The sequence below is a fragment of the Amycolatopsis sp. MEPSY49 genome, assembly GCF_051337345.1.
Classification (GTDB): domain Bacteria; phylum Actinomycetota; class Actinomycetes; order Mycobacteriales; family Pseudonocardiaceae; genus Amycolatopsis.
In genome coordinates, this window is record NZ_JBDLYJ010000007.1 from 55,215 (window position 1) to 111,705 (window position 56,491).

General features: G+C 72.5%; 52 protein-coding genes (2 of these 52 only partly in view). 28 read left to right on the forward strand and 24 right to left on the reverse strand.

Features of this window, described 5'->3' with window-relative positions; genetic code table 11:
* The 3 genes from ABFJ78_RS29015 to ABFJ78_RS29025 all read left to right on the forward strand — a co-directional run.
* On the forward strand, positions 1-1,632 hold the 3' portion of the coding sequence (locus tag ABFJ78_RS29015; RefSeq protein ID WP_436389752.1) for an FAD-dependent oxidoreductase. 78 nt of this gene lie to the left of the window's left edge; 1,632 of the gene's 1,710 nt are visible here — the last part of the coding sequence; its start codon lies beyond the left edge, outside the window; its stop codon occupies positions 1,630-1,632.
* A 10-nt stretch (positions 1,633-1,642) separates the two neighbouring features.
* Entirely contained in the window at positions 1,643-2,356 is a 714-nt protein-coding gene (locus tag ABFJ78_RS29020; protein ID WP_436389753.1) for a maleylpyruvate isomerase N-terminal domain-containing protein, read from the forward strand.
* Between the two features lie 192 nt (positions 2,357-2,548).
* Entirely contained in the window at positions 2,549-4,030 is a 1,482-nt protein-coding gene (locus tag ABFJ78_RS29025) for an FAD-binding oxidoreductase (RefSeq protein WP_436389754.1), read from the forward strand.
* On the opposite strand, the gene ABFJ78_RS29030 is transcribed toward ABFJ78_RS29025, so the two are convergent.
* Positions 4,027-5,472: an aldehyde dehydrogenase family protein gene (locus ABFJ78_RS29030; RefSeq protein WP_436389755.1), complete on the reverse strand. Its 1,446-nt coding sequence runs from the start codon at positions 5,470-5,472 to the stop codon at positions 4,027-4,029. The genes ABFJ78_RS29025 and ABFJ78_RS29030 overlap by 4 nt on opposite strands.
* Before the next feature lie 56 nt (positions 5,473-5,528).
* Positions 5,529-6,563, reverse strand: a complete 1,035-nt coding sequence (locus ABFJ78_RS29035; protein ID WP_436389756.1) for a zinc-dependent alcohol dehydrogenase family protein — start codon at positions 6,561-6,563, stop codon at positions 5,529-5,531.
* 75 nt (positions 6,564-6,638) lie between these two features.
* On the opposite strand from ABFJ78_RS29035, the gene ABFJ78_RS29040 reads away from it, so the two are divergent.
* Positions 6,639-7,238, forward strand: a complete 600-nt coding sequence (locus ABFJ78_RS29040) for a rhomboid family intramembrane serine protease (protein WP_436389757.1) — start codon at positions 6,639-6,641, stop codon at positions 7,236-7,238.
* On the opposite strand, the gene ABFJ78_RS29045 is transcribed toward ABFJ78_RS29040, so the two are convergent.
* The gene (locus ABFJ78_RS29045) at positions 7,226-7,642 is read right to left on the reverse strand and encodes a hypothetical protein (protein ID WP_436389758.1); all 417 of its coding nucleotides are present in this window, start codon (positions 7,640-7,642) and stop codon (positions 7,226-7,228) included. The two genes, ABFJ78_RS29040 and ABFJ78_RS29045, sit on opposite strands and share 13 nt — an antisense overlap.
* 69 nt (positions 7,643-7,711) lie before the next feature.
* Positions 7,712-8,257: a DinB family protein gene (locus ABFJ78_RS29050; protein ID WP_436389759.1), complete on the reverse strand. Its 546-nt coding sequence runs from the start codon at positions 8,255-8,257 to the stop codon at positions 7,712-7,714.
* 109 nt (positions 8,258-8,366) lie between these two features.
* Between ABFJ78_RS29050 and guaA the strand changes: the two genes are divergently transcribed.
* Positions 8,367-9,923 (forward strand): glutamine-hydrolyzing GMP synthase, encoded by a 1,557-nt coding sequence (guaA, locus tag ABFJ78_RS29055; protein ID WP_436389760.1) that lies wholly within the window; start codon positions 8,367-8,369, stop codon positions 9,921-9,923.
* Positions 9,924-9,986: 63 nt separating this feature from the next.
* Here the strand turns inward: guaA and ABFJ78_RS29060 are convergent, their stop codons facing one another.
* Positions 9,987-10,229, reverse strand: a complete 243-nt coding sequence (locus ABFJ78_RS29060) for a hypothetical protein (RefSeq protein ID WP_436389761.1) — start codon at positions 10,227-10,229, stop codon at positions 9,987-9,989.
* Complete coding sequence (locus ABFJ78_RS29065) at positions 10,222-11,511, reverse strand: PspC domain-containing protein (RefSeq protein ID WP_436389762.1); 1,290 nt, start codon at positions 11,509-11,511, stop codon at positions 10,222-10,224. Before ABFJ78_RS29065 ends, ABFJ78_RS29060 begins: the two co-directional genes overlap by 8 nt.
* Before the next feature lie 125 nt (positions 11,512-11,636).
* On the opposite strand from ABFJ78_RS29065, the gene ABFJ78_RS29070 reads away from it, so the two are divergent.
* Complete coding sequence (locus ABFJ78_RS29070; RefSeq protein ID WP_436389763.1) at positions 11,637-12,932, forward strand: ATP-binding protein; 1,296 nt, start codon at positions 11,637-11,639, stop codon at positions 12,930-12,932.
* Positions 12,933-12,939: 7 nt separating this feature from the next.
* Positions 12,940-13,620 carry a response regulator gene (locus ABFJ78_RS29075; RefSeq protein ID WP_372672358.1) on the forward strand — a complete coding sequence of 227 codons (681 nt, stop codon included), beginning with the start codon at positions 12,940-12,942 and terminating at the stop codon, positions 13,618-13,620.
* Here ABFJ78_RS29075 and ABFJ78_RS29080 read toward each other — a convergent pair.
* A complete protein-coding gene (locus tag ABFJ78_RS29080) occupies positions 13,617-14,585 on the reverse strand; it encodes a DMT family transporter (RefSeq protein ID WP_436389764.1) in 969 nt (322 codons plus the stop codon). The genes ABFJ78_RS29075 and ABFJ78_RS29080 overlap by 4 nt on opposite strands.
* A 105-nt stretch (positions 14,586-14,690) precedes the next feature.
* Here ABFJ78_RS29080 and ABFJ78_RS29085 point away from each other — a divergent pair, with 105 nt between their 5' ends.
* Positions 14,691-15,593 (forward strand): LysR family transcriptional regulator, encoded by a 903-nt coding sequence (locus ABFJ78_RS29085; protein WP_372672360.1) that lies wholly within the window; start codon positions 14,691-14,693, stop codon positions 15,591-15,593.
* Here the strand turns inward: ABFJ78_RS29085 and ABFJ78_RS29090 are convergent.
* The 7 genes from ABFJ78_RS29090 to ABFJ78_RS29120 all read right to left on the reverse strand — a co-directional run bounded on the left by ABFJ78_RS29090 (position 15,590) and on the right by ABFJ78_RS29120 (position 22,681).
* On the reverse strand, positions 15,590-16,684 hold the full coding sequence (locus tag ABFJ78_RS29090; protein ID WP_436389765.1) for a serine/threonine-protein kinase: 1,095 nt from the start codon (positions 16,682-16,684) through the stop codon (positions 15,590-15,592). The two genes, ABFJ78_RS29085 and ABFJ78_RS29090, sit on opposite strands and share 4 nt — an antisense overlap.
* 13 nt (positions 16,685-16,697) lie before the next feature.
* Positions 16,698-18,320, reverse strand: coding sequence for a serine/threonine-protein kinase (locus tag ABFJ78_RS29095; RefSeq protein WP_436389766.1), 1,623 nt, complete (start codon positions 18,318-18,320; stop codon positions 16,698-16,700).
* Between the two features lie 215 nt (positions 18,321-18,535).
* Positions 18,536-19,396 carry a hypothetical protein gene (locus tag ABFJ78_RS29100; protein WP_436389767.1) on the reverse strand — a complete coding sequence of 287 codons (861 nt, stop codon included), beginning with the start codon at positions 19,394-19,396 and terminating at the stop codon, positions 18,536-18,538.
* A 260-nt stretch (positions 19,397-19,656) separates the two neighbouring features.
* On the reverse strand, positions 19,657-21,093 hold the full coding sequence (locus ABFJ78_RS29105) for a hypothetical protein (RefSeq protein ID WP_436389768.1): 1,437 nt from the start codon (positions 21,091-21,093) through the stop codon (positions 19,657-19,659).
* 334 nt (positions 21,094-21,427) lie between these two features.
* Complete coding sequence (locus ABFJ78_RS29110) at positions 21,428-21,742, reverse strand: hypothetical protein (protein WP_364462394.1); 315 nt, start codon at positions 21,740-21,742, stop codon at positions 21,428-21,430.
* Between the two features lie 64 nt (positions 21,743-21,806).
* On the reverse strand, positions 21,807-22,103 hold the full coding sequence (locus ABFJ78_RS29115; protein ID WP_372672366.1) for a chorismate mutase: 297 nt from the start codon (positions 22,101-22,103) through the stop codon (positions 21,807-21,809).
* A 161-nt stretch (positions 22,104-22,264) separates the two neighbouring features.
* Complete coding sequence (locus tag ABFJ78_RS29120; protein ID WP_372672367.1) at positions 22,265-22,681, reverse strand: DUF1707 SHOCT-like domain-containing protein; 417 nt, start codon at positions 22,679-22,681, stop codon at positions 22,265-22,267.
* Positions 22,682-22,920: 239 nt separating this feature from the next.
* On the opposite strand from ABFJ78_RS29120, the gene pcrA reads away from it, so the two are divergent.
* Entirely contained in the window at positions 22,921-25,341 is a 2,421-nt protein-coding gene (gene pcrA, locus ABFJ78_RS29125) for a DNA helicase PcrA (protein WP_436389769.1), read from the forward strand.
* A gap of 822 nt (positions 25,342-26,163) precedes the next feature.
* On the opposite strand, the gene ABFJ78_RS29130 is transcribed toward pcrA, so the two are convergent.
* Positions 26,164-26,844 carry a M23 family metallopeptidase gene (locus ABFJ78_RS29130; protein WP_372672369.1) on the reverse strand — a complete coding sequence of 227 codons (681 nt, stop codon included), beginning with the start codon at positions 26,842-26,844 and terminating at the stop codon, positions 26,164-26,166.
* A gap of 986 nt (positions 26,845-27,830) precedes the next feature.
* Between ABFJ78_RS29130 and ABFJ78_RS29135 the strand changes: the two genes are divergently transcribed.
* The 9 genes from ABFJ78_RS29135 (at position 27,831) to ABFJ78_RS29175 (ending at position 38,118) form a co-directional block, all read left to right on the forward strand.
* Positions 27,831-29,999: a hypothetical protein gene (locus tag ABFJ78_RS29135; RefSeq protein ID WP_436389770.1), complete on the forward strand. Its 2,169-nt coding sequence runs from the start codon at positions 27,831-27,833 to the stop codon at positions 29,997-29,999.
* Entirely contained in the window at positions 29,992-30,321 is a 330-nt protein-coding gene (locus ABFJ78_RS29140; protein ID WP_436389771.1) for a hypothetical protein, read from the forward strand. The genes ABFJ78_RS29135 and ABFJ78_RS29140 overlap by 8 nt, the downstream gene beginning before the upstream one ends.
* 117 nt (positions 30,322-30,438) lie before the next feature.
* Positions 30,439-31,608, forward strand: coding sequence for an ADP-forming succinate--CoA ligase subunit beta (gene sucC / locus ABFJ78_RS29145; protein ID WP_436389772.1), 1,170 nt, complete (start codon positions 30,439-30,441; stop codon positions 31,606-31,608).
* Between the two features lies 1 nt (position 31,609).
* Positions 31,610-32,500 carry a succinate--CoA ligase subunit alpha gene (sucD, locus tag ABFJ78_RS29150; protein ID WP_436389773.1) on the forward strand — a complete coding sequence of 297 codons (891 nt, stop codon included), beginning with the start codon at positions 31,610-31,612 and terminating at the stop codon, positions 32,498-32,500.
* A gap of 207 nt (positions 32,501-32,707) precedes the next feature.
* Positions 32,708-33,490, forward strand: a complete 783-nt coding sequence (locus ABFJ78_RS29155) for a DUF5336 domain-containing protein (protein WP_436389774.1) — start codon at positions 32,708-32,710, stop codon at positions 33,488-33,490.
* Positions 33,491-33,634: 144 nt separating this feature from the next.
* Entirely contained in the window at positions 33,635-35,086 is a 1,452-nt protein-coding gene (locus ABFJ78_RS29160; protein ID WP_436389775.1) for a cell division protein PerM, read from the forward strand.
* Positions 35,087-35,164: 78 nt separating this feature from the next.
* A complete protein-coding gene (gene purN, locus ABFJ78_RS29165; RefSeq protein ID WP_086682300.1) occupies positions 35,165-35,782 on the forward strand; it encodes a phosphoribosylglycinamide formyltransferase in 618 nt (205 codons plus the stop codon).
* Entirely contained in the window at positions 35,772-37,334 is a 1,563-nt protein-coding gene (gene purH / locus ABFJ78_RS29170; protein ID WP_436389776.1) for a bifunctional phosphoribosylaminoimidazolecarboxamide formyltransferase/IMP cyclohydrolase, read from the forward strand. Before purN ends, purH begins: the two co-directional genes overlap by 11 nt.
* A 28-nt stretch (positions 37,335-37,362) precedes the next feature.
* A complete protein-coding gene (locus ABFJ78_RS29175; RefSeq protein WP_436389777.1) occupies positions 37,363-38,118 on the forward strand; it encodes a hypothetical protein in 756 nt (251 codons plus the stop codon).
* Here the strand turns inward: ABFJ78_RS29175 and ABFJ78_RS29180 are convergent.
* The 3 genes from ABFJ78_RS29180 to ABFJ78_RS29190 form a co-directional block, all read right to left on the reverse strand.
* Entirely contained in the window at positions 38,115-38,621 is a 507-nt protein-coding gene (locus ABFJ78_RS29180) for a GNAT family N-acetyltransferase (RefSeq protein ID WP_436389778.1), read from the reverse strand. The genes ABFJ78_RS29175 and ABFJ78_RS29180 overlap by 4 nt on opposite strands.
* Positions 38,618-39,367 carry a hypothetical protein gene (locus tag ABFJ78_RS29185; RefSeq protein WP_436389779.1) on the reverse strand — a complete coding sequence of 250 codons (750 nt, stop codon included), beginning with the start codon at positions 39,365-39,367 and terminating at the stop codon, positions 38,618-38,620. Before ABFJ78_RS29185 ends, ABFJ78_RS29180 begins: the two co-directional genes overlap by 4 nt.
* 68 nt (positions 39,368-39,435) lie before the next feature.
* Complete coding sequence (locus tag ABFJ78_RS29190) at positions 39,436-39,903, reverse strand: GNAT family N-acetyltransferase (protein ID WP_436389780.1); 468 nt, start codon at positions 39,901-39,903, stop codon at positions 39,436-39,438.
* A gap of 54 nt (positions 39,904-39,957) precedes the next feature.
* Here ABFJ78_RS29190 and ABFJ78_RS29195 point away from each other — a divergent pair, with 54 nt between their 5' ends.
* From ABFJ78_RS29195 to ABFJ78_RS29215, 5 genes are all read left to right on the forward strand, one after another.
* Positions 39,958-40,518, forward strand: coding sequence for an HD domain-containing protein (locus ABFJ78_RS29195; protein WP_436389781.1), 561 nt, complete (start codon positions 39,958-39,960; stop codon positions 40,516-40,518).
* 154 nt (positions 40,519-40,672) lie between these two features.
* The gene (locus tag ABFJ78_RS29200; RefSeq protein ID WP_436389782.1) at positions 40,673-41,377 is read left to right on the forward strand and encodes a hypothetical protein; all 705 of its coding nucleotides are present in this window, start codon (positions 40,673-40,675) and stop codon (positions 41,375-41,377) included.
* Positions 41,378-41,504: 127 nt separating this feature from the next.
* Positions 41,505-43,067: a DNA polymerase Y family protein gene (locus ABFJ78_RS29205; RefSeq protein ID WP_436390152.1), complete on the forward strand. Its 1,563-nt coding sequence runs from the start codon at positions 41,505-41,507 to the stop codon at positions 43,065-43,067.
* A 2-nt stretch (positions 43,068-43,069) separates the two neighbouring features.
* Positions 43,070-43,684, forward strand: coding sequence for a hypothetical protein (locus tag ABFJ78_RS29210; protein WP_436389783.1), 615 nt, complete (start codon positions 43,070-43,072; stop codon positions 43,682-43,684).
* Positions 43,685-46,990, forward strand: coding sequence for an error-prone DNA polymerase (locus ABFJ78_RS29215; RefSeq protein ID WP_436389784.1), 3,306 nt, complete (start codon positions 43,685-43,687; stop codon positions 46,988-46,990).
* Here ABFJ78_RS29215 and ABFJ78_RS29220 read toward each other — a convergent pair.
* The 3 genes from ABFJ78_RS29220 to ABFJ78_RS29230 are packed head-to-tail and all read right to left on the reverse strand — an operon-like array spanning position 46,983 to position 48,949.
* Positions 46,983-47,711 carry a class I SAM-dependent methyltransferase gene (locus ABFJ78_RS29220; protein ID WP_436389785.1) on the reverse strand — a complete coding sequence of 243 codons (729 nt, stop codon included), beginning with the start codon at positions 47,709-47,711 and terminating at the stop codon, positions 46,983-46,985. The two genes, ABFJ78_RS29215 and ABFJ78_RS29220, sit on opposite strands and share 8 nt — an antisense overlap.
* 31 nt (positions 47,712-47,742) lie before the next feature.
* Positions 47,743-48,171 carry an acyl-CoA thioesterase gene (locus ABFJ78_RS29225; RefSeq protein WP_436389786.1) on the reverse strand — a complete coding sequence of 143 codons (429 nt, stop codon included), beginning with the start codon at positions 48,169-48,171 and terminating at the stop codon, positions 47,743-47,745.
* Positions 48,140-48,949: a helix-turn-helix domain-containing protein gene (locus ABFJ78_RS29230; protein ID WP_436389787.1), complete on the reverse strand. Its 810-nt coding sequence runs from the start codon at positions 48,947-48,949 to the stop codon at positions 48,140-48,142. Before ABFJ78_RS29230 ends, ABFJ78_RS29225 begins: the two co-directional genes overlap by 32 nt.
* Positions 48,950-49,026: 77 nt before the next feature.
* On the opposite strand from ABFJ78_RS29230, the gene ABFJ78_RS29235 reads away from it, so the two are divergent.
* Both ABFJ78_RS29235 and ABFJ78_RS29240 read left to right on the forward strand, forming a co-directional pair.
* Positions 49,027-49,485, forward strand: a complete 459-nt coding sequence (locus ABFJ78_RS29235; RefSeq protein WP_436389788.1) for a VOC family protein — start codon at positions 49,027-49,029, stop codon at positions 49,483-49,485.
* 22 nt (positions 49,486-49,507) lie between these two features.
* Positions 49,508-50,095 carry a pentapeptide repeat-containing protein gene (locus ABFJ78_RS29240; protein ID WP_436389789.1) on the forward strand — a complete coding sequence of 196 codons (588 nt, stop codon included), beginning with the start codon at positions 49,508-49,510 and terminating at the stop codon, positions 50,093-50,095.
* A 43-nt stretch (positions 50,096-50,138) separates the two neighbouring features.
* Here the strand turns inward: ABFJ78_RS29240 and ABFJ78_RS29245 are convergent, their stop codons facing one another.
* A complete protein-coding gene (locus tag ABFJ78_RS29245) occupies positions 50,139-52,916 on the reverse strand; it encodes a glycohydrolase toxin TNT-related protein (RefSeq protein ID WP_436389790.1) in 2,778 nt (925 codons plus the stop codon).
* 223 nt (positions 52,917-53,139) lie between these two features.
* Here ABFJ78_RS29245 and ABFJ78_RS29250 point away from each other — a divergent pair, with 223 nt between their 5' ends.
* Positions 53,140-54,006 (forward strand): bifunctional methylenetetrahydrofolate dehydrogenase/methenyltetrahydrofolate cyclohydrolase, encoded by an 867-nt coding sequence (locus ABFJ78_RS29250; protein ID WP_436389791.1) that lies wholly within the window; start codon positions 53,140-53,142, stop codon positions 54,004-54,006.
* Complete coding sequence (locus ABFJ78_RS29255) at positions 54,003-54,326, forward strand: DUF3017 domain-containing protein (RefSeq protein WP_436389792.1); 324 nt, start codon at positions 54,003-54,005, stop codon at positions 54,324-54,326. The genes ABFJ78_RS29250 and ABFJ78_RS29255 overlap by 4 nt, the downstream gene beginning before the upstream one ends.
* A gap of 230 nt (positions 54,327-54,556) precedes the next feature.
* Here ABFJ78_RS29255 and ABFJ78_RS29260 read toward each other — a convergent pair whose 3' ends face one another.
* Positions 54,557-55,738 (reverse strand): MFS transporter, encoded by a 1,182-nt coding sequence (locus tag ABFJ78_RS29260; RefSeq protein ID WP_436389793.1) that lies wholly within the window; start codon positions 55,736-55,738, stop codon positions 54,557-54,559.
* Positions 55,739-55,939: 201 nt separating this feature from the next.
* Entirely contained in the window at positions 55,940-56,263 is a 324-nt protein-coding gene (locus ABFJ78_RS29265) for an ArsR/SmtB family transcription factor (RefSeq protein ID WP_436389794.1), read from the reverse strand.
* Between the two features lie 109 nt (positions 56,264-56,372).
* Between ABFJ78_RS29265 and ABFJ78_RS29270 the strand changes: the two genes are divergently transcribed.
* On the forward strand, positions 56,373-56,491 hold the beginning of the coding sequence (locus tag ABFJ78_RS29270; protein ID WP_436389795.1) for an MFS transporter. 1,048 nt of this gene lie beyond the right edge of the window; the window shows 119 of its 1,167 coding nt (coding positions 1-119); its start codon is at positions 56,373-56,375; its stop codon lies beyond the right edge, outside the window.

The window sequence follows — 56,491 nt, forward strand, 5'->3', positions numbered from 1 at the left end:
AGCGTCGCGGCGCTGCGGCTCACCGAGAAGGGCTACCGGGTAGCCGTCGTCGAGGCCGGGCGCCGGTTCGCCGACGACGAGTTCGCGAAGACGTCGTGGGACCTCAAGCGCTACCTGTGGGCACCGCAGGTCGGCTGCTACGGGATCCAGCGCATCCACATGCTCAACGACGTCATGGTGCTGGCCGGGGCTGGTGTCGGCGGCGGTTCGCTCGTCTACGCGAACACGCTGTACCGGCCGCTCAAGCCGTTCTACCGCGACCGGCAGTGGTCCCACATCACCGACTGGGAAGCCGAGCTCGCGCCGCACTACGACCAGGCGAGCCGGATGCTGGGCGTCGTCACGAACCCGTCGATCACGCCGTCGGACGTCGTGATGCGCGACGTCGCCAAGGACATGGGCGTCGCCGATTCGTTCCACCCGACACCGGTCGGCGTCTACTTCGGCAAGCCGGGCGAGCGCGCGAAGGACCCGTACTTCGGCGGCGCCGGTCCCGAGCGCGTCGGCTGCACCGAGTGCGGCTCGTGCATGACCGGCTGCCGCGTCGGGGCGAAGAACACGCTGGTCAAGAACTACCTGTACCTGGCCGAGCAGGACGGCGCGAAGGTCATCCCGCTGACGACCGTGACGTCGGTGAAGCCGATCGACGGCGGCTACGAAGTCTCTCTCAAGAAGACCGGGACGACGTCGAAGCGGTTCCGGACGACGATCACGGCCGAGAAGGTCGTCTTCGCCGCGGGGACGTGGGGCACGCAGAACCTGCTGCACAAGATGAAGGACACCGGCACGCTGCCCAAGCTGTCGCGCCGGCTGGGCGAGCTGACCCGGACGAACTCCGAGGCGATCATCGGCGCGGCCCGGACCGACGTCGACGAGAGCCGCAACTTCAGCCGCGGGGTCGCGATCACGTCGTCGATCCACCCGGACGAGAACACCCACATCGAGCCGGTGCGGTACGGCAAGGGCAGCAACGCGATGAGCCTGCTGCAGACGATCGCGACCGACGGCGCTTCGCCGGTCCCGCGGTGGCGGCAGGCCGTCAGCTTCATGTTCAAGCACCCGGTCCGGACGGCGAAGCTGCTCAACGGCTACCGCTGGAGCGAGCGCACGGTGATCCTGCTGGTGATGCAGAGCCTGGACAACTCGATCACGACGTACACGCGGCCCGGGCTGTTCGGCCGCCGCAAGTACACGTCGAAGCAGGGCCACGGCGAGCCGAACCCGAGCTTCATCCCGGCGGGCCACGAGGCCAACGAGCGCACGGCCGAGCGCATCGGCGGCATCGCGGGCGGCACGTGGGGCGAGATCTTCGACATCCCGCTGACGGCCCACTTCATCGGCGGCGTCCCGATCGGCGCGTCCGCCGAGGAGGGCGTGATCGACCCGTACCACCGGGTGTTCGGCTACCCGGGCCTGTCGGTGGTCGACGGCGCGGCGATCACGGCCAACCTGGGCGTGAACCCGTCCCTGACGATCACGGCCCAGGCGGAGCGGGCGTTCTCGTTCTGGCCGAACAAGGGCGAGGCGGACCAGCGGCCGGCGCAGGACTCGCCGTACGTCCGGCTGGAGCCGGTGGCCCCGAAGAACCCGGCGGTGCCCGCGGACGCCCCGGCGGCGCTGCGGCGGTCCTAAGATCGGGGCCGTGACGACGGCATCGGAGAAGGCGCACGCGCTGCTCGGCGGGGTACGGAAGCTCGACGACGAATGGGCCAGGGTCATCGGTGGCCTCGGTGAGCCCGAACTGCGCGCCCCCAGCGCGTTGCCCGGGTGGTCGCGGGCGCACGTCCTCGCGCACCTCGCCCGCAACGCCGACGGGCTGCAGAACCTGCTGACCTGGGCGAACACCGGGGTCGAGACGCCGATGTACGCCGGCCCCGAGGCCCGCGACGCCGACATCGAAGCCGGCGCCCAGCACCCGGCCGCCGACCTGCTCGCCGACTTCGTCGCCTCCGCCGGGCGCTTCGAGCAGTATGCCACCGCCATGCCGGACGACGCCTGGGCGCGCGAGGCCCGCAACCGGCAGGGCGCCCCCGTCACCGGGGCCGTCGTCGCGCGGATGCGGCTGTCCGAGCTCACCATCCACCTCGCCGACCTCGACCGCGGCTACGACCTCGACCGCGTGCTCGGCCTGCTCGGGCCGCTCGCCGACGACGTCGTCCAGCACGCGATCACCTCCCGGGCCGCGCACCTCCCGGCGTTGCGCCTGGTTGCCGAGGGAACCGGCGAGTGGACCATGGGGGCCGCTCCCGGCGCCACGGTCCGCGGCACCAGCGGGCAGCTCCTGGCTTGGCTCAGCGGCCGCTCCGACGGCGCGGCCCTCGACGGCGACGTCCCGCCGATCCCCGCGTGGGGATGAACTGATCTTGACCGTCCTCCGTGTACCGATCAACAGCGCGAACACCCGGGTCGGCCCCACTGCGCCCCTGTTTACTGATCCGACCACAGTCACGGCCGAAGAGTTCGCAGCAACGGTTGCGTGCCGTTCGTCGGGCGGCCTACTTCCGGCCGGATCAGTAAACTGAGCGTCCCCGGCAGCGAGGAGTCCGATGTGGACAGCGTGAACCGCAGGGCGTTCCTCCGGATCACCGGTGTCTCGGCGGCCGGTGCCGTCGCCGCCGCCTGCGGGCCGGGCACGCCCTCGGCGCCGGTCGCGTCGAGCGCGCCCGCCGCCCCGACGACGTCCGGGCCGCCCGCCACGCGGCTGCCCACCGGCCCGCCGAACTGGGACGACCTGCGCGGCAAGCTGACCGGCACCCTCCTGCGCCCGGGCTCCGACGGCTACGACACCGCCAAGCGCGCCTTCAACCCGCTCTTCGACGGCAACAACCCGGTCGCCGTGGCGACGGCGGCGAACGCCAAGGACGTGCAGACCTGCGTCCAGGCCGCCGCCGGGCGCCTCACGCTCGCCGCGCGCAGCGGCGGCCACAGCTACGCCGGCTACTCCGTCCCCGAGAGCGGCCTGGTCATCGACGTCTCCGCGATGAACAAAGTGGACGTCCAGGGCACCCAGGCCGTGATCGGCGCCGGCGCGAAGCTGAAGGACGTCTACGCCGGCCTCGCGCGGGCCGGGCGCGCGCTGCCCGCCGGCTCCTGCCCGACGGTCGGGGTCGCCGGGCTGACCCTCGGCGGCGGCATCGGCGTGCTGTCCCGCAAGTACGGCCTGACCTGCGACCACCTGAGCTCCGCCCAGGTCGTCACCGCCGACGGCAAGCTGGTGACGGCGTCCGCGAGCTCCGAGCCCGACCTCTTCTGGGCGCTGCGCGGCGGGGGCGGCGGCAACTTCGGCATCGTCACCGAGTTCACCTTCGACACCGATCCCGCGCCGAACCTGACGGTGTTCTCGCTGCACTTCCCGGCCGGGTCCGCGACCGGCGTGCTCGGCGCGTGGCAGCAGTGGATCGCCGCGATGCCGCCCGAGCTGTGGGCGAACATCGTGATCTCCGGTGGCTCGCCGGTGCAGTGCCGCGTCGGCGGCTGCTACGTCGGCGCGCCCGCCGGGCTCAACACCCTGCTCAACAACCTCACCGCCAACGCCGGCGCGCGGCCGACCCAGCGCACGGTGAAGGCCCTCGACTACCTCGGCGCGATGAACTACTTCTCCGGCAGCTCGGCCCGGCAGTCGTTCGTCGCGTCGTCGCGGATCATCACCAGCCCGGTCGACCCGGCGAAGGTCGTCGCCCTCGCCGACGGCCGCGCGGGCATGGACCTGCTCATCGACGGCCTCGGCGGCAAGGTCGCCGAGCCGGCGAAGGACGCGACGGCGTTCTGGCACCGCGACGCGCTGGCGAGCGTCCAGATCTACGCGCCGGCGACGGGGAAGACCCGGGCGAAGGTGGCGGACTCGGTGGGCGACGTCGTCGCGGGCCTCGCGGCGGCCGGCGCGGGCGGCGGGTACGTCAACTACATCGACCCCGCCCTGCCCGACTGGCGAGCCGCCTACTACGGCGACAACGCCAAGCGGCTGGGAGACGTCGCGAAGAAGTACGACCCCTTCAACGTCTTCCGGTTCGGGCAGGGCGTGGTCGCCTAAAGGTCGATGCCGGTGAAGACCGTGACGCGCTCCTCGGTCAGGTCGTGCATCGCCGCGAGGACGCCTTCGCGGCCGACGCCGGAGCCCTTCACGCCGCCGTAGGGCATCTGGTCGGCGCGGTAGGACGGGACGTCGCCGATGATCACCCCGCCCACCTCCAGCTCGGCCGACGCGTGGAACGCGAGCTGGACGTCGGTGGTGAAGACGCCGGCCTGCAGGCCGTACGCGGACTCGTTGACCGACCGGAAGGCCGCGTCCACACCGTCCACAACGGACACCGCGAGCACCGGCCCGAAGATCTCCTCGGCCCACGCCTTGGTGCTTGGCGGAACGTCGGTGAGCAGGGTCGGGGCGACGGTCGCGCCGTCGCGCGTGCCGCCGGTGAGCACCTTCGCGCCCGCCGCGACGGCCTCGTCGATCCACGCGACGATCCGCTCGGCCGCGGCTTCGTCGACCACCGGGCCGACGTCGGTGTTGCGGTCGTACGGGTCGCCGGTTCGCTGTGCCTCGACGGCCTCCACCAGCGCGGGCACGAACTCGTCCGCGACGGCGGCGTCCACGATCACGCGCTGCACGGCGATGCACGACTGCCCGGCCTGGTAGTTGCCGAAGGTGGCGATGCGGTGCGCGGCGCCCTCGGGGTCGGGCCAGTCGCGCAGGACGACGGCCGCCGCGTTGCCGCCGAGCTCCAGCACGACGTGCTTGCGCGGCGCCGCGTCCTTCAGCGACCAGCCGACCGGGCCGGAGCCGGTGAACGAGACGACGGGCAGCCGCGGGTCGGCGACGAGCTTCTGCGTCTCCTCGTTTCCGAGCGGCAGCACGGAAAACGCGCCTTCCGGCAGGTCCGTCTCGGCCAGGATCTCGCCGAGGATCAGCGACGACAACGGCGTCCGCGGCGCGGGCTTGACGATGATCGGCGCGCCGATCGCCAGCGCCGGCGCGACCTTGTGCGCCACCAGGTTGAGCGGGAAGTTGAACGGCGCGATGCCGAGCACGGGCCCGCGCGGGACGCGGCGAGTGAGCGCCAGCCGCGCCTCGCCCGCCGGGTCGGTGTCGAGGCGCTGGACGTCGCCGCTGAACCGGCGGGCCTCCTCGGCGGCGATGCGGAACACCGACACCGCGCGCTTCACCTCGGCCTCGGCCCACTTGAGCGGCTTGCCGTTCTCGGCGGTGATGACCTCGGCGATCTCCTCGGCGCGGGCGGCGAGCACGCGGGACACGTGCTCGAGCGCGCCGGCGCGGACGTGCGCGGGGGTGCCGCGCAGCTCCTTCGCGACCGACACGGCGGCGGTGACCGCGCGTTCGACCTGCTCCGGCCCCGGGACGGCGACCGTGGCGACCTCGCTGCCGTCGTACGGGTGGTGCACGACGAGGGTGGTGGCGCCCGGCTCCGGGCGGCCGGCGATCCAGGCGGGGCGCGGCTCGGGGGTGATCATGTCCATGCCCACCAACGTAATCCGGGTGGAAACCCTCGAAAGAACATCCCCACCCGGACGGGTCAAGGCTTGATGAGCACCTTCAGCGCTTCGCGGTCCGCCATCGCGCGGTAGCCGTCCGGCACGCCCTCGACGTCGATCGTCCGGTCGAAGACGCGGCCCGGCTGGTACTTGCCGTCGAGGACGTCGGGCAGCAGCTCGGGGATGTAGTGCCGCGCGGGAGCGACGCCGCCGGTGATCGTGACGTTGCGGCGGAACACGCCCACGCCGGCGGGAGCGTCCTCGTACTGCGGCAGCCCGACCCGGCTGACCGCGCCGCCCGCGCGCACGGCCCCGACGCCCATCTCGAACGCGCCCAGCGTGCCGACGCACTCGAGGACGGCGTGCGTGCCGCGGCCGTTCGTCAGCTCGCGCACCTTCTCGACACCCTCTTCGCCGCGCTCGGCGACGACGTCGGTCGCGCCGAACTCGCGGCCGAGGTCGGTGCGGGCCCGGTGCCGGCCCATCAGGATGATCCGGTCGGCGCCGAGCCGCTTCGCCGCGAGGACGGCGGAGAGCCCGACAGCGCCGTCGCCGATCACGGTGACGTTCTGGCCCTCGGTGACCCGGGCCTTCACCGCCGCGTGGTGGCCGGTGGAGAAGACGTCCGAGAGCGTCAGCAGGGACGCGAGCAGGTCGTCGTCCTCGGTGGGCGGGACCTTGACCAGCGTGCCGTCGGCCTGCGGGACGCGCACGGCCTCGCCCTGGCCGCCGTCGACGCCCTTCGCGCCCCAGCCGCCGCCGTGCAGGCACGACGTCTGCAGGCCTTCCCGGCAGAACTCGCAGGTGTTGTCGGACCAGACGAAGGGGGCGATGGCGAGATCGCCCTTCTTCAGCGTGGTGACGTCGGCGCCGGTCTCCTCGACGATCCCGAGGAACTCGTGCCCGATCCGGCGCCCGTGCTCGCGCGGCGGCATGTCGGCGTACGGCCAGAGGTCGCTGCCGCAGATGCAGGACCGCACGACGCGCAGGACCACGTCGGTCGGCTCGGCCAGCTTCGGGTCCGGGACCGTCTCGACCCGGATGTCGCCGGCGCCGTAGATGACTGTCGCTCGCATGCTGGTGGCCTTCCCGTGGAGGTTCGTGACAAACGTCGGGGGTGCGACGGCGGTGGCGCGCCTAGATTTTCGGCCATGACCACGCGCACCGCATCCCGCAACCCGTTCGCGGCGCTCGCCCCGGTGAGCCGCCGCCCGTACCTGACGGCCGTGGTCTTCGCGGTGACGCTCGCGTGCGGGATCGCGCAGCTGGCGCACCCGCCGCTGTACGACGCGATGCACCGCGACGCGGCCCGCATCGACGCCGGCGAGTGGTACCGCCTGGTGACGGGCATGTTCTTCCAGGACGGCTGGGCGTTCGGCCTGACGTCGAACCTGGTCTGGCTGGCGGTGTTCGGCACGCTCGCCGAGCGCGTGTTCGGCCGCGCCCGCTGGCTCGTCCTGTACTTCGGCTGCGGCCTGTTCGGCCAGGTCATGAGCTACCTGTGGCTCAACCCGGTCGGGGCGGGCAACTCGATGTGCGTGGTGGGCCTGATCGGCGGCCTGGCGGCGGTGGTGATGGCGGCTTCGCGCCGCTACGGCGTGGTGCTGCCGGTCCAGTTCCGGGTGCTGGCGTTCGCCGCGCCGGTGCTGGCCGTGGTCGACACGGTCGTCCACGACAACCACGGCCTGCCGCTGCTGCTGGGCCTGGCGCTGGGCTTCCTGCTCCTCCCGCGCACCGGTCAGTCCGGGTAGCGGCCGCCGAGCCGGCACCAGTGCGCGACCAGGTGCGGCTGCGGCGGCACCGCGAGGAGGGCGGCGAGATCCGCTTCGGCCTGACGGGCCGCTTCTTCGGTGCGTTCCCAGTCCCCGTCGTCGACGCCGCCGCGCTGTTCCGCGGCGGCGATCCGGTCGCACCGCAGCTCGTCGGCCTTGCCCAGGTCCTCGGTGTGCCGGGCGTCGAGGACGATCCCGCTGCCCGAGCGCGCGCCGTACCGGACGGCGATGCGCAGGAGGTCGTTGCTGAACGCGCGCGTCTCGGCGGGCACCCACGACAGCCGCTCCCAGTCGGGCGGCGGCTGGTCGTCGGCGCGGGTGACCACGTACCCCGGCACGTCACACCAGGTCACGACGCCGGTCGGACGGAGTCGGTAGAGCATGCGCGGGTCCCCCTCGGAGCTGTCCTCGATATCCGGTGAATCGGGCCGATGATGACTCCGCGTTACAGATCACCGGTTGCGGTAGAGATCGCGCAGCAGCAGGACTTCGGCGCAGTGGTGGATCATCTCGCGGTGGATGTGCAGCACCAGCGTCGCCATCGGGTACTCCGCGTATGGCCCCTCCGCCGGGCCGCACGGCCGCGCCAGCGCCTCTTCGTCGAGCGACTTCACCCCTTCGACCCATCGGGCGTAGTACTCGTCGAGCAGCGAAATCGCCTCGGCGGCCGTCCCCGGGTACGGGTAGTCGTCGTAGGTCATCGGCGGGCCGTCGAAGTGCGACGCCGACCGCATGCCGAGGACACCGACGAGGATGTGGTTGAGCCGCCACGCGATCGTCGTGACCGGCGGCGGAGTGGGCTCGGGGAAGGCGAAGTCGATGGTGAACGGGCCCGTGCCGGGCTCGTCGTCCGACTTGCGCGGCCGCACGGTCCAGCAGTCCGGCACGGGCTCCCAGAAGTACTCGTCGTCGGTGAGGCCCTCGAGCTTCGGTCGCGTGTGGATGTTCCAGTGGAAGTCGAGCTGGTCGGTCAGTTCCTTGGTCCAGTTCACAGCCATACCGGGCACCGTAGGCCCGATCGCGGACAGGGACGGCCCTGAATCCCGGGTGACCGGGCCCACCTGGGACGATGGAGGGGAATCCCGCTTCTCGCCAGGAGGTCGCCAGGTGCCCAACCCCACCGGTCCGGTTCTCGTCGTGGACTTCGGGGCGCAGTACGCGCAGCTGATCGCCCGGCGCGTCCGCGAGGCGCAGATCTACTCCGAGGTCGTCCCGCACAGCGCGTCGACCGAAGAGATCCTCGCGAAGAACCCCGCGGCCATCATCCTGTCCGGCGGCCCGTCGAGCGTGTACGCCGAAGGCGCGCCGGGCATGGATCCGAAGCTCACCGAAGCGGGCGTGCCGATGTTCGGCATCTGCTACGGCCACCAGCTGCTGGCCAGCGCGCTCGGCGGCGTCGTCGAGCCGACCGGCGTGCGCGAGTTCGGCCGCACCGAGGTCCGGGTCACCGGCGACGGCGGCGTCCTGCACGCCGGCCTGCCCGCGCACCAGCCCGCGTGGATGAGCCACAACGACAGCGTCACCAAGGCCCCGGAAGGCTCGGTCGTCACCGCGTCCTCCGACGGCGCCGAGGTCGCCGGCTTCGAGGACGTCGAGCGGCGCTTCGCCGGCGTCCAGTACCACCCGGAGGTCGCGCACTCGCCGCACGGCCAGGAGGTGCTGCGCCGGTTCCTGCACGACATCGCCGGCATCAAGCCGCAGTGGACGACGTCGTCGATCGTCGAGGAGCAGGTCCAGCGGATCAGCGACCAGATCGGCGACGGCCGCGCGATCTGCGGCCTGTCCGGCGGCGTCGACTCGGCGGTCGCGGCCGCGTTGGTCCAGCGCGCCATCGGCGACCGGCTGACCTGCGTGTTCGTCGACCACGGCCTGCTGCGGGCGGGGGAGCGCACCCAGGTCGAGCGCGACTTCGTCGCCGCGACCGGCGTCAACCTGGTGACCGTGGACGCGCGCGAGCGCTTCCTCGACGCGCTCGCCGGTGTCACCGACCCGGAGCAGAAGCGCAAGATCATCGGCCGCGAGTTCATCCGCGTCTTCGAGCAGGCCGAGCGCGACCTCAAGGCCCAGGGCGACTACAAGTTCCTGGTCCAGGGCACCTTGTACCCGGACGTCGTCGAGTCCGGCGGCGGCGAGGGCACGGCCAACATCAAGAGCCACCACAACGTCGGCGGCCTGCCGGACGACCTCGAGTTCGAGCTGGTCGAGCCGCTGCGGCTGCTGTTCAAGGACGAGGTCCGCCGCGTCGGCCTGGAGCTGGGCCTGCCCGAGACGATCGTGCAGCGCCAGCCGTTCCCCGGCCCCGGCCTGGGCATCCGCATCATCGGCGCGGTCGACCAGGAGCGCCTCGACACCTTGCGCGCCGCCGACCTGATCGCCCGCGAGGAGCTGACGGCGGCCGGGCTGGACCGCAGCATCTGGCAGTGCCCGGTGGTGCTGCTGGCGGACGTCCGCAGCGTCGGCGTCCAGGGCGACGGCCGGACCTACGGGCACCCGGTGGTGCTGCGGCCGGTGTCGTCGGAGGACGCGATGACCGCGGACTGGACGCGCCTGCCCTACGACGTCCTCGAGCGGATTTCCACGCGCATCACCAACGAGGTCGCGGAGGTCAACCGGGTGGTACTGGACGTGACGTCCAAGCCGCCGGGCACCATCGAGTGGGAGTGAGTCCACTCCTGGACCGGACTCGAGGCCCCGGCGTGGGATCCGGGGCCTCGAGAGTTTTCGGTGCTAGCGACGGCGTTTGCTGCCGAACGACGCGCCGAGGAGCAGCAGCCCCACGAGCACCGCGCCGCCGGCGATCACCCACCGGAAGTCGAACTGGGGCAGCCAGCTCGCGCCGTCCGAGAGGACGTAGGCGGAGATCAGCAGGGTCGCGATCCCGACGATCAGGGTGAAGACGTCCACGCCGCGCTTCGCGGGCGGCTGGGTTTCCGTCGGGTTGTCGTAGGCGTAGGGGTTCTGGTCAGCCACGGCGCACCTCCACGTTGCCCACGCTGTTCTTGACGTGCAGGGTGATCTGCTGGCCGCCCGGGCCGTCGGTGCCGTAGTCGACGCCGGTCAGCGCGTCCTGGCTGATGCCGTCGGTCTCGCGGGTGAAGCACTCCGCGCTGCCGGCCCCGGTGCGGCAGTCGTAGGTGACGTCCGCGGTGTCCGGCACGATGACAGTGGTGTCGCCGGCGCCGTTGATCACGTTGGTGGTGATCGGCGAGCCGGCGGGCAGCTCGGTCAGGTCGAGGTCGATGTTGCCGGCGGCGTGCTGGTAGAGCGGCTTCAGGTCGGTCACGGCGTGCGGGGTCTCCCGGAGATCGCCCGCCCCGCCGCGGAAGTCGAAGTTCTCGAACGGCACGGTCGTCAGCACCATCCCGGCGATCGCCAGCGGCACGGCGAGGCCGATCAGGCCGCGGCCGCCCCGGGCGAACGCGCCGGTGACCAGGCCGATCCCGACGACACCGAGCACCAGGCCGATGACGTGCTGCGCGGAGAACCAGCTCGCGCCGTTGAGGTTCGCCAGCACGCCACCACCGGCGGTCAGCACGGCGAGCGCGAAGGTCGCCGAACCGACTTTGGAGTTGCGGCGCCGCTCAGGCCGGCGGTCATGGTGGTGCATCGGCGGCGCGGGCGGAGGCGGCGGCTGCGTCGACGGCGGGTCGGGCAGGTCCCAGCCGGCCGGGTCCGCGGCGAGCGGGTCCCAGCCCGGCTTCGCCTCGGGGGCGGCCGTGGCCGTGTCGGTCATGGTGAAGGCTCCGTTCCCGGTGAAGGCTCGAGTCCGCGGGACGACCGGTGCGGGCCGGTTCTCCTGGCCGCGGTTGCGGTGCAGCAGGTAGAGCGCGATGGCGATGAGCGCGAAGGAGATGAGGGCCCCACCGTCGAACCACGAGCCGCTGAAGGCGCCCCCGACGCTGACGACGGTGAGCACGCAGAGAACGACGGCGAAGGCGGGCGACACCGACGACCGGCCGCGCCCGATCAGGCTCTCGAAGCCGGAAACCTCGTCGCTTTCGCCGGGCAGGAACAGCCACCCCAGCAGGTAGAAGGGGACTCCGAAGCCACCGAAGATCGTGGCGACCACCAGGGCAACCCGCACGACGACGGGATCGATCCCGTACCGGTACCCGATGGCCGCGGCAACACCGGCGACCTTCCGCCCGGCATGCGGCCGCCGCGGCCGGCTGACCCAGAAGTCCTTCACGGTCTCCTCGAAGCCGTTCAACGGACTCGGCTTCGGTGCCCGTGTCTCACTCGCACCACTCATACCGAAGAGCATGCGCGATCCGTGGTCGGCAAACATCCGGGATGGTCCCTGAGGTTTCCCGGAGAGGGGCTCGAGCTCCGGGAACGGATCAGGGGCTTCCCCGATGGAAGCCCACGCTCTCGCGTGTGACCATGGACGACGTGCAAGAAGCCCTCGACCACGTCGCCACCGACCAGGTGACCGTCCCGGACAAGCCCAAGATGTTCCGGCGCCGGTCCGGGCGGGCGATCGCCGGGGTTGCCGGTGGGCTCGCCGATCACCTCGGGGTCCCCGTCGTCTGGGTGCGGACCGCCTTCGCGCTGCTCGCCGCCCTCAACGGGGCCGGCCTGCTCGCCTACGGCCTCCTCTGGGTGTTCGTCCAGCAGCAGACCGAGGAAACCGCGAAGGCGCCGACGTCGAAGGAACGCCAGCAGGCGTTCGGCCTGATCGCGCTGGGGGTCGGCCTCGCCGTCGCCAGCGGGACGCTCACCGGGTTCATCAGCGGCTGGGTCGCCGTGCCGCTCGCCGTCGCCATGATCGGTCTCGCGGTCGTCTGGCGGGAGGCCGACGAGTCGCAGCGCCGCCGCTGGCGGGTCGGGGCCAAGGACGGCTTCGCGGGCGCTTTCCTCGGCGGGGGTGGCTGGTCGGCCGCGATCCGGATCGTCGCCGGCGTCGCGCTGGTCATCACCGGCATCACCGTCGTCGTCCTGCGCAGCGGCACGCTCGACCAGGTCCAGTTCGCCCTGATCGCCGTCCTCGCGACGCTGATCGGGGTCGCCGTGCTGACCATCCCGTTCTGGCTGCGGCTGGTCCGCGACCTGTCCGACGAGCGCAGGGCCCGCATCCGCACCGACGAACGCGCCGAGATCGCCGCTCATCTGCACGACTCCGTCCTGCAGACGCTGGCCCTGATCCAGAAGCAGAGCGAGCAGCCCCGCGAGGTCGCCCGGCTGGCGCGCAGCCAGGAACGCGAGCTGCGCGGCTGGCTCTACGGCCCGAACGGCTACGGCAAGCCCGTCGAGAGCGCCGAAGAAGCGAGCGGCCAGCTGTCCGAAGCCCTCGCGACGGCGTGCGGCGAGGTCGAGGACACCTTCGCGATCTCCGTCGGCCAGGTGGTCGTCGGCGACGCCGAGCTGGACGACTCGCTGGTGGCGCTGGTCCAGGCCGCGCGCGAGGCGATCGTCAACGCCGCGAAGCACGCGGGCGTCGAGGAGGTCAGCGTCTTCGCCGAGGTCGAGCCGACGGCGGTGACGGTGTTCGTCCGCGACCGCGGCAAGGGTTTCGACCCCGACCTCGTCCCGGACGACCGCCACGGCCTCGCCGACTCGATCCGCGGCCGGATGACCCGCCACGGCGGCACGTGCAAGGTGCGCACCGCGCCGGGGGAGGGCACCGAAGTGCAGCTCGCCATGCCGGTGAAAGCGGGCAAGGGGGCAGCGTGAGGCGGCTATGCTCGAACTCGTGACTGACACCCAGCGCGAACCGGTGAAGGTGTTCCTCGTCGACGACCACGCGCTGTTCCGCGCGGGGGTCCGCACCGAGCTCGACTCGATCACCGACGAGGTCCGCGTGGTCGGCGAGGCCGGCTCGGTCGCGGAGGCGGTGGCCGGGATCGCCCGGACCAAGCCCCAGGTGGTGCTGCTCGACGTCCACATGCCCGACGGCGGCGGCGCCGAGGTCCTGCGCCGGGTCCGCCCGGAGCTGCCGGACGTGGTGTTCCTGGCGCTGTCGGTGTCCGACGCGGCGGAGGACGTCATCGCGGTCATCCGCGCGGGCGCCCGCGGCTACGTGACGAAGACGATCTCGTCGAAGGAGCTGGTCCGCGCGGTGGTCCGCGTGGCCGACGGCGACGCGGTGTTCTCGCCGCGGCTCGCGGGGTTCGTGCTGGACGCGTTCGCCGACCGCCCCGGTTCGGCGCCGATCAACGACCCCGAGCTGGACCTGCTGACGCCCCGGGAGCGCGACGTCCTGCGGCTGCTGGCGCGGGGGTACGCGTACAAGGAAATCGCGTCGGAGCTGTTCATCTCCGTCAAGACGGTCGAGACGCACGTGTCGAGCGTCCTGCGGAAGACCCAGCTCTCGAACCGCTACGAGCTCTCCCGCTGGGCTTCCGACCGCCGTCTCGTCTAGTCCGCCAGAGGAGCGAGAGGCCGGGGCGTCCGCCCGGCGGTGTCGTCACCAAGCCCATCCGCTTGGTCACCGGACACGTCCGAAGCCCCTCGCTCCGGCTTCTGGAGGCGGGTCAGCGCGACCCCGCCGAGGACGACCACCATCCCGGCGATCACCCGCGCGTTCAGCTGCTCGGCCAGGAACACCGCGCCCAGCAGCACCGAAACCACCGGCAGCAGGTACCCGACCACCGAAGCCGCCACCGCGCCTTCGCTCGCCAGCAGCTGGTAGTTCAGCGCGAACGCGATCCCCGTCGACCCGAGGCCCAGCACGAGCACGGCCAGCAGCGGCCCGGTGGAGACGTGCACCGGCGTCAAGCCGCCCACCGGCAGCGCCAGCACCAGCATCCCGCTGGCCAGCAGCATCTGCCCGGCCGCGACCGCGTACGGCGAGGACGTCGCATCCGACAGGTACTTGCCCTCGTAGACGAACGCGAAGCCGTAGCTCGCCGCCGCCGCGAGGCACGCCAGCGCGCCCCAGCTGAGCAGCCCCGACGCCTGCCACGGAGCGAAGATCAGGAGGATCCCGCCGAGGCCGACCAGCAGGCCCGCCAGCCGCGTCCCCGTCATCCGCGACGACGTCCCCATCAGCGGCGCCGCCAGCAGCACCCACAGCGGCGTCGTCGAGTTGAGCACCCCGGTGATGCCCGAGTCGACCGTCGTCTCGCCGATCGCGAACAGCAGGAACGGCAGCGCGTTGTGGAAGAACGCCGCGACGGCCAGGTGACCCCACATCCGCCGGTCGCGCGGCAGGCGAGCGCGCTGCAGCCGGCACAGCACCAGCAGCATCGCCGCGCCGAGCACGAGCCGCGCCAGCACCAGCTGCACCGGCGAGAACATCCCCAGTCCCAGCTTGATCCAGAAGAAGCTCGACCCCCACATCAACGCCAGCGCGCCGATCCGCAGCAGGGTCTTCGTCTCGCCCACCCCAGTCCTCCTTCTCCGATCAAGCGCCAGCTTCGCGCCGCCGAGACGTAAGGACAAGCGAAAATAACTGCAGGGACGCTTAAGCTCAGCTGTACGATCGGGAGTATGCTCGACGTCCGCCGCATGCAGGTCCTCCGCGCCGTCATCACCAGCGGGTCGATCACCGCCGCGGCCCGCAACCTCGGCTACACGCCGTCCGCGATCAGCCAGCAGCTGTCGGCCCTGGAACGCGAGGCCGGCACCGAACTGCTCGAACGCGTCGGCCGCGGCGTCCGGGCGACTCCGGCGGGCTCGCTGCTGTCCGAGCACGCCGAGAAGCTGAGCACCGAGCTCGCGAAGGCCGAGGCGGCGCTGACCGAGCTCAAGGAGGGCCGCACCGGCCGTGTCGCCATCCGCTACTTCGCGACGGCCGGCGCGTCACTCGTCCCGCCCGCCATCGCCGCGGTCCGCCGCGAGCACCCCGGCGTCCGCCTCGACCTCAAGCTGGTCGAGCCGGACGACCCGATGGCCGACGTCGAAGCGGGCGACGCCGACGTCGCGATCACCGTCTTCCCGCGCAAGAAGCCGCCCGGCAAGGGGGTCGAGCTGGTGCACCTGCTCGACGACCCCTACCGCGCGGTGCTGCCGAAGACCCACCCGCTGGCCCGCAAGCGCGTGCTCGACCTGACGGAGTTCGCCGAGGAGCCGTGGGTCGGCGTCGACGGCCTGCCCGGCATCTGCCGCGACATCCTCGACAGCGCCTGCGCGTCCGCCGGGTTCGCGCCGAACGTCGTGGTCGAGTCCGAGGACTACCAGACTGCGCAGGGCTTCGTCGCCGCCGGCATCGGCGTCGGGCTCATCCCGGAGCTGGGGCTCGGCGCCCAGCACCCCGGCGTGGTCGTCCGCCGCATCCGCAACCCGGAGCCGGTCCGCGCGATCCACGCCGCGGTCGCGTCCCGCGCGTGGGGGCAGCCCGCCGTCCGGACGTTCCTGGAAGCCATGCGCGCGGCGACCGTCAAGGTGGCTTAGACGAAGAACAGCTCCGAGACGAGGATGCCGATCAGCACCGCGGCGAGGATCGCGGCCACGGTGATCAGCGTCTTCTTCGACACCGGCAGGTTCCACGCCTGGGCCGGCGGCCGCGGTCCCGGCGCGGGCGGCGGCGCGTACTGCGTCGGCTGCGGGACCGGCTGCATCCGCTGGGTCGCCTCCGCCGGGGAGTAGCCGGGCGCGGCGACCGGGATCTGCTGCTGGAACTGCGGTCCCGACGGCGGCATCGGCGGCGCCGCGGGCGCCAGCCCCGGGTTGAACGGCGGGGGCGGGGGCGGCGGGATCCCGGGGTTGGTCGGCGGGATGAACGCCGTCTCGCGGCCCTCGGTGATCGCGCTCAGCGAACGGACGGTGTCGGCCATCGTCGGCCGCGTCGTCGGGTCCGCGCGCAGCATCTTGCGCAACGCGGCGGTCAGGACGCCCGCGTTCTGCGCCGGCCGCTCGGACGACTGCCCGTCCTCCCCGAACGGCGGCACGCCCTCCACGGACGTGTACAGCGTCGCGCCGAGCGAGAAGACGTCGGCGGCCGGCGTCGGCGGCAGCCCGCGCGCGACCTCGGGCGCCACGTACGCCGCGTGCGGCCCGCCGCCGCTGATGCCGATGTCGGTGAGCTTGACGCCGCCGTCGTCGGCCAGCAGCACCGTGCCCGGCTCGAGCGTGCGGTGCACGAACCCGGCCGCGTGGATCGCGGTGAGCGCGTTGCCGAGCTGGATGCCCAGGTGGGCGGCCTGGTCGGGGGTGAGCCGGCCGTGCTCGGCGAGGAATGTCGCCATGCTGCGCGACGGGATGTACTCCATCACCAGCCAGACGTCCTGGCCGTCGGGCAGGACGTCGAACACCTTGATCGCGCTGGGGTGCTCGATCCGGGCCGCGTCCTTGCCCTCCTGCATGGCACCCGCGCGCGCCTGTTCGGCGCGGTCGCCGGCGCCGACCGGGAGGTACATCCGCTTCATCGCGACGGTGCGGAACAGCCGCGTGTCGAACGCCAGCCACACGATGCCCGCGCGGCCACGGCCGATCGGCTGGTCCAGCCGGAACCGGCCGCCGACGATGGTTCCTTCAGAACTCAAGCGAAATCCTCGATCATCCAGCCGGCGGCGTCGTCGTTGTCGACGCTGGGCTCGACGGCGCCGATGTTGGCGTTGTTTCGTCCGGTGTCGTCGTCTTCGGTGTCGTCCGCGGGGTCGTGGTCTTCTCTGGCTCCGTCTGCCGCTGCGTGGTCGTTCGCCTCGACGAGGTGGTTTCCGACGGGGACGTCAGATCCACCGTGGTGGTCGGCTCCTCCGTCGTCGACGGCAGCGACTCCGACGTCGCGACCGGCGCGGGCTTGCTGCTCGACACCGGCGCCGCGGGCGCTTCCGGGTTGTTCGGGCTCAGCAGCCAGACGACCATGGCGACCAGGCCCACGACCACGACACCGCCGATGATCGCCGGGCGCTTCCAGGCGCCGGGCTTCTCGTCGTCGTCATCGACCGGGCTGGCCTGCGGGCGCCGCGGCGGGGGCGGCGGGGCCGGCTCGTCCTCGTAGTCGTCGTACGAGTCGTCCGCGTACGGGCCCTGCTCGTGCGGCGGCACCGGCACCGCGCGTGTCGCGGCCAGGCCCGGCGGGACGCCGCCGACGTACTGCTGGCGCTCGTCGGGGTAGCGGTCGTACCCGTCGTAGTCGTCCTCGGGGTAGCCGGTGCCCTCGGGGTAGTCGTCCTCGTCGTAGTACGGCACGGCCTGCGTCGGCGCCTGCCCGCCGTCGAGCAGGCTGCCGGAGTGACCCGCCGGGACCTCGTCGAACATCTGGGTGGCGTTCGGGTCGGCGACGGCGGCCGCGCCGAGCACGCCCGCGGCCGGCGCCATCATCGTCTCGTCCGCCGGGCCGCCGAGCGGCGTCTCGCCACGGGCGACGGCCGCCAGCAGCTCCTCGCACTCCTCGGCGGTCGGCCGGTGCTGGACGTCCGGGTGCAGCAGCACGGCCAGGACGCTCGCGAGCGGCCCGGACTGGCGCGGCGGGATGATCTGCCCGGCCGCGACCGCGTGCAGCAGGCTCAGCGTGTTCTCCGACAGCCCGAACGGCGGCTGGCCCTCGCAGGCCGCGTAGAGCGTCGAGCCGAGCGAGAAGACGTCGGACTCCGGCCCGGGATCGCCGCCGATGGCGACCTCGGGGGCCAGGTAGGCGGGGGTGCCGGCGATCATCCCGGTCTTGGTGACCGTGACGTCGTCCTTGGCGCGCGAGATGCCGAAGTCGGTGATCTTCACGGTGCCGTTGGGGGCGAGCAGGATGTTGCCCGGCTTGATGTCGCGGTGCACGATGCCGACCGCGTGCGCCTCGCGCAGCGCCGCGGCGACCTGGGCGCCGATGCGCGCCACCTCGGTCGGCGGCAGCGTGCGGCGTTCCTGCAGCACGGCGGCCAGGCTGGTGGAGTTGAGGTACTCCATGATCAGGCAAGGCTGCCCGCTGTCGTCGGTGACGACGTCGAACACGGAGATCGCGTTCGGGTGGTGCAGGCGGGCGGCGATCCGGCCTTCGCGCATCGTCCGCTGGCGCGCGTCCTCGGCGTCGTGCTCGTCCAGGTGCGGCTGCAGGAGCAGCTGCTTGATGGCGACCGTGCGGCCCAGGACCTCGTCGTGCGCCTGCCAGACGGCCCCCATCGCGCCCGTGCCGATCCGGCCGACGATGCGGTACCGACCGGCGACCAGACGACCCTCGTCGCTCACGCGACCTCCCTTTGGGCTCCGACTTCACCAGGGCGTGAGGATCGGTTCCTGGTGACGCGGCCACGCGCACGCCGCTTCGCTGGAGCGTATGCACATGTCGTGGGCTGTGTGCCGGCTTCACTGAGACCGGCCCGTGACAAGGCTAGGCGCTCACTCTGCGCACACGAATCCGGTACGGGCACTTGAACCACGGGTGAAGGGGTGATCGCCGAGGGCTACATGTACTGGGCCGAGACGAGCTCGGCTTCGGTGATCAGCCCGCCGGTGTCGGCCACCCGGAACAGCTGGGTCACGCGGACGAGGGCGCCGTCGGGCCGGTGCAGGGTCGCGACCGCGAGGATCGAGCCGTCCGGCTTGATCTGCGTGTCGGCCTCCTGGACGTCGATGGCGTCCATCGAGCTCCAGGTGCGGACCAGCTCGCCGGCCGCGCCGTCGGCCAGCGTCGGGCTCAGCAGCGCCAGCGCGCCCGTCGAGTCCTTCGCGATGGCGGCGTAGAAGTCCTTGACGGCCTGGATCTTCCGGGCGGCGCTGCGCGCGTCGGCGGCCGTGTCCGGCACCGCCTGGGCGGTGGCGGGCGCGGCTTCGGTGTGCGGGCTCCCGCCGGTCGACTCCGACGCCGAGGGGCCGCCACCGGAGTGCGTGCCCGGCGCGGGGGCGCTGGGCTGCTCGGGCGCGCCGCCGCCGGCCTGGTGCTGCGGGACGGCGAGGCCGCCGAGCTCCGCGGCGCCGCTGAAGCCGGCGGGCGTGGACTGGCCGCCTTCGGAAACCGCGCGGTGCGCGCTGGTCAGCATCGGCGCGGCGACCACCGCGCCGGCGACGAGCGCCCCGGCGGCGACGAGCCCGGCCAGCTTGGCACGGCGGACGAACCGGCTCTCGGGATCGCCGTCGTCCTCGGCCCGCTCCGGCTCGCGGACGGGTTCCGGGCGCGGCGGCAGGAACTTCTGCGGATCGCGGAAGACCTGCTCGAGATAGTCGCGGTCGGCGTCGCCGACGCCGTCGAGTATCTCGGCCGGGATCACGTCCTCGACGCGGACGGCGTTGGGTACCTCACGCCGTGTGCGCTGCCGATCAAGCACGAATGTCCTCGCTCTGGGGTTCCGGGGACGGTCACTCGGCCGTTCGGCCGGGTTTCCGTTGGTCCGGTCGGCCGACTCGTGGCCGGTTCCGGATCCGCTGTCGTCAGGTAACCCTGTGCGGACGGGCACCACCAGGCTCTGTCGCCGGAATGCCGTCGCGATACGACGAGCGGCAGCATATGTCACCCACCCGGACCAGGGGGAACCGTTCGGCGCACCGCACGTGCATCGGAACGGGCGGACCGCACGTGCAGGGCCGGTTACTGGCCGTCAGCCGCGATCTTGTCGCCGTCCCCGAACGTCAGCGTGCGCTCCTCGATCGTCTTGGAGCCGTCGGTGTGGGTGATCTCGACGGTGTTCACCGTGACGCCGCGCTGCTGGTCGATGCTGATCTTGCGGACCTCGAAGTAGGCGATGCCGGCGTAGCGGTCGGCGAGGGCCTGCGGGCCCTGGTCGTGCAGCTCGCCGGTGGTCACCGCGGCCGCCGCGGCGGGGTCGGTGGTGACGGTGTTGAAGAACTTCTCCGAGTTGTCGCCCATGGTCTGGGCGTCCGGCGGGAAGGAGTAGTACCACGGCGACTTGACCGGGGTTTCGCGCTGGGCGGGCGTGACCGGGGGCTTCTGCGGCCGCGCGCTCGGCGTCGCGGTGCCGGTGGTCCCCGGCGCGGCGCTGCTGTCGTCGGCGGGCGGCGGGACGGTGCCGTCGACGGGCCCGGCGCCACCGCCGCTGGTCGTCCCGGCCGGCTGGTCCGGCCGGGTGGAGGTCTCCGGGCCCGGCGCGGAGCCGCCCTGCCGGGACGTCGGGCCGGCCTCGCCGGTGGGGTCGATGACGGTGGGCGCGCCCTGGTAGCCCGGCCACGCGCCCTGCACGGCCTGGTCCACCGGCGGCTTCCCGACCATGTACGACCCGGCGAACAGCAGCCCGACGACCACGGCACCGGACGCGCCGGTGGCGAACCAGGCCGCCTTCTTCCACGTCTTGGGCGGGGTCACGGACGCGGGCACCGAGCCGATGGTGAAGCCGCCGAGCCCATCGATCGGCGGCGCGGCGTAGATGAGGACGTCGTCGTCTTCGGTGTCGGCGCGGCGCGGCTGCGGCGAGGCCAGCGAGACACGGGTGCGCCGCGCGGCCTGGTCGGCGCGGGACTCGGCGACCGGCTCGGTTTCGTCGTCGAGGGGGAGGTCGCCGTGCGAAGCGGGGAAGAGCGGGGGCGCGGGCCGCCGGTCGCGCGGCTGCGGCAGCGACGGCTGGGGCAGCGTGCCGGACACCGGCTGCTCGAAGGGCAGTGCTCCGGACACCGGCAGGGAACCGGACACCTGCTGAGGCAGGGCGCCCGGCTGCACGTAAGGGAACGAGCCCGGGATCGTGCCTGCTTGCTCGTCGCGGAGGGACTCCGCCGCCTGCCGGGGGAACGCCCCGGAGCCCGGCTGCGCGTAGGGCAACGACCCCGGTGCCGGCCGGGGAAGGGTCCCGGACCTCGAGTACGACGGTGGCAGGGGAGCCCCGCCCGACCTGGGCTGCGCGAGGGGGAGCGACCCGGACACGGGCGGGTCGACCGGCGCGTGGCCGGCCGCGTGGCGCCGCCCCGCGCGGTTCGGGGGCAGCGGGGGCGTCCAGCTCTCCGTGCCGCCGAGCCGGTGCCGCCCGGGATGCGCGGGCGCGCCGCCGCGTCCGTGGAACTCCGTGCCGTGGGTCATGTCGGTTCGACCACCCGGCGGCTCGTCTCTGATGCCGTTGGGGGGCAACAGAACCCGATCGGAGCATCCTCACGCGCGGGTTCGCGTTCGGAATCCTGCGCAGATGCACGCGCATGCGAGACTGGGCGCGCGGGGCCAGTGCCCCCGCGCGTCCTCCGGGCTCCGCCCGACCCGAACGCAAGGGTCCTCACGGCGTCAACCCTAGGAGCATCCGGCGTAGAAAGTCCCGCCCAAACCTGCAAGTTGCACAGGTTTCACTCGGTCGGGCGCGACCGATCGGGGGAGGGTCACGCTGCGCAGTTTCACCCAGCGCCATCGGCCCAGCTCAGGAAATTCAGCCTCCCGTGCGGTAACGGTCGCGCGTGGACTGCAGCGCCTTCGTCGCCACCACACCGCTACCGGCAGCGACGAGGATCGCCACGATGTCGAGCGTCGGTCCCCCGGCCGTGAGCAACCACGCGAACAGCGACGCGGCGGTGGTACCGCCGGCAACGGCCCAGCGGCTGCGGACGTACTGCGCGACCGGCGCGCCGCCGGCCCGCTTACCCGCCGCGTTGTTCAGCAACGCCAGATACCCCACATGGCCCAGCGCGGCCAGCACGCTCGCGAGCGCGACGATGACGGCGATGAGGTTCACGAGCCAGTCCATGACCACAGTCTGCCCGCTCCCGGGCCGCCGGTGCCTCCGGGAAGACCCGGAATTCGGGCAACCGTTACCGGCCGAGCTTGCCCCGGCCCAGCTCCAGCAGCGCCATGGCGAGCTGACGGCCTTCCGGACCCAGCTCGCGGTAGCGCGCGAGCACGTCCATCTCGCGGTTGTAGACGATCCGCGTCCCGCCGGCGGCCATCCGCGCGGCCCCGATCGTCTTGGACACCTCGACCCGGCGCTTCACCAGCCGCAGGATCTCCTTGTCCAGCCAGTCGATCTCCTCCCGGAGCGACGCGATGTCGTCCCCGGCGGGCGTGTGCTCGGCGGGCTGGCCGTCGGCGTTCGTCGCTTGTGCGTTCATCGGGACCTCTCCCTCGGGGCCCGGACCCGGCCCCTGGGACGGCGACAGCCCCGGGTCCGTGGACTCCGGGGCTGGCGTGATGGCGGTTCGGGCACTACGCGATCACGGGAGCCGGAGTCCGGGTCCCGTAGAAAAATCGCTCTGCGTGGTGCCGCATGGCTTCAGTATGGCACAGCGGTGCCGGGGCGCTCCCGGACCGAGCGCACCCGGGCATGAACGAAGAGACTGACCGCCAGCCAGAACATCGGGAACGCGGGCCAGAAGAACCCGGCGCCCAGCACCGCCCACCGGACGACCACCAGCACGGCGATCGCCACCACGACGGCGAGGTGCAGGCGCAGCGCGGGGTGCCGCCGCAGCGCGGCGCGGGTGAGCGGGAAGCCGGGCGGCGCCGGCGCGGGCCGCGGCAGGTCGGTGGTGAGCGCGGCCAGCTCGTCGGTGAACTTCGCGGCGTAGACGCGGGTGAGGCGCTCTTCGACCTCTTCGAGGGTGAGCCGGCCTTCGGAGCCGGCGGTCTGGACGGTGGCGGCGACGCGGTCACGATCGGCGTCGGCGGCGCGGATGCGGGTGTCTTCCATGGCAACCGATGCTCCGCGCGGACGGCCCGCGGCGCGTCGGGCGCCAGGCGACATCTCCGGCTACGCCCGGCGCGGTAGCCGGGCCCGGCTCGAATGACGTGAATGACTCATTCATGTCGTCAGGCGACATGAATGAGTCATTCACGTCGTCCGGTACCCCGCGCGCACCGGTGCCGCCCGCCCGCCGCGTCGGCACGCTCTGCCGCCCTCCCACCCGCCCGGGGTAGCGTGGACAGACGATGGACACCCTCTTCGATCTCCCCGCCGAGACCCCCGCGCGCAAGCCCGCTTCCGGCGGGCAGGCCGATCTGCTCGACGACCTGAACCCCGCCCAGCGCGAAGCCGTCACCCACGCCGGTGGCCCGCTGCTGGTGGTGGCGGGCGCGGGATCGGGCAAGACCCGGGTGCTGACCCGCCGGATCGCCTACCTGCTCGGCCAACGCCGCGTGCACCCCGGCGAAATCATGGCGATCACGTTCACCAACAAGGCCGCCGCCGAAATGCGCGAGCGCGTCGCGGCGCTCGTCGGGCGCCGCGCGAACGCCATGTGGGTGTCGACGTTCCACTCGATGTGCGTGCGGATCCTGCGCCGCGAAGCCAAGACCCTCGACATGTCGTCGAACTTCTCCATCTACGACTCCGACGACACCAAGCGGCTCATCACGCTCGTGGCGCGGGACCTCGACATCGACCCGAAGCGCTACGCGGCCCGCACGCTCGCCGTGCACATCTCGAACCTGAAGAACGAGCTGACCGACCCGGAGACCGCGGCGGCGAACGCGGCCAACGACCTCGAACGGCGCGTCGCCGAGGTCTACGTCGAGTACCAGCGGCGGCTGTCGCTGGCCAACGCCTTCGACTTCGACGACCTCATCATGCGCACGGTGTCGCTGCTGCAGGCTTTCCCGGATGTCGCCGAGTACTACCGGCGGCGGTTCCGCCACGTGCTGGTCGACGAGTACCAGGACACGAACCACGCGCAGTACACGCTGGTGCGCGAGCTGGCCGGGACCGCGCCGAACGAGGCGGGCGTCGACCCGGCGGAGCTGGTCGTCGTCGGTGACGCGGACCAGTCGATCTACGCCTTCCGCGGCGCGACGATCCGCAACATCGAAGAGTTCGAGCGGGACTTCCCGAACGCGCACACCATCCTGCTGGAGCAGAACTACCGCTCCACGCAGACGATCCTGTCCGCGGCCAACGCCGTCATCGAGCGGAACCCGAACCGTCGCGCCAAGCGGCTGTGGACGGATTCGGGCGACGGCGAGAAGATCGTCGGCTACGTCGCGGACAACGACCACGACGAAGCCGCGTTCGTCGCGGGCGAAATCGACGCGCTGGCGGAGAAGGGCGAAGCCGACTACTCCGACGTCGCCGTCTTCTACCGCACCAACAACCAGTCCCGCGTCTTCGAAGAGATCTTCATCCGGCTCGGCCTGCCGTACAAGGTCGTCGGCGGCGTGCGGTTCTACGAGCGGCGCGAAGTCCGCGACATGATCGCGTACCTGCGCGTGCTGGCGAACCCGGACGACACGGTCAGCCTGCGGCGCGTGCTGAACGTGCCCAAGCGCGGCATCGGCGACCGCGCCGAAGCCGTCGTGGCGACGCACGCCGAGCGCGAGCGGATCTCGTTCGCCGCGGCGCTCCGGGACGTCACCGAAGACAAGGTGCCGCTGCTGAACCCGCGTTCGGTCAAGGCGATCAAGGGGTTCGTCGCGATGCTCGACGAGCTGGGCACGCTGGTTTCCGAAGGCGCCGAGGTGCACGACGTCCTCGAAGCCGTGCTGGACAAGACCGGCTACCGCGTCGAGCTCGAGGAGTCCGACGACCCGCAGGACCACACGCGCGTGGAGAACCTGGACGAGCTCGTCACGGTCGCGCGCGAGTTCACCGAGATCACCGCCGAGGTCGTCGCGGACGAGAACGCCGAGCTGGTCGTGGAACCCGGTGTCCCGGCACCTGGTTCGCTGCCCGCGTTCCTCGAGCGCGTGTCGCTGGTCGCGGACGCCGACTCGGTCCCTTCGCCCGACGGTGGCGAGGAAGGCGACGGCGGCGCGGGCGTGGTCACGCTGATGACCGTGCACACCGCGAAGGGCCTGGAGTACCCGGTGGTGTTCTGCACCGGTTGGGAGGACGGCGTTTTCCCGCACATGCGCGCGCTGGGCGACCCGACCGAGCTGGCCGAGGAACGGCGGCTGGCGTACGTCGCGATCACGCGGGCGCGGCAGCGGCTGTACGTCTCGCGCGCGATCACGCGCTCGGCGTGGGGCCAGCCTTCGATGAACCCGGCTTCGCGGTTCCTGGACGAGCTGCCGGGCGACCTCGTCGACTGGCGGCGGCTGGAGCCCTCCAGCGCCGGGTTCGGGTTCGGTTCCGGGTCGCGCGGCGGCGGGACGCCGCGGGCGGCGACCACGTGGGGCGGCCGGCGGACCACGCCGTCGTCTTCGTCGTCCGGCACGCCGTCGTTCGGCAAGGGGTGGAAGGACACGGTGGCGCTGAAGCTGGACGTCGGCGACCGCGTCAGCCACGACAAGTACGGCCTGGGCACGGTGATCTCGTGCGACGGAGTCGGCCCGCGCGCCACGGCGACGATCGACTTCGGCGCGGCCGGCAAGGTCCGGCTGATGCTGATCGGCAGCGTCCCGATGGTGAAGCTGTAACACCCGTCCGAGTGAACCCGGGGGCGATCCCTTCGATCGCCCCCGGAATCGTCGTACCCCGCCGGTAGAACTGACCCCGTCATCGAACACGAGTTCGACGGAGGGGGAGACCGGTGTGGACGCGGTGCTGTTTCACCTGCTGGCCGAAGGGGTACAGAAATACCTGCGAGGAGTCCTGGGGTCGAGGGTTCCGGATCGGGGTCCGGGCCTTTCGGGGGCTTCAGGAAATCCTTCGCGTGCGGGAGCGGAGGCGTGCCGGCTGGCCGCCGCCTGGCGAGCGCTGCTCAGGCAGCACGAGCTGGGAGCCGACGGCCGATGTGTCACCTGCGGCCGGGGACGCCGCTGGACGACGCGTGCCGCGCGTGTCCGCTCCGCGGGGGGCGCAAGGGGGCCGGTTGCGTGGGGCTGGCTGCCGGTGCGCAGATCCGCGGACCTGTGCACGGTGTGGCAGGTCGCGGTCGCGTACTTCATCCGGCGGTTGCCGGGCGGGCAGCGGTAGCCGGTTCCGGGCGCTCAGGGCGTTTCTGGCGGCTTCGGCGGCGTTGAAGGTGGTCTCGGGTGCCCGGAGGGTGCCGGGGCGGCCTGGTGCGGCTCCGCGCGTGGTCGGTTCACTTCGCGGTGGCCTGGACCATTGGCCGCTTCTTGTTCGTCCCGCGGGCTACGGCTCCCGGCGTTGCGGCACGCATCCGTGCTCCGCTGGCCTCGTGTGCCGGCAGGCTTCGCGGTGCGTCGGCCGTCCGTCCGGCTGAGGGACGTCATCGGCCCTCAGGGGCGGATCACGGTGCTACGGCGGGAATCCCGCTCAGGTCCGCGAGGAATGGATCAGAGCACGATGCCGCGCGCGGCGAGCCACGGGCGGGGGTCGATCTTCTTCGTGCCGTTCTGCCAGACCTCGAAGTGCAGGTGCGGGCCGGTGCTCTGGCCGCGGTTGCCGATCTCGGCGATCTGCTGGCCGCACTTGACCTTCTGGCCCTCCTTGACGGAGAAGCTGTTCATGTGGCCGTAGACCTGGATCGTGCCGTCGTCGAGCTGGATCCGGACCCAGAGGCCGAAGCCGCTGGCCGGGCCGGCCTCGATCACGGTGCCGTCGGAGGCGGCGTAGATCGGGGTGCCGATCGAGTTGGCGATGTCGATGCCGAGGTGGCTCGTGCCCCACCGGGCACCGAAGCCCGAGGTGAAGGTCCCGTGGGCCGGGAGGCAGGTCTTGGGGCGAGCGGCTTCTTCGGCGGCCTTCTTGGCGGCGTCGGCTTCGCGCTGCTCACGGGCCTGGGTGACAGAGGCGCTGTCGGAAAGCTTCGCGGCCTCGGCGGAGGCGTCGACGGCGTGGCCGGTGGGCAGGAGCTCGGGGGCGCCCCCGGTGCCCGCACCTCCCGCGGTGAGCGACGCGCTGGCGTCCTGGCTGTTCGCCAGGGGGGTGACGGCGGTGTTCGAGTCGGTGACCGTCTTGAGGGTCGAGCCCGCAGCGGCGGCGGCGAACGCACCAGCCGCAACGGCGGCAACCACGACACGGCCACGAAGGGCCGAAGAGGGCGGGGCGATGCGGTGCGCACCCCGGACACGGACGACCGCGCCTTCGAGCGCGTCCTTCAGTGCCGGGGAAGGAGCTTGGCCGCCGGGGGAGCGGTGTGAAGCCAAGACAGGGCCTTCCATCGTCGGGGAGCCGGGTCGAGGACTGCGGGCGGGGGAACCCGGTGAGCCAACCTCGGGGGTGGTTCGCTCGTCGTCCTACTTCGTGACCTGACTGTAATGGGGACCGGGGGACAGTAACGAAGGGGCACCGCTGTAAGCAAGATCTGCCCCCGGCGTCGGCCGTTCGGGTGGACGAGATCTTGCGTTCACCTGTGGGAATTACCCAAAGTTAGAGAGGGTTTACTGCTTTGGTTGTGACTTGCCTTACAGGTCTTGCGGGCGGTTATGGACCTACTGAGGGGCGAGGGGGCCGGAAGGGTCGGAATAAGGGTTTGCCAGGGGATGTTTAAGCATCTTCGACGCATAGATCGGACTCGGCGAGGTCCGGCGCCCGTCAAGAGGGCGGGTCCGGACGGCTCGAGCCAGGGCTGAAGTCGACCGTTCATCGACGCACGCGAACCGTTCACCGACTCGCATGTGTAAGCGGCCCGCCGGCGCCAGATTTGTCCGAATTTCGAGTCTTGACTCGACTTCCGGCTGCCAGTCGCGCCTGTCTGCAGATCTCGCATCCGCAACCAGTGGTCCACCCCTGGTGCCTCGGCGCCTCGAGTCTCTCCGCCCCCGCGGCCCGTACCGACCGCCTCCGCGAGTGGTTCACGCTTGGCCACGCGCTGCTCGAGTCCCCGGCCGCCGCCGCTGGCGCCTGCGATCCGCACCCGCTGCTCGCCGGGGCAGGTCGGCGACTTGCGTCCCTGGCCGCCGCCGCTCGCGCCCGCCCCCCGCTGCTCGCCCGGGCCACTCGGCGACTCGCGCCCCGCTGGGACGTCCCTCGCCGCCCGGGCTTGCTAGCGTCGCGGGCAATGCCCCCACGCTCAGAGCCCCCGGCCGGGGACACCCCCGGCACCCCGGCTTCCCCGCAGGACCCCGCGGCCACCCGTCCCACCGGCAAGCGGAAGCCTCCTCGCGCACAGACTTCCCGGCAGGTCCCGGCCGAAACCCCGGCTCCACCAAAGGGTGAAGCCGCCGGTCAGGTCGGTTCGGAGCCGGCGACCGCCGAGTCCCGCTCCGCTGGAAGCCGCCCGGCAGGTGCCGGCTCGGCAACCGCCCCCGGTTCCGCGGGCGCCGACCCGGCCGCCGCCGCGGCCCGCCCTGCGGGTGCCGACTCGGCGCCCGCCTCCGGCTCCGCGGGCGCCGACCCGGCCGCCGCAGCCCGCCCTGCCGGCACGCAGCCCACCTCCGCCGCCGCTCTCCCGGCACCCGCCACCTCGGCGACCACTCACCCCAAGAACACCCCGACCAACCACCCCGACCCCACCCCCACCTGGGTCGAGGACGAAACCCCCAAACCGACCATCCCGGTAACCCTCACCGCCCTGGGCGCCCTGGCCCTCACCGCCGCGGCCATCGCCCACGTCTCCCCGGCCGCCGCACCCGGGTTCACCAGCTGGCCGTGGCTCGCCGTCCTCGCTCTCGCCCCCGCCGTGGCCGCCGCCGGGATCGCTGCCAAGCGGCCCGCCCTCGCCAACGGCCTCATCCTCGGCCTGGCCGCCCTCGCCCCCGGCCGGCTCGTCCTCGACCTCCAGTTCGCCGTCAACGGCCCTCTCACCGTCCGCCCCGAGCTCTACTTCCCGGACCGCTTCATCGGCGGCTCCGCCGTCGGCGCCGGGTTCTGGCTGCTCGTCGCCGGGCACGTGCTCACCGCGGCCGCCGGGATCGCGGCAGCGCGGGCTAGCCGAAACGACGACGAACCCGAACGCCGGCGCTGGCGGCTGCTCGCCCCCCTGCTCGCCGTCACCGCGTCGGTCGGCCTGCTCACCGCGCCCGTCGCCTCCGACAACGGCTTCCTCCTCGCCCGCGCCGCCTTCGAAGGACCCTGGCCCGCCCTCGGCGGCTACCTCCTCCTCGCCGCCGCCCTGCCTCTCGCCGCCGCGCTCGCGCTCGCCGCTCCCTCCGAACGCATCGCGCGGGGCATGCTCCTCGGCCTCGCCGCCGGTGCCGGAAGCGTCGCCGTTCCGCCGATCCTCGCCGGGCTGCTCCGAAAAGATCTGCACGTCACCTGGGGACCCGTCCTCGCGCTCGCCGCGACCGCCCTCGTCGCCGGCCTCGCCTTCACCCGGCTCAGCGAGACACCCAAGGACACCGAACGCGACGTCACCATCCCCGGCGTCTTCTGGTGGCGCCTGACGACCGGCGCGCTCGGCCTCGCCACCGCTGTCGCCGCCCTGGTCGGGACCTTCGCGCCGCAGGTCGCCGTCAGTGCGCTGAACCCCGGGGCCACCGTCCCCAGCACCGCCGCCGCCGAAAGTCCCGCTCGGTGGTTCCTGCTCACCGCCGCCCTGCTCGTCGCCGTGACCGCCGCGCTCACGCTCGTCCCGGTGACCGCCGCGAAAGCCCGGCCCGTGCTCGGCGTGGCCTGGGCCGGGATCGTCCTGGCCGGCACCGCCGTCCTGAACACCGCGCTCACCGCCACCCAGGCCGGCAACCTCGCCGGCTTCGGCGGGGCGGACGCCGGCACCACGCCCGTCTTCACCTACGACCTCGGCGCCGGCGCCGCCTGGACGTTCGCCGCGCTCGTGCTGGCCGCCCTCACCGCGCTCGCCGCCGTCGGGACCGGAGTCGTCGAACGCGAAGACGTCGGCGACGGCACCGCGAACGCGGGCGTGCTCACCCCGGTCGTCGCCGGCGCGGTACTGGCCGTCGCGGGGTTCGGGCTGCCCGTCTTCAGCGTCCCCGGCTACGTCGCTCCCGGGCTCTGGTCGAACTTCGACACCCCGTCGTGGGGCCTGTGGACCACCGTCGTGGTCATCGTCGGCGCGGCCGGGCTCGCGGTGCGGTCCCGGCCGCGGCCGGCGGCCGCCCTGCTGACCGGCGCCGCCCTGCTCGCCGCGCTGCACGCCGCGGAGCTGCCGCTCGTCGGCGGCACCCTCGGCGGCGCGAGCCCGTCGACCGGCTTCTGGGTCACCCTCGCCGCCGTGGCCGCGCTGCTCATCGCGGCCGGCCTGTCGGCAGCGGGCGGACGCCGTGCGTGAGCGACTCCGGGTGCTTCTCGTCGAGTTCGGGAGGCCCGACCCGGCCGCCGTCGCGCTGGGCCGCGTCCTGCGCGACGAAGGCATGGAAGTCGTCCACGCCGGCCCGCTGGACACCCTCGAGCAGCTCCGGAGCACCGCCGAACAGGAGGACCCGGACGCCGTCGGCGTGCTCGGCGACGGGCCGCCGCCCGGGCTCGCCGAAGCGTTGAACGGCGTTCGCGTCTTCGCCGGCGAAGCCGTCGGTGACCCCGCGAAAGCCGTGGAATGGTTGCGCGGTGGGCGGTCTCACACCGCGGACGCACCGTCTGACCGCGCACGGTGACCGACTTCACCAGGTGCGGAGTCCCCTGCGTCTGCGCAGGTCGCTAACCTCGACTGGTCCGACAGCGCGGTCCGGCAACGGACCACCACAGTGGCGTGTCGTCAGGAGACTGGAGTAGTGGACCTCTACGAGTACCAGGCGAGGGATCTCTTCGCCGCCCACGGAGTACCGGTTCTGCCGGGCTCGGTGGCTAGCACCCCCGAAGAAGCCAAGACCGCCGCGGAGCAGATCGGCAACCAGGTCGTCGTCAAGGCGCAGGTGAAGGTCGGCGGCCGCGGGAAGGCGGGCGGCGTCAAGCTGGCCCAGACGCCCGACGAGGCGAAGGAGAAGGCGGAAGCCATCCTCGGCCTCGACATCAAGGGCCACATCACGCGTCGCGTGCTCGTGGCCGAAGCTTCGGACATCGCGTCCGAGTACTACTTCTCCTTCCTGCTGGACCGCGCGAACCGCACGTTCCTGGCGATGGCGTCCGCCGAGGGCGGCATGGAGATCGAGCAGCTCGCGGTCGAGCGGCCGGACGCGCTCGCGAAGATCCCGGTCGACGCGATCGCCGGGGTCGACAAGGCGAAGGCGCTCGAGATCCTGAAGGCCGGCAACTTCCCGGCCGAGATCATCGACGAAGCCGCCGACGTCGTCGTGAAGCTCTGGGAGACCTTCGTCTCCGAGGACGCCACCCTCGTCGAGGTCAACCCGCTGGTCCGCGACCCGCAGGACAAGATCATCGCCCTCGACGGCAAGGTCACCCTCGACGAGAACGCGGACTTCCGCCAGCCGGGCCACGAGGCCCTGGTGGACAAGGACGCGGAGAACCCGCTCGAGGCGAAGGCCAAGGCCAAGAACCTCAACTACGTCAAGCTCGACGGCCAGGTCGGCATCATCGGCAACGGCGCGGGCCTCGTCATGTCCACTTTGGACGTCGTGGCGTACGCGGGCGAGAAGCACGGCGGCGTGAAGCCGGCGAACTTCCTCGACATCGGCGGCGGCGCGTCGGCCGAGGTCATGGCGGCCGGCCTGGACGTCATCCTCAACGACGCCGACGTGAAGAGCGTCTTCGTCAACGTCTTCGGCGGCATCACCGCCTGCGACGCGGTGGCGAACGGCATCGTCGAGGCCCTGAAGATCCTGGGTGACGAAGCCAGCAAGCCGCTGGTCGTCCGCCTGGACGGCAACAACGTCGTAGAGGGTCGCAAGATCCTGGCGGACGCGAACCACCCGCTGGTCACCGTGGTGGACACAATGGACAACGCGGCCGACAAGGCTGCCGAGCTCGCCGCGGCAGGTGCGTGAGATGTCGATCTTCATCAACGAGAACAGCAAGGTCATCGTCCAGGGGCTCACCGGCTCCGAGGGCATGAAGCACGCGACCAAGATGCTGAAGTCCGGCACGAACATCGTGGGTGGCGTCAACGCCCGCAAGGCCGGCCAGACGGTCACCATCGAGGGCAAGGACCTCACCGTGTTCGGCACGGTCGAGGAGGCCATCAAGGAGACCGGCGCCGACGTCTCGGTCATCTTCGTGCCGCCGAAGTTCGCCAAGGACGCGGTCATCGAGGCGATCGACGCCGAGATCCCGCTGGCCGTCGTCATCACCGAGGGCATCCCGGTGCACGACTCGGCCTACTTCTGGGCGCACGCCGTCGCCAAGGGCAACAAGACCCGGATCATCGGCCCGAACTGCCCCGGCGTGATCAGCCCGGGCAAGTCGAACGCCGGCATCATCCCGGCCGACATCACCGAGGCCGGCGCCATCGGCCTCGTGTCGAAGTCGGGCACGCTGACCTACCAGATGATGTACGAGCTGCGTGACATCGGCTTCTCCACCGCCGTCGGCATCGGCGGTGACCCCATCATCGGGACCACCCACATCGACGCCCTCGCGGCGTTCGAGCAGGACCCCGAGACCAAGGTCATCGTGATGATCGGCGAGATCGGCGGCGACGCCGAAGAGCGCGCCGCGGCGTACATCAAGGAGAACGTGACGAAGCCGGTCGTCGGCTACGTCGCGGGCTTCACCGCGCCCGAGGGCAAGACCATGGGCCACGCGGGCGCCATCGTGTCGGGTTCCTCCGGCACGGCCGCCGCGAAGAAGGAGGCCCTCGAGGCCGCCGGCGTCAAGGTCGGCAAGACCCCGAGCGAGACCGCCGTCCTCGCGCGTGAGCTGTACGACAACCTCGGCTGAGGTTGACGCATTACTCCTGGTGAAGCCGGGCACCCACACGGGTGCTCGGCTTCACCTGGTTTGGGGACGAAACCTCCCGAGGTATTCACGCGTCTGATGGGTCGGTGGCTCCGGAGTGCGCTAGCGTTCTGCGCACACGAGCCGCCTTGTCTTCCCCGGGTGTCCTGGTACCCCGGAGTGCCGGTCGAACCGACAGGAGTGCATCCGATGACCTTCCCCAGCGGTGGGCCCGGCTACCCCCAGCAGGGTGGCGGCCAGCAGCCCCCCGGACCGCCGTCCAGTGGCTTCCCGGCGCAGCAGCAGCCGCCCCACTCGCACCAGGCTCCGTCGGGAGGTGTCGCGAACCTGACGCACAACCTGCCGCTGATGCTCGCGCTCGGCGTCGCGCTCTTCGGCGTCGTCCAGTACTTCCTCGGCTTCTCCGACTCCGGCGACGTCGGCCTCGGCGGCGTGTTCCTGCTGGGCGGCGGCCTGCTCGCCGCGATGCACGCGCTGCCGAAGGGCCCGAAGACGTTGCCGTTCGCGGCGCTGTTCAGCGTCCTCGGCGCGCTCTACGTCCTGGACCAGCTGATCGGGATGCAGACGTCGCCCGGCATCATCACCGTCATCCTGATCCTGGGCATCCTGCAGATGGCCGCCGCGGTCGCCGCGCTGCTGATCGACCAGGACGTGCTCAAGCCGCCGGCGCCGAAGCCCGCCGCCGCGCCCTACAGCGGCCAGTTCGGCCAGCCCGGCCAGCAGCAGTACGGCCAGCAGGGGCAGCCGGGCCAGCAGGGTCAGCAGTTCGGCCAGCCGGGGCACGGCCCGGTCGCCCCGGGCGGGGACGCTCCGTTCGGGCAGGGTCAGTACGGCTCGCCGAACCCGCCGTCGACCACGCCGCCGCCGGGGCAGCAGGCCACGACGTACGCCCCGCAGCAGGGCTCGTTCTTCCAGCAGCCGCCGTCGGACAACCCGGGCACGCCGCCCGGCGGGTTCGGCAAGTCGAACTGACGCACCTCCTGAAACACCCGCTGTGACGCAGAGTGTCACAGCGGGTGTTTTGCACTCCGGGGGTTACTCGACCGGGTGGGTTAGCTTCCCCACTCCTCCGGGCGGCGGCGTGGCTCACCCGGTCGGACCAGCGCGGATGTCAGGGTGCGGATCATGGACCTGCTCACCGACTCCCGCGAGGAGCCGGTGGGCGACCTCGGACCCGACGTCGAACTGTCCCGGGCGGCGCGGGTGCGGGTGTTGCTCGCCGCCGCCCTCGGCCCGCTGGTCACCGGCTACGCCGCCGTCGCGACCGTGCTGACGCTGGTCACCCTCACCGCCGAGCGCACCGTCTTCTCCGGCACCGGTGTGCTGCTGGCCGCCGGCCCCGGCTGGCTCGCCGCGCACCAGGTGCGTCTCGACCTCGGCGGTCACCCGATCGGCGTGCTGCCGCTGCTGCCGACGCTGGGCGCGCTCGCGCTGGCCGCGCGGACGGCGGCGGGTGCCGCCACGCGCCTCGGCTGCCGGTCGCCCCGCGAAGCGCTGCCGGTGTTCGGCACGATCGCGAGCGCGCACGCGCTGTTCGGGCTGGCCATCGCGCTCGGCGCGCACGGCTCGCCGGTGACGGCCGACCCGCTGGTCGCGTTCGCCGTGCCGGGCTTGCTGGCCGCGCTGGCCGCGGGCGCGGGCATCGTCCGGTGCTGCGGGCTGCCGGACGTCGTAGCCGTGCGCCTCGACCCCCTCGCCCTGCGCGGGGTCCGGGCCGGCGCGCTCGGGCTCGCGGTGCTGGTGGCCTGCGGTGGCGTCGTGTTCACCGTCGCGACCGCGCTGTCCTGGCGGACGGTGGCCGACATGTACGAGCCCGCGCTCGGCAGCAGCTTCGGGATGTTCCTGCTGTCCGTCCTCTACCTGCCCAACGCCGTGGCGGCGACACTCTCGTTCGTCGCCGGCCCGGGGTTCTCGATCGGCGACCTGACCGTCGGGATGTTCGGCTACCGCGGCGGCGCCGTCCCCGGCGTCCCGCTGCTCGGTGGCCTGCCCGAGCACCACGCGGCGTGGTGGCCGGCGCTGTTGGTGCTGCCCGCGGCGACGGGCGCGCTCGTCGGCTGGTCGCTGCGCAAGGTGGACGCCGATCCGGCGCAGCGCATCCGCGCGGTCGCGGTGGCCGGCGCGGTGGTCGCGCTCGGCTGCGTCGCGCTGGGCACGCTGTCCGGCGGACGGCTCGGCGACGGCCCGTTCGACCCGGTGAGCGTTCCGGTCGGCGTCGCGTCGGTGGTCGCGTTCTGCTGGATCGTCATCCCGGGCTCGTTCGTCGCGTTCTTCGCCGGCGAGCACGAACCGCCGGCGCCGCCGCCGGAGGCCCTCGAAGACAACGAAGCCTTCGAGGACGCCGACGAGGTCGACGCCGAAGAAGCGGCCGAAGCCGTCGAGGAACTCGAAGCGTCCGAAGAGGACGAAGAAGCCGAAGCGCCCGAAGAAGAACCCGGCGAGGACACGGAGTTCGACGCCGAAGCGGACGCCGAACTCGGCCTCGACGACGTCGCGGCCGAGGACGAAGCTGTGACCGGAGGCACCGAGACCTGCGGCGACGTCGAGCCGGACGAGACCGACCGTTAGGGTTGTCGTGACCTGGTGAAGCGCCGTGCGCACCGGCTGCGCACCGCCCGCGGCAAGGAGCCCGCTCTGTCTCAACGGTTGGAGCTGCCCACCCCGGTGAAGCTCGTCGTGCTCGCGTCGGGCTCCGGCACCCTCCTGCAGGCGGTGCTGGACGCCACCGCGCGGTCGGGCTTCCCGGCCAAGGTCGTCGCCGTCGGCGCCGACCGCACCGGCATCGAAGCGCTGACCCGCGCCGAGCGCGTGAGCATCCCGTCGTTCACGGTCCGCGTCGCCGACCACCCCGACCGCGCCGCCTGGGACAAGGCGCTGACCGAAGCCGTCGCGGCCTACCAGCCCGACCTGGTCGTCTCCGCCGGGTTCATGAAGATCCTCGGCGAGCAGTTCCTCGGCCGGTTCACCGTGGTCAACACGCACCCGGCGCTGCTCCCGTCGTTCCCCGGGATGCACGCGGTCCGCGACGCCCTCGAGGCCGGCGTCAAGGTCACCGGCTCGACAGTGCACTTCGCGGACGCCGGGGTCGACACCGGGCCGATCATCGCCCAGGAGGCGGTCGTCGTGGAGCACGACGACACCGAAGACGTCCTGCACGAACGGATCAAGGCCGTCGAACGCAGGCTGCTGGTGGAAACGATCGAGCGACTCGGCCGCGGTGGCTGCACCGTGGACGGACGAAAGGTGACATTTCGTGAGCACTGACCTGGGACGGCGCCCGGTCCGCCGGGCGCTGATCGGCGTCTCGGACAAGGCGGGCCTGCTGGACCTCGCGACCGGCCTGCACGCGGCCGGCGTCGAGATCGTCTCCACGGGCGGCACGGCGAAGGTCATCGCCGACGCCGGTGTCCCGGTCACGCCGGTCGAAGACGTCACCGGCTTCCCCGAGTCGCTCGACGGCCGCGTCAAGACGCTGCACCCGCGCGTGCACGCCGGCCTGCTCGCCGACCAGGGCAACCCCGACCACGTCGAGCAGCTGCGCAAGCTGGAGATCGCGGCGTTCGACCTGCTGGTCGTGAACCTGTACCCGTTCACGCAGACGGTCGCGTCCGGCGCGAGCCCCGAGGACTGCGTCGAGAACATCGACATCGGCGGCCCGGCCATGGTCCGCGCGGCGGCGAAGAACCACGGCAGCGTCGCGGTCGTCGTCGACCCGGCCCGCTACGGCTGGGTGCTCGAGCGCGTCGCCGACGGCGGCTTCGACCTCGACGACCGCAAGCGCCTCGCGGCCCAGGCGTACGCGCACACGGCGTCGTACGACATCGCCGTCGCGTCCTGGTTCTCCAACGTGTACGCGCCCGCGGACGACTCCGGCTTCCCCGAGTTCTCCGGCATCAGCTGGGAACGCGGTGAAGTGCTGCGCTACGGCGAGAACCCGCACCAGAAGGCCGCGCTGTACAAGGGCCACCGGGCCGGCCTCGCGCACGCCGAGCAGCTGCACGGCAAGGCCATGTCCTACAACAACTACGTCGACACCGACGCCGCCCGCCGCGCCGCGTTCGACTTCGCCGAGCCCGCCGTCGCGATCATCAAGCACGCCAACCCGTGCGGCATCGCGGTCGGCACGGACATCGCCGAGGCGCACCGCAAGGCGCACGCGTGCGACCCGGTGTCGGCCTACGGCGGCGTCATCGCGATGAACCGGCCGGTCAGCCGCGAGGCCGCCGAGCAGATCGCCGAGGTCTTCACCGAGGTCGTATTGGCGCCGGACTTCGACGCCGAGGCGCTGGAGATCCTGCAGCGCAAGAAGAACATCCGGCTGCTGAAGCTGCCGGAGATCGCGCACCCGGCGCCGATCGAGTTCCGCCAGATCTCCGGCGGCGTGCTCGTGCAGACCGTCGACGCGATCAACGCTCCGGGCGACGACCCGGCGTCGTGGACGCTGGCGACCGGCACCCCGGCCGACGAGCAGACCCTGCGCGACCTCGAGTTCGCGTGGCGCTCGCTGCGCGCGGTGAAGTCGAACGCGATCCTGCTCGCCGCGGACGGCGCGACCGTCGGCGTCGGCATGGGCCAGGTCAACCGCGTCGACTCGTCGCGGCTGGCGGTTTCGCGGGCGGGCGACCGGGCGAAGGGCTCGGTCGGCGCGTCGGACGCGTTCTTCCCGTTCCCGGACGGCCTGGAGGTGCTGCTCGAGGCGGGCGTCCGCGCGGTCGTGCAGCCCGGCGGCTCGGTCCGCGACCCCGAAGTGATCGCGGCCGCGGAGAAGGCGGGCGTCACGATGTACCTGACGGGAACGCGCCACTTCGCGCACTGATCCCGCGCGCTTCGAGAGGGAGGGCTCGATGCAGCAACCACCACCGCCGTACGGGCAGGGACAGCCGGGCTACGGGCAGCAGGGGCCGTATCCCCAGCAGCCCGGCTACCCGCCGCCCGGGTATCCGCAGCAGGGCTATCCCGGTTACGGCCCCGGCTACGGCGCGCCGGTGCCGCCGCCGAAGAAGAAGCGGACCGGGCTGGTCCTCGGGATCGTCGGCGCGGTGGTCGTGCTGCTCGGCGTGGGCATCCCGGGCGCGATCTTCGCGAGCGACTACTTCGCGAGCACCGGCGCGGCACCGTCGTCGTCGCCGGTGCCCGCCGAGTGCCAGGTCCCGGCCCAGACGCTGGAGAAGGCGGGTTTCCCGAGCTTCGCGCTGGGCGGCCCGGGTACCGCGAACGTGCCCGGCCTCAAGCAGGTCAACTGCAGCTGGAAGCCCGGCCCCGACGAGAACGTCCGCGACGCGACGTTGAGCGTCCGGCTCACGGCGTACTCCGGGGAGAACGCGCGGGATTCGGCGAACCACCTGTACCAGCCGATCGCCCCGGCGGTCCCGCCGACGGAGGTCAAGGGCCTCGGCGACAAGGCGACACTGGTCCGGCTCGTGACGCAGAGCGCGTTCAGCGGGTCGGAACTGCACATCCTGAAGGGCACGACGGTCGTCATCGTCGAGGTGTCCGGCTGGGACAAGGGCTTCTTCTCGAACTCGCCGATGCCGCAGCAGGAGACCGACGACGCGGTGAAGGCGGTCGGCGCGGAGGTCGTCAAGAAGCTGGGGCGCTAAGGCCGGAAGAGCGCGTAGACCACCTCGTCGCGCCAGCCGCCGTCGCGCCAGGTGACTTCGCGCAGCACACCTTCACGGTGGAAACCGGCTCGCTCCAGCGTTTTCTGCTCGGCGACGTTCCCGCCGTCGGTGAACGCTTCGAGCCGGTGGGCGCGGGTGACCGCGAACAGGTGCGCGACGAGCAGCCGGTGCGCCGTCAGGCCGATGCCCCGGCCGCGGTGTTCCGGCAGCAGCGTCAGGCCGATCTCGAAGCAGCCGCCCGCGGGCCCGCCGCGGTCGGCCGCCTCCCAGCTCGCCATGCCCGCGACGGCGTCGTCCGCCGTCACGGCCAGCGCCGCGTCGTGCGGGCCGAGGTAGCCGTCTTCGGCCCAGCGCCGCCGGCGCACCCGCGGGTCGGCGAACCCGGTCCACTGGTGCGGGCCCAGCACCGCCGGGTCCGTCGCGAACCGGTCCAGGACCGGCAGGTCCTCCTCGCGGAACGGCCGCAGCGCGACGTCGGTCACGCGGGGGCGGGCAGGGTCTTGCAGAGCGCGACCGGGAACTTCGGGTCGGCCGCCCGGATGTCCGCGCAGCCGGCCGTCTTGACCTGCGCGAACGACGTCCAGCCGGCGTCGCTCCAGCGGAAGACCGCGCGGGCGGGCGGGTCGGTCTGGCGCAGCAGGAGGTCGAGGACCAGCCAGCCCTGGTCGCAGGCGCGGGTGGTGCCCGCGCTCTCGGCACCGGTCGCGGACACCGCGGCGCCGATCCACGCCGGGTCGCAGTGGTCGGCGGGCGGGGCGCAGGTGCCCTGGGGCGCGCAGTGGCCCCAGCCGGCGCCGAGCTTGTGCCAGGCGTTGCCGTTGTCGCCGTTGAGGACCACCGTGCGGTCGGCGACCGGGGTGGCCGTGGCCAGCAGCAGCTCGGACGCGACCTTGTCCTGGCACCCGCCCGATGCGGGCCGCGTCGAGTAGACGACGTCGGCGCGCACGTCGGTCTTGGTCTCCACGATCTGTTCGATGCGCGGTTCCCGGACACAGCCCGGGTCCTTGCCGGGCAGGGCGACCTGCACGAGCAGGCTGGTCGGCTCCGGCCCCGGCCGGATCCCGGTGACGTCGGCGCGGAACGAGCGCCATTCGGCGCCCATCGTCGTCGGCCCGGGTGCCGCGGCCTTGGCGCCGGGCACCCCGCCGCCGGCGGTCAGCACGACGGCTGCCACCGCGCCCGCCGCGACCAGCGCTCCGGCGACCCACAGAACCGGCCGTTTGGTCATCGCCCACCCCCAGAAGTCCACCGGGCAATCTAGCCGACGCCGCAGCGTCAGGCGGGCGGACCGGGTTATTAGCGGTGTGTGACGTCCTTCTCCAGGTACACCGCGCCGCTGATGTGCCCGCCGGCGTCGGGCGCGTCGGTGAGCCGGTAGCCGGCCCGCTGGTAGAGCGTGATGTTCCGGGTGCTGCGCGCCCCGGTGAACAGCGCGAACCGGCGCGCTTCGGCGGGCGCGTGCGCTTCGGCGTGCTCGAGCAGCCGCCTCCCGAGCCCGCGCCCGGCGAGGTCCGGCGCGACCATCAGGCGGCCCAGCTCCCAGCGGTCGCCCTCGAGCCGGGCCCGCACCGCGCCGACCAGCCGGTGGTCCTCGCGCAGCACCCACACGGACCAGGTCTTCGTCCAGTCGCGGACGTCTTCGAGGGTTTCGTGCAGCGCGGGGATGTCGAGGGTGTCGTTGAGGACGGCCTCCTGGACCCAGCAGCAGCGTTGCAGGACGAGCAGTTCCGGGCAGTCTTCGGGCCGGGCTTCGGTGAGCTCCACGGAGTGTGTCTAGCGAGCGAGGTTCGGCGCGGGCAACTTCATTACCGTGGCGGGGTGACCGATCTTCTGCGCGCCGCGCTGGACGCCCCGGGTTTCTCGCCGCTGCCCCCGCGGGCGCGGGACCTGCTGGAGACGCTGGACGCGCCGCCGCGGCTGGGGGCGCACCTGCGCGTGGTGCACGACGTCGCCGTCGCGCTGACCGGGTGGGCCGCGGACCGCGTCGCGTTCGACGCCGAGGCCGTGCTGTTCGGCGCGGCCACGCACGACATCGGGAAGGTCCGGCATCCCGAAGAGCTCTCCGGGCCGGGGTCGGCGCACGAGCCGGCCGGGTACGCGTTGCTGCTGTCGCACGGCGTTCCCGAGGGCCTGGCGCGGTTCGCCGGGACGCACGGGTCCTGGTCCGCGCCGGACGTGACGGTCGAAGACCTGCTCGTCAGCTTGGCGGACAAGGTGTGGAAGGGGAAGCGGGTGCCGGACCTGGAGTCGCGGGTCGCGGGGCTCTTGGCCGGCGAGCCCTGGGAAGCGTTCCTGGTGCTGGACGACGAGCTTTCCCGGATCGCCGCGGGGGCCGACGCGCGCCTCGCGTTCCAGAGTGCGTACCCCACCAGTGGGTGACTTGACACCTCGGATGGTTCGCGGTTGACTTGTCCACGTCGAACAAGTGTTCGACGTGGAACCGCCGCCTTCCCCGCGGCGAACCAGTGCCGTCGGTCGTGTTTTTGGGAGAGGCCCGACCGCCGGCCTAGTCCGTGGTGGGGAGGTGCGTGCGGTGACCGCTGTGGTGGAGCCGCCGGTGGCCCGGCTGGCGGCCCTGCCCGGGGTCAGCACGGCGAGCCGGGTCGCGGCCCAGGCCGAGCGTGCGCGGGTGACGGGAAGGGTGCTCCCGGTCGCCCCCGCGCTGGCCGGGCTGCTGCCGGCCGCCGGGCTCCGGCGCGGGAGCACGGTCGCGGTCCACGGGGGGACGTCGCTGCTGCTCGCGCTGCTCGCCGAGGCCACCGCCACCGGGTCGTGGGCGGCCGTGGTCGGCATGCCGTCGCTGGGGCTGGCGGCGGCGGCCGAGTACGGCGTGGACCTCGGCCGGGTGGCGCTGGTCCCGCGTCCGGGGGCAGAGCTCCCGGCGGTGGTGGCGGCGCTGCTCGACGGGGTCGACCTGGTGGCGGTCCACTCGGAGACGGTCCAGGCAGCCGTGGCGCGGCGGTTGTCTGCCCGAGCACGGCACCGAGGGGCGGTGCTGCTGTCGTTCGGCGCGTGGCCGGGGGCCGACGTCGAGCTGTCGTGCCGGTATTCGGCATGGGCCGGGCTCGAGGACGGCTACGGGCACCTGCGCGAGCGGGAGGTGACGGTGCGGGCCCGCGGGCGGGGGGCCGCGGCTCGTCCGGTGACGGCTTCGGTGGCGCTGCCCGGTCCGGGTGGGTCGCTCGCTGCTCGTGGTGCTTCCGTTGCCGTTCCCCTCCGCGAGGAGGCGACGGCATGACGGCCGCCGGTCCACAATGGACAACTCAGGCGCTCGGCGTCGCGAGCCACCCCGGTCTCCGCCCGTCTCGCGGGGAGGCCGCATGACCGTCCCCGAGCAACGGCGGTCCGCCGAGCTCGCCACCCGGATGCTCGTCCTCTGGTGCCCGGACTGGCCGGTCGTCGCCGCGGCGGCCGTCGGCGGTGTGCCCGTTACCGCGCCCGCCGCCGTCTTCAGCGCGAACCGCGTCGTCGCGAGCAATGCCGGCGCCCGGCGCAACGGCGTCCGGCGGGGGATGCGGCGGCGGGAAGCGCAGTCGAACTGTCCGGACCTGGCCGTCTTCGCCGCCGACGACGGCCGGGACGCTCGGCTCTTCGAATCCGTCGCGCGGGCGGTCGAAGGGCTCGTCGTCGGGGTCGAGGTCGTGCGGCCCGGGCTCGTCGCCGTCCCCGTCGACGGTGCCGCCGGGTACTTCGGCGGCGAGCACGCGCTCGTCGAACGGCTCGTCGACGAGGTGTCCGCCGAGGCCGGCGTCGAATGCCAGGTCGGCGTCGCCGAAGGGCTCTTCGCCGCGACGCTCGCCGCGCGGTGCGGGGAGTTCGTCGAGCCCGGGCGCGTCGCCGAATTCCTCGCCCCGCTGCCCGTCACCGAGCTCGACCAGCCCGGCGCCGACCGCGCGGAGCTCGTCGACCTGCTGCGGCGCCTCGGGCTGCGCACCCTCGGCGCGTTCGCGGAGCTGCCGGAACGCGACGTCGTCCACCGGTTCGGCGCCGCCGGCGTGCTGGCCCACCGGTTGGCGCGGGGCCGGTCCGAACGGCCGCCGCTGCGCCGAAGCCCGCCACCCGAGCTGACGCTGACCGAGGAGTTCGACCCGGTCGTCGAGCGGGTGGACGTCGCCGCGTTCCTCGCCAAGGGCCTCGCGACGCGGTTCTGCGCCGCGCTCGCCGGCCACGGACTGGCCTGCACCCGGCTCGGCATCTACGCGGTCACCGAAGAGGGCGAACACCTCGGCCGTGCGTGGCGGTGCGCGGAGCCGCTGACGCCCGCCGGCGTCGCCGATCGCGTCCGGTGGCAGTTCGAAGGCTGGCTGCGCGCGGCCCCGGGGCAGCGCCCGACGTCCGGCGTGGTGCGGCTGCGGCTGGAACCCGAGGAGGTCGTCGAGGGGCGGTCGCTGCAGCTCGACCTGTGGCAGAACGGCGGTTCCGAGGAGGAGGACGAGCGAGCGGCGCGAGCGTTCGTGCGTGTCCAGGGCCTGCTCGGGCCGGAGGGCGTGGTGACACCGCTGCTCGACGGCGGCCGCGACCCGGCGGGTCGCGCCCGGCTGGTGCCGTGGGGCGACCCGCGCGAGCCGTCGACGCCCCCGGACGCGACGTGGCCAGGGCGGCTGCCGGCCCCGTCCCCGGCGACGGTCCTCGACCGCCCGGTCCCGGCCCAGGTGTTCGACGCCGACGGCCGCCCGGTCGGCATCACGCCGCGCGACCAGCTGACGGCGATCCCGCACGGGCTGAGCCTCACCGGCGGGCAGCCGAGGGAGGTCGTGGGGTGGGCGGGGCCGTGGCCCCTGGCGGGCGACCGCCGAAGACCGGGCCCGCCCCGCGCGCGGCTGCAGTTGCTGCTCGCGGGCGAGCCGGACGACCCGCCCGAGGCGGTGCTGCTGCACTGCGCGGGCACGGAAAATCCACTGTGGACGGTCGAGGGAGTGTACGACTGAGCATGGACGAGGACTACGCACGCAAGCTCCGCGCCTGGTTGAGCGCCGAGCCGGAGGCAACCCCGCGCGGCGCGGAGGAAGAGCGCGAGTGGCTGCGCGAAGTGCCGGCACCCGCGCCCGACGGCGGATGGACCCCCGACGACCGGCCGCCGGGACAGGCGCGGGCCGCCGACGAGCGGCTGCCGGCCCCGGCTTCGGACGAGCGGTGGACGGTTCGCGGCCGGCTGCCGCGGGAGCCGGTCGAGGAACTCGAGGAGGAGTGGGTGTGCCCGGTCATCGCGCTCCCGGTCCCGCGAGTCTCGGAGGAGAACGGCTGCAGGATGAGCGGCGCCGACGAACGGCGATCCCGGAATCGCCGCTTGCCCGGCGACCGGCTCGGTGCGAGCGAAACCGCCGAGCGGTCCCGGCGCCTGCCCGGCGAGGCAGCCACCGCCCAGCCCGGCGCGAGCGAAACCTCCGACCGGCGCCCTCAAATCTGGCGCGGCGAAGCGCCCGCCACCCCACCCGGCATGAGCGAAGCCGAAGCCCGCAGCCGCTGGAACCACCCCAGCAACTGGCACCGCCGCCGCCGGGCCGAGGGCCAACAACGCGACCCCGACCAGCCCGGGAGCCACTGAATGGGCTGGAACAACCCACCCGTCCCCTGGAAGGACCTCGCCCGCACCCTCGCCGGCGGGGCTCCTCCCGGTGACCACGGCGACAGCCCCGCCTGGGGCCGCCGCCGGGAGGCCTACCGGCGGCCCGGGGACCTTCCCACCCGGCGCAACGACGACGGCGGCGAGACCGTCCGCGTCCCCTACGCCGAACTGCACTGCCACTCCAACTTCAGCTTCCTCGACGGCGCCAGCCACCCCGAAGAGCTCGTCGAAGAAGCCGCTCGCCTTCACCTCGACGCCATCGCCCTCACCGACCACGACGGCATGTACGGCGTCGTGCGCTTCGCCGAGGCCGCGCGGGAACTCGGCGTCAACACCGTCTTCGGCACCGAGCTCAGCTTCGGCCTCACCAATCCCCAGAACGGCGTCGCCGACCCCGAAGGCGAACACCTCCTTCTGCTCGCCCGCGGGGACCAGGGCTACCGCGCCCTCTGCCGAGCCATCACGGCCGGCCAGATCCACGAAAAAGCCGAAAAGGGCCGGCCGATCTACGACCTCGACGCCGTCGCCGAAGAGGTCGCCGGGCAGTGCGTCGTCCTCACCGGCTGCCGCAAGGGCGCCGTGCGCTCGGCCCTCGTCACGGACGGCCCGAGAGCCGCTGCCGAACAACTGGAACACCTCATAGACCGCTTCGGCCACGACAACGTCTACGTTGAGCTCACCGACCACCGCCAACCGCTCGACAGCACGCACAACGACGTCCTCACGAAACTCGCCGAGGACCTGAAACTCCCCACCGTCGCCACCACTGCCGCGCACTACGCCCGACCCGAACGCGCCCCGCTCGCCGACGCCCTCGCCGCGATCCGCGCCCGTCGCGGCATCGACGAGCTGGAGGGCTGGCTCCCCGCCGCCGGGACGGCGTTCCTCCGCAGCGGCGCCGAAATGGACGTCCTGTTCCGGCGCTACCCCGGCGCCGTCCGCCGCTCCGCCCTGCTGGGCATGGAATGCGCGTTCCCGCTCAAGCTGATCGCCCCGAAGCTGCCGCCGTTCGACGTCCCCGAGGGGCACACCGAGACGACCTACCTTCGCCACCTGACGTGGGAGGGCGCCGAAGAACGCTTCGAACACAAGCCACACGAGGAAAAGGCGAAAGAGCAGATCAAGCACGAACTCGCGATCATCGAGCAGCTCGGCTTCCCCGGGTACTTCCTGATCGTCTGGGACATCGTCCGGTTCTGCAAGGACAACAACATCCTCTGCCAAGGCCGGGGCTCGGCCGCGAACTCGGCCGTCTGCTACGCGCTCGGCATCACGAAGGTCGACTCGGTGGCCAACGAGCTGCTCTTCGAGCGCTTCCTCGCCCCGGACCGCGACGGCTACCCCGACATCGACCTCGACATCGAGTCCGACCGCCGCGAGGAGGCCATCCAGTACGTCTTCGAGAAACACGGCCGGCTCAGAACCGCGCAGGTCGCGAACGTCATCACCTACCGCGCCCGGTCGGCCGTCCGCGACGCCGCCCGCGCCCTCGGCTACTCGCCGGGCCAGCAGGACGCCTGGAGCAAGCAGATCGACCGCTGGGGTTCGTTGCGCAGCACCGAAAAGGACCACGACCACGACATCCCGGACGAGGTCGTGCAGCTCGCCTTCGCCCTCGAGGACTTCCCGCGCCACCTCGGCATCCACTCCGGCGGGATGGTCATGTGCCACGAGCCGGTGAGCCAGGTCGTGCCGGTCGAGTGGGCGCGGATGGAAAACCGCAGCGTCATCCAGTGGGAGAAGGAAGACTGCGCGGCCGCCGGGCTCGTCAAGTTCGACCTGCTCGGCCTCGGCATGCTCTCGGCGCTGCACTACATGCTCGACCTCGTCGCCGAACACAAAGGCGAGAAGGTCGACCTCGCCGAGCTCGACCTCACCGACCAGAAGGTCTACGACATGCTCTGCCGCGCCGACGCGATCGGCGTGTTCCAGGTGGAGAGCCGCGCCCAGCTGGCGACCCTGCCCCGCCTGAAACCCCGGGAGTTCTACGACCTCGCCGTCGAAGTCGCGCTGATCCGGCCGGGCCCGATCCAGGGCGGCTCGGTGCACCCGTACATCCGCCGCAAGCAGGGCCGCGAGGAGTGGAGCTACGACCACCCGCTGCTGGAAAAAGCTCTGCACAAGACCAAAGGCGTGCCGCTCTTCCAGGAGCAGATGATGCAGATCGCGCTGGACGTCGCGAACTTCACCGCGGCCGAGGCCGACCAGCTGCGGCACGCGATGGGGTCGAAGCGGTCGGACCGGAAGATGGACCGGCTGCGGCAGCGGTTCCTCGAAGGCGCCGCCGCGAACGGCGTCGAAGACGAGCTCGCGCAGCAGATCTTCCTGAAGCTCAAGGCGTTCGCGAACTTCGGCTTCCCGGAGAGCCACGCGCTGAGCTTCGCGCACCTGGTGTTTTCCAGCGCCTACTTCAAGCTCTACCACCCGGACGCGTTCCTCGCGGGCCTGCTGCGCGCGCAGCCGATGGGGTTCTACTCACCGCAGTCGCTGGTCGCCGACGCGCGGCGCCACGGCGTCACCGTGCACGGCCCCGACATCAACCGCAGCCTGCCGCACGCCACCCTCGAATCCGGCACCGGGCAGTTCCACGACGTGCGCACCGGGCTGAGCACCGTCCGGATGATCGGCGAAGACGTCGCGAAGCGGATCGTGGCCGAGCGGCTCACGAACGGCGACTACACCGACATGGCCGACGTCGCCCGCCGCGTGCGGCTGACGACCCCGCAGATAGAGGCCCTCGCCACGGCGGGCGCGTTCGCCGGGTTCGGCGGCGACCGGCGGCAGGCGTTGTGGACCGCGGGCGCCGTCGCCGGGGAACGCCCGGAAAAGCTGCCGGGTCTGGTCGGTGCGCAGGCGCCGACGCTGCCCGGGATGGACGGCCTCGACCTCGCGGCGGCGGACGTCTGGGCGACCGGGGTCTCGCCGGACAGCTACCCGACCGAGTTCATCCGCGACCGTCTCGACGCGCTCGGCGTCATCCCGGCGAACGGCCTGGCCGACCTCGACGACGGCGCGCGCGTGCTGATCGGCGGCGCCGTCACGCACCGCCAGCGCCCGGCGACCGCGGGCGGCGTCACCTTCCTCAACATCGAGGACGAGACGGGGATGGTCAACGTGATCTGCACGCTCGGCCTGTGGCAGCGCTACCACCGCGTCGCGCGCGCCAGCCCGGCGCTGCTGATCCGCGGGGTGGTGGAGAAGGCCGACGGCGTCGTGAGCGTCCTCGCCGACCGCGTCGAGGCGCTGCCGATGCGGATCAAGGCGAAGTCGCGCGACTTCAGGTGAGGGGCCGCCGGACGATCGTGATGATCTCCGGGCTCGCGTCGGTCACCGGGGTGCGGTCCCAGTCGCCGTACTGCTCGTCGACGACCAGCCCGGCTTCCTCGACGAACGTCGAAAGCGCTGGAACGTCGAGGAAGCGCAACGTGCTTTCGCTGTACTGCGGCGCGTCCCACTGAGGGCTTTCGTACGTCGTCGTGAAGCTGACGTACCCGTTCTCGAACGGCCCGGCGTCGTTCCACGACCGCACGTCGCCGGTTTCCCAGACGTGCGAAGGCGTCCAGCGCTCCCAGCCGCGGGCGGCGGGGTTGCGCGTCTCGAAACCGAACCGGCCGCCCGGCTTCAGCGCGCGGTGGATCGCCGAGAACGCCGTCCGCAGCTCGTCGTCGGTCAGCAGCACCTGGAACGCGTGCCCGGTCATCACGGCGAAGTCGAACTCGGCGGCCCAGGACGCGGTCGACAAGTCGCCGTGCACCCACTCGATGTCGTCCCGGCGGCGGGCTTGGAGCAGCATGCCCTCGGCGGGGTCGAGCCCGACGAGCCGGCCGTCGTGGCCGGACTCGCGCGCCCAGTGCAGCAGGGAACCGGTGCCGCAGCCGACGTCGAGGACGGACCCGGCGGCCATGATCATCGGCAGGTAGAACTCGAAGTCGCCGCTGCTCTCCCGCGGGTTCAGCGCGTCGTAGAGCGAGGCGAGGTACGGGTCGACGTAGTCGTGATCGGGCACGGCGCCACCGTAGTGAGCGGGCCGGGAAAGATCACGCGGTTTTCGGGTCCAGGCCGAGCAGTTCGGGGCGCGCGGCCAGCTCCCGCCAGTACGCGCCGGGGTCGGGCAGCAGCCGCCGCCGGTCCAGGTCCAGCAGGCCGGACACGCTGGTGACGTCGGCGACGAGCGCGCCGTCCGGCGCGTGGAACTCCTGCGTCACCCGCGAGGTTTTGCCCGTGCCCCAATGGAATTCGCAGCCGACCGAGACCTCGCTGCCGGGGACGAGTTCGCGGTGGAACCGCACGGTCGTCTCCAGGTTCACCGGGCCGATCCGGCGCGCGGCCAGCTCGCCGAGGACGATCCCGGCTTCCTGGACGCACACCCAGCGCGCGTGGTCGGCGTAGGCGAGGTAGGCCGGGCCGCGGACGTGCCCGTTGACGTCGAGGTCGTCAGCGCGCACCGCGATGGTGACTCGGAACATGCACCCGATCCTGGCGCGCGGACACCGGGCAAGTCTGGAACTTTTCGGCCACCCGCACGAGCGCGGCGGGGGAGGAGCCGGAGAGGCGGCGGCATTCGCGCCCCAGGTGGGACTGGTCGGCGTACCCGAGCCCGGCGGCGACGCCGGCCAGTGTCGTCCGCCCGGCCGCGAGGGGTTCCAGCAGGCGCAGGAACCGCTGGAACCGCCGCACGCGGTGCAGCTGCTTCGGTCCGGCGCCGACGGCGTGGACGAAGTGCCGCCGCAGCGCGCGTTCGCTGATCCCCACGGCGAGGTCGGATGTCCGCGTGGCCGTGCCGAGGGCCTGAACGGCGCCCAGCACCCGCCGGTCCGGCGTCGCGCCGCGGCGAGCGACGAGCGTTTCCAGAATTCCGCGCTGCGCTTCGGGAACGGCCGACGCGAGCTGTTCTTCGGCGAGCCGGGCGTCCGCACCCCAGAGGTCACTCAGCCTGGTCACCGCGGACAGCTCCGGCATGGCCGTGCCGAGCACGGCGGCCGCGGCGCCGCAGCGCAGCCGCACGCCGACCCGCGACGCGGAGGCCGGGACCCACAGCCGCAGGGGAGCGCCGACGGTGACGACGACCGTGAGCGCTTCGCCGTCCCAGACGAGGTCCGCGCAACCGTCGGGGAGGACGCGCAGGGGCCGCGCCCAGCCGGTGCGCCCGTGCCAGCCGCAGGCCACCACGTCGGCCAACGCGGCAGGCGGCGCGACTTCGCGGTACACCGACCGCGCCGCCACCGGCCGCAGCGGAACTCCCATGGACCCAGTATGCAGCGGTCAACAACTGACCTAATTCGCTTCTACGGTCGGGACCACACCGAACGAGGAGGAAATTCATGGTTCCCGACGGCTACACGACGGTCACCCCGTGGATCATCGGCCACGACACGGCCGGCCTGATCGACTTCCTGGAGCAGGCGTTCGACGCCGAGGAAATCGCCCGGGTCGTCGGCGAGGACGGGAAGATCGGCCACGCCGAAGTGCGCATCGGCGACGCGGTCGTGATGGCGTTCGACTCGCCCGCCGGCTGGGCCGCAACCCCGGCTTTCCTGCGGCTTTACGTGCCGGACAGCGAAGAAACGCAGCGTCGCGCGATCGAAGCGGGCGCGACCGAGGTGACGCGCCAGACGGTGTTGTTCTTCGGCGACCGCGTCGGCCGCGTGCGCGACCCCTTCGGCAACCTGTGGTGGATCCAGACCCGCCTGGAGAACCTCGACGAAGCCGAGCTGGCCCGGCGCGCGCAGCTGCCGGAGTACGTCGAGGCGATGAACTACGTCCAAGGCATGCGACCGTGAGCGGTGTGGCACCCTGGAAGCCGTGCTGGAGACGGGGGAGGACTACCGCGAAGCGGTGTTGTCCGGGCAGTGGTGGGAAAAGCGGCGGTTCACCGGCTGCGACTTCACCGGGGCGGACCTGAGCGGGCTGCGGACCCGCGGCTGCACCTTCGACGACTGCGTGTTCAGCCGGGCCGACCTGTCCCGCTCGCGGCACGACGCCTCCGCCTTCCGCTCGTGCACCTTCGACCGGACGGTGCTCGTCGAAAGCCGCTGGACGTCGTGCTCGCTGCTCGGCTCGTCGTTCACCGACAGCGGGTTCGGCGGCATCGCCTTGACCGAGTGCGACCTCTCGCTGGCGTCGCTGGCGAAGGCGCGGCTGCGCCGGCTGGGCCTGTCCGGGCTGCGGCTGCGCGAAGCCAACCTGACCGAAGCGGACCTGACCGGCGTCGACCTGCGCGGCAGCGACCTCACCGGCGCGCGCCTGCAGGCCGCCAAGTTCGACGGCGCGGACCTGCGCGGTGCGCGTCTCGACGCGAACGCCCTCGTCCAGGCCGACCTGCGGGGCGCCGAGGTCGACGTCGAGACCGCCATCGCCTTCGCCGCCGCGCACGGGCTCGTCGTCCGCTGAAACCACGAAGGCCCCGGCAGTGCCGGGGCCTTCGAAGCGGGACTCAGTCGATCGGGGGTTCGCCCGGGTCGAGCTCGATGAGGTCGCCCTCGGCGAGCAGCTCCTCGATCGACGCCGGCAGCAGGTACGCCGACCCGCCGCCCGGCTGGTTGAACCACGGGATCGCGACGCCGGCCAGCGTCTCCAGCGGCCGCTGCACGCGGTAGACGTGGTACGGCCGGTTCACCCACTCGGGCACCAGCGACCGCTCGGCGAACGGCGTGCCCGCCGCGTACGTCAGGTTGCCGTTCGGGCCGCCGAAGCGGTCCAGCTCGCTGCCCGCGGGCAGCTCGCGCAGCTCCTTGCCGCGGAACAGCGTCAGCGGCGGCTCGCCGGCCAGCGGCCCGATCGGCCACTGCTGCTGGCCACCGCCACCACCGCCGTTGACGGCCGGGCGGGCCGGCTCCTCACGACGCGGGGGCGCCGGCGGGGCGGCCGGAGCGGGCGGCGGCACCGGCGGGGCACCCTGCGGCACCGGAGCGGCCAGGATGGTCGGCGCCGACGGCGGCTCACGCCGGGGCGGCGCGGGGGCCGCGGGCGGCGGACCGGCCTGCTGCTGCGCCAACGGCGGCGGCCCGGCCGGGACCGGTGCGGGCGGAGCGGGCTGGCGCGGCGGGGCCGGCGGTTCGTCGTCCTCGAGGTCGCCGAAGAGCTCCTCGGTGCTCGTGAACGCCGTCTGCTCCTGCGGGGGCACCGGGTCCGGCTTGCGGACCGGGTACGACCCGGTCGCGACCTCCGGCGACAGCGTCGCGACGACCCGCTGCGGCGCCGGTTCCGGCTCGGGCTCGGGCTCCGGTTCGGGCTCCGGTTCCGGCTCGGGCACGTGGCCCTCCGGGTTCAGCAGCAGCTTGCCGAGCATGAACGCGGCCGCGTCCTCGGCGTCGCCGAACACCGCGGGGTTGCTGAGCTTGCCGTCGTACCAGCCGACGCGCCAGCCCTCGTCGACCTCCTCGACGCTCCAGCCGTGCTCGGCGGGCTCGCCCAGCTTGTAGCCGCTTTCGGGCACCTCGAGCTCGTCCAGCTTGGCCTGCAGGCCGGCGAGCACGGGGTGGTCCGGGGTCTCGCGGCGCAGCGCGCGGCGGCCGGAGCGGGGCGCCGGCGCCGCGGGCGGCTCGGGTTCGGGCTGGGGTGCCGGGGCCGGCGGCTCCGGCACCGGCAGCACGCCGGGCACCTCGGGCTGGGTGATCATGGTCGGCGGGCCGGGGTCGAACGCCGGCTGCTCCTCACGCCGCGGCGGCTGGAACCCGGCGTGGGCGGGCTCTTCCTGACGCGGTGGCTGGAACCCCGCGTGGGCGGGCTCCTCCTGCCGCGGCCGGCCGGGCTCGAAGGCCGCGTGCGCCGGCTCGTCCTGCCGCGGCTGGAACCCGGGCGGCTCCTCGCCCCCGTGCGACCCGCCGTGCTCCTCGTCCCGGTGCTGCGGGAACGCGGCTTGCTCGTCGTCCTCGCGGTGCTCGTCGTCCCGGTGCTGACCGGCGTCGAACGCGGGGGCGTCCTCGGCGTGCGACGGCTCGGCTTCATGCGGAGCCTCGAACGCGACGCCGTCACGCGGTTCGTCCTCGTGCCCGATCGGCTGGTCGGGGACGTATTCCGCGGTCTCCTCGAGGTCGGGCACCCGGCCCGGCTCCGGCGACGTGCCGTTCGAGCCCGCGGCGTGCTCCGGGTGCTCGTACTCCTCCTCGCCGTAGGAGTCCTCCTCGGCGAAGCGGTCGTCGAACTCCCGGTCGTCGTAGGCCTCTTCGGCGAACTCGGTCCCTTCGGCGTAGCCGTGCTCCTCGGCCGGCGCCTCGGGGGTGTGGGCCGCCTCTGCCGGCGCGGGCGGCTCCTGGTGCTGCGGCGGCACGGCGGGCACGGCTGGCGCGACCATGGTCGGCGGCGGGCCCTGCGGCGCCTGCTGCTGCGGCGGCGGACCCTGGGGCGGCGGCCCGGCCGGGCGCTGCTGCTGCGGCAGCGGCTGGTTGCCCCGCGTCAGGTACGCGCCGGCGGCCTGCAGCGTCGGCTCGTCGACCGGCGGCAGCGTGAAACCGACCGCCCGGACGTGCTCGACCAGGTCCAGCTCCGGCGAAACGCCGTACTTGCGCAGGTAGAAGTTGACGGCGGCGGGCCAGATCCACTGGCCGTCGCTGTGGAAGGCGACCGGCACGGTGGCCTCGGGCGTCGCGGCGAGCCGGTCGATGTCGTACCCGCGTTCGGTGACGACCAGCGGCGCGTGGTCCAGGTACTCCAGCAGCCGGTCCTGCTCCTCGACCTCGAGGTCGGGGCGGTTGATCACCGGGCGGCCGGCCGGGCCGATCGTGTCGAAGATCCGGGCGATCCGGAAGTGCGGGCCGGGCTGCTCCGGGCCGAGCCCGGACATCCGCCGGATCAGCCACTCGGGCACGTTCTCCTCGGTCCGCGGGAACATCCGCAGCTCGTCGGAGTAGGCCTGCGGCGGCGGCGCGAGGTTCCACACCGGCTCGTCGCGGTTGTACTCGAGGTTGTAGCTGGACGGGTGGTCCAGCTGGTAGCGCGCGTTGAACCACGTTCCGCGGCCGTCGCGGTACATGCCCCCGCGCAGCCTGCCGAAGAGGGTCGCGATGTCGTGGGTGGCGAGCCACTCGTGGACCGTGCCGTCCTCGGTGACGATCTCGCCGGTCAGCTCGTGGTACCTCCCGACGGCTCGGTACTCCGCGGTGACCTTGCGCCAGTCGCGCGGAGCGGCACGCAGCAGGGCAAGTCCGATCTGCTTGACCAGGGTGTCCTGCTCGGTCGCGTTCAGCTGCGTCGTCGGTTGTGCCACCCGCACATTTTGACTGTTCGCGCGCGCGTGTGCACCCCGCATGTGGGTTTTGCCGCTCGGCGACCCGGCGGCACCCGGTCTGACCTCGCGTGATGCGAAGTGCGGTAGATCACAGCTTGATCGCGGCGAGCGTCGCGAATGGACCGTGTGGGGTAGCGGCCAGTCTACGGGCAGCGACCACCCACGCCTGGAAGCGACGCGCGGGGGTCGCTTTGCCAGAATGGGGCCCGTGACGGCGAAGATTCTCGACGGCAAGGCCACCAAGAATGCCATTTTCGCGGAGCTCGAGCCGCGCGTCGCGGCGCTGGCCGCGAAGGGGGTGACGCCGGGCCTGGGCACCGTCCTGGTCGGGGACGACCCGGGGTCGCATTCCTACGTGCGGATGAAGCACGCGGACAGCGGCAAGATCGGGGTCAACTCGATCCGCCGCGACCTGCCGGCCGACATCACCCAGGAGAAGCTCGAAGCCGTCATCGACGAGCTGAACGCCGACCCGGCGTGCCACGGCTACATCGTCCAGCTGCCGCTGCCGAAGCACCTCGACGCGAACCGCGTCCTCGAGCGCATCGACCCGGAGAAGGACGCCGACGGCCTCGCCCCGGTCAGCCTCGGCCGGCTCGTGCTGGGCCAGCGGGGCGCGCTGCCGTGCACGCCGTACGGGATCATCGAGCTGCTCAAGCGCCACGGCGTCGAGCTGAACGGCGCGCGCGTGACGGTGGTCGGCCGCGGCATCACCGTCGGCCGCACGCTGGGGCTGCTGCTGACCCGCCGGAGTGAAAATTCGACCGTGACCCTCTGCCACACCGGCACCCGGGACCTCGCGGCCGAGGTCCGCCGGGCCGACATCGTGGTCGCCGCGGCGGGCGTGCCGGGGATCATCACGCCGGACATGGTCGCCCCGGGCGCGGCGGTCCTCGACGTCGGCGTGTCCCACGTGGACGGCAAGCTCACCGGCGATGTTCACCCGGACGTGGCCGAGGTGGCGGGCTGGCTCTCCCCGAACCCCGGCGGCGTCGGCCCGATGACCCGGGCGATGCTCGTGAGCAACGTCGTCGAGGCGGCCGAGCGCGCGGTCCAGGGTCTTCAGGGCCGATGACGATGACCGAGGACCGGCGGGACGTCCACGACCGCCGGAGCAGGCAGTCCCGGTTCACGCAGCTGCCGTTCGCGGCGGTGCTGCTGGTGGTGGCCGTCGCGGCGCTGCGGATCGTCCAGTACCACTGGCGGGAGGGCGCGGCGCTGATCGGCGCCGCGCTCCTCCTCGCCGCGGTGCTGCGGACGGTGCTGCCGACCGCCAAGGCCGGGCTGCTCGCGATCCGCGGCAAGGTCGTGGACATCGTGACCTACACCGGGCTGGCGGCAGCGGTGCTGTACGTGGCCCTGACGATCATCGGCGGCCCGTTCGCGTCTTCTTAGGACGCCCCAAGTTGGATCTTTCGTCGAGAAAGATGAGTGTTTTGGGACGCGGCTCTCAAGATGTGAGAGCTGGGATGGCGCGGGCTTCCCGTTGGGGGCGACCAGGCCGAGCCCGCCGGCGATCACCAGCCCGCCGAGGTACGCGCCCATTGAGCGCGGCGGCGATGGTTCGCCTCCGGAACGCCGAAAAGCGCCACTTTCATCATAAAAGTGGCGCTTTCCGAGGCCGCTTAAGACGCCATCGCCAGCTCACGCCGTTCGGCTTTCGCTTCGCGGCGGTCCAAAGTGCCCGACACGATCGCGAGCGACAGCCCGAACACCGCGAGCAGGGCACCGACCCAGTTCGGGGCGACCAGGCCGAGCCCGCCGGCGATCACCAGCCCGCCGAGGTACGCCCCGATCGAGTTGGCGATGTTGAACGCGGACTGGACGGCGGCCGACACCAGGGACGGTGTGCCGCCCGCCTTCTCCATGATCCGCGCCTGCATCATCGGGCCGATCATGAACCCGGCGACGCCGACGAAGAAGATCGTGATCGCCGCGCCGACCTTGCCCTGCGCCGTGATCGTGAAGATCCCGAGCACGCAGGCCAGCGACAGCAGCGCCGCGTACAGACCCGGCATCAGCGCGCGGTCGGCCAGGCGGCCGCCGAGCAGGTTGCCGATCGTCATGCCGACGCCGGCCAGGGACAGCAGCAGCGTGACGTTCGACGGCGAGTAGCCGGCGACGTCGGTCAGCATCGGCGTGATGTAGGACAGGCAGGCGAACACGCCGCCGAGGCCGAACGTGACGATCGCCAGCGCGAGGTGCACCTGCGGCCGCTTGAACGCGCCGAGCTCACCCCGCAGCGACGCGTCGGCGGGCCGGCCCTGGTGCGGCACCAGCTTCCAGATGGCCGCCGCGGCGACCAGGCCGATCACGGCCACCACGCCGAACGTGGCGCGCCAGCCGACCTGCTGGCCGAGCAGCGTCCCGAGCGGCACGCCGATGACGTTCGCCAGGGTCAGGCCGAGGAACATCATCGACACGGCCTTCGCGCGCTGGCCGGGGCCGACCAGACTGGACGCGACGACCGCGCCGGCGCCGAAGAACGCGCCGTGCGGCAGGCCGGCGAGGAACCGGAACGCGACGCCGAACGCGTGGTTGGGCGACAGCGCGAACAGGGCGTTGCCCAGCGTGAACAGGCCCATCATGGCCAGCAGCATGGTCTTGCGCGGCAGCCGGACGGCGACCGCGGTGAGCAGCGGGGCGCCGACGACGACGCCGAGGGCGTAGGCGGAGATGAGGTAGCCGGCGGTCGGGATGTCGACGCCGAAGTCGGCGGCCGCCTGGGGCAGCACGCCCATCATGACGAACTCGGTGGTCCCGATGCCGAAAGCTCCGATGGCGAGCGCGAGCAGCGCGACGGGCACGGCACTCCTTCCAAGGTAGTTCTGAGAAATCGATTACTTGGCCGATCTCGTGGTCGGGGTCACTGGATCGGTTCAGTGAAGCTTCAAAGAGAAGACAGCTACTCGGCCCCAGCGCCGTGTGCTGCCTACGGACAGTCCAACAAGCGAGCGGGGTCGTTGTCATCCCGATATCGGGTGACGATCCACACCGTAACGGCGGGATCAGCGCTGAGCGGCCAGAACGCTGTCGAGCAGGCCGGGGAACAGTGCGTCGAGGTCGTTGCGGCGCAACGAGTTGAACCGGGTCGTCCCCTCCTGGCGGCCGGCCACGACCCCGGCCTGGCGCAGGATGCTCAGGTGGTGGGTGATTGTGGACTTGGTCACCGGCACGGTCAGCGTGCCGCACGAAAGTTCGCAGCCCGCGGCCGCGAGCTGGCGCACGATGTCCAGCCGCACCGGGTCGGCGAGGGCGCGGAGCACGCCTTCGATGGTGATCTCGTCCAGCCCGGGGTGGACGATCGGCGGCAGCGCGGCGGTCTTGGCCATGCGCCCATTGTACGACGCCGATCGAAATTGTCGGAGTGACGTAGTACGGTGGTCGTCGAACTACGACGTTCATCGAACCAATCGCCCGCTCCGCTTGGGGGACCCACCCATGTCCACACCCTCGTCCTCGAGGATCTCGGTGCTGGCCTTCGGCGCGTTCGGCGTCGGGACCAGCGGTTACATCGTCGCCGGGCTGCTGCCCGCGCTGACCGGCGAGCTGCACGTCTC

What these genes read in the sequence shown, in the direction of transcription:
- ABFJ78_RS29030 (WP_436389755.1), bottom strand. Translation starts at nt 5,472, where the DNA reads ATGGACATGATCACCCCCGAGCCGCGCCCCGCCTGGATCGCCGGCCGC.
- ABFJ78_RS29035 (WP_436389756.1), bottom strand. Translation starts at nt 6,563, where the DNA reads ATGCGAGCGACAGTCATCTACGGCGCCGGCGACATCCGGGTCGAGACG.
- ABFJ78_RS29040 (WP_436389757.1), top strand. Translation starts at nt 6,639, where the DNA reads ATGACCACGCGCACCGCATCCCGCAACCCGTTCGCGGCGCTCGCCCCG.
- ABFJ78_RS29045 (WP_436389758.1), bottom strand. Translation starts at nt 7,642, where the DNA reads ATGCTCTACCGACTCCGTCCGACCGGCGTCGTGACCTGGTGTGACGTG.
- ABFJ78_RS29050 (WP_436389759.1), bottom strand. Translation starts at nt 8,257, where the DNA reads ATGGCTGTGAACTGGACCAAGGAACTGACCGACCAGCTCGACTTCCAC.
- ABFJ78_RS29065 (WP_436389762.1), bottom strand. Translation starts at nt 11,511, where the DNA reads ATGAGTGGTGCGAGTGAGACACGGGCACCGAAGCCGAGTCCGTTGAAC.
- ABFJ78_RS29075 (WP_372672358.1), top strand. Translation starts at nt 12,940, where the DNA reads ATGCTCGAACTCGTGACTGACACCCAGCGCGAACCGGTGAAGGTGTTC.
- ABFJ78_RS29085 (WP_372672360.1), top strand. Translation starts at nt 14,691, where the DNA reads ATGCTCGACGTCCGCCGCATGCAGGTCCTCCGCGCCGTCATCACCAGC.
- ABFJ78_RS29105 (WP_436389768.1), bottom strand. Translation starts at nt 21,093, where the DNA reads ATGACCCACGGCACGGAGTTCCACGGACGCGGCGGCGCGCCCGCGCAT.
- ABFJ78_RS29110 (WP_364462394.1), bottom strand. Translation starts at nt 21,742, where the DNA reads ATGGACTGGCTCGTGAACCTCATCGCCGTCATCGTCGCGCTCGCGAGC.
- ABFJ78_RS29115 (WP_372672366.1), bottom strand. Translation starts at nt 22,103, where the DNA reads ATGAACGCACAAGCGACGAACGCCGACGGCCAGCCCGCCGAGCACACG.
- ABFJ78_RS29120 (WP_372672367.1), bottom strand. Translation starts at nt 22,681, where the DNA reads ATGGAAGACACCCGCATCCGCGCCGCCGACGCCGATCGTGACCGCGTC.
- pcrA (WP_436389769.1), top strand. Translation starts at nt 22,921, where the DNA reads ATGGACACCCTCTTCGATCTCCCCGCCGAGACCCCCGCGCGCAAGCCC.
- ABFJ78_RS29135 (WP_436389770.1), top strand. Translation starts at nt 27,831, where the DNA reads ATGCCCCCACGCTCAGAGCCCCCGGCCGGGGACACCCCCGGCACCCCG.
- sucD (WP_436389773.1), top strand. Translation starts at nt 31,610, where the DNA reads ATGTCGATCTTCATCAACGAGAACAGCAAGGTCATCGTCCAGGGGCTC.
- ABFJ78_RS29155 (WP_436389774.1), top strand. Translation starts at nt 32,708, where the DNA reads ATGACCTTCCCCAGCGGTGGGCCCGGCTACCCCCAGCAGGGTGGCGGC.
- ABFJ78_RS29175 (WP_436389777.1), top strand. Translation starts at nt 37,363, where the DNA reads ATGCAGCAACCACCACCGCCGTACGGGCAGGGACAGCCGGGCTACGGG.
- ABFJ78_RS29185 (WP_436389779.1), bottom strand. Translation starts at nt 39,367, where the DNA reads ATGACCAAACGGCCGGTTCTGTGGGTCGCCGGAGCGCTGGTCGCGGCG.
- ABFJ78_RS29205 (WP_436390152.1), top strand. Translation starts at nt 41,505, where the DNA reads ATGCTCGTCCTCTGGTGCCCGGACTGGCCGGTCGTCGCCGCGGCGGCC.
- ABFJ78_RS29210 (WP_436389783.1), top strand. Translation starts at nt 43,070, where the DNA reads ATGGACGAGGACTACGCACGCAAGCTCCGCGCCTGGTTGAGCGCCGAG.
- ABFJ78_RS29215 (WP_436389784.1), top strand. Translation starts at nt 43,685, where the DNA reads ATGGGCTGGAACAACCCACCCGTCCCCTGGAAGGACCTCGCCCGCACC.
- ABFJ78_RS29225 (WP_436389786.1), bottom strand. Translation starts at nt 48,171, where the DNA reads ATGTTCCGAGTCACCATCGCGGTGCGCGCTGACGACCTCGACGTCAAC.
- ABFJ78_RS29230 (WP_436389787.1), bottom strand. Translation starts at nt 48,949, where the DNA reads ATGGGAGTTCCGCTGCGGCCGGTGGCGGCGCGGTCGGTGTACCGCGAA.
- ABFJ78_RS29235 (WP_436389788.1), top strand. Translation starts at nt 49,027, where the DNA reads ATGGTTCCCGACGGCTACACGACGGTCACCCCGTGGATCATCGGCCAC.
- ABFJ78_RS29255 (WP_436389792.1), top strand. Translation starts at nt 54,003, where the DNA reads ATGACGATGACCGAGGACCGGCGGGACGTCCACGACCGCCGGAGCAGG.
- ABFJ78_RS29265 (WP_436389794.1), bottom strand. Translation starts at nt 56,263, where the DNA reads ATGGCCAAGACCGCCGCGCTGCCGCCGATCGTCCACCCCGGGCTGGAC.